The 57671-nt window shown below is 60.4% G+C and carries 53 protein-coding genes (2 of these 53 cut by a window edge); 17 read left to right on the top strand and 36 right to left on the bottom strand.

The annotated features are described in order from the left end of the window. Positions 1 to 1860 carry the 3' portion of an aconitate hydratase gene (locus tag IM764_RS07260; protein WP_099298739.1) on the top strand. Its footprint begins 948 nt before the window's first position, so 1860 of the gene's 2808 nt are visible here — the last part of the coding sequence; the start codon falls outside the window, past its left edge; it ends in the stop codon at positions 1858 to 1860. Between the two features lie 192 nt (positions 1861 to 2052). Beyond that, positions 2053 to 2622 (top strand): TetR/AcrR family transcriptional regulator, encoded by a 570-nt coding sequence (locus IM764_RS07255; protein ID WP_370551573.1) that lies wholly within the window; start codon positions 2053 to 2055, stop codon positions 2620 to 2622. Here IM764_RS07255 and IM764_RS07250 read toward each other — a convergent pair. Continuing rightward, on the bottom strand, positions 2619 to 3155 hold the full coding sequence (locus IM764_RS07250; protein WP_099298738.1) for a DUF1990 domain-containing protein: 537 nt from the start codon (positions 3153 to 3155) through the stop codon (positions 2619 to 2621). The genes IM764_RS07255 and IM764_RS07250 overlap by 4 nt on opposite strands. A gap of 59 nt (positions 3156 to 3214) precedes the next feature. On the opposite strand from IM764_RS07250, the gene IM764_RS07245 reads away from it, so the two are divergent. The 5 genes from IM764_RS07245 (at position 3215) to IM764_RS07225 (ending at position 7519) form a co-directional block, all read left to right on the top strand. Then, complete coding sequence (locus IM764_RS07245) at positions 3215 to 3484, top strand: ACT domain-containing protein (RefSeq protein WP_099298737.1); 270 nt, start codon at positions 3215 to 3217, stop codon at positions 3482 to 3484. Positions 3485 to 3487: 3 nt separating this feature from the next. Then, positions 3488 to 4852: a PFL family protein gene (locus IM764_RS07240; RefSeq protein WP_099298736.1), complete on the top strand. Its 1365-nt coding sequence runs from the start codon at positions 3488 to 3490 to the stop codon at positions 4850 to 4852. 15 nt (positions 4853 to 4867) lie between these two features. Beyond that, positions 4868 to 5701: a hypothetical protein gene (locus IM764_RS07235; protein WP_228073523.1), complete on the top strand. Its 834-nt coding sequence runs from the start codon at positions 4868 to 4870 to the stop codon at positions 5699 to 5701. A gap of 50 nt (positions 5702 to 5751) precedes the next feature. Continuing rightward, positions 5752 to 6486 (top strand): glutamine amidotransferase, encoded by a 735-nt coding sequence (locus tag IM764_RS07230; protein ID WP_099298734.1) that lies wholly within the window; start codon positions 5752 to 5754, stop codon positions 6484 to 6486. A gap of 85 nt (positions 6487 to 6571) precedes the next feature. Continuing rightward, positions 6572 to 7519: a PHB depolymerase family esterase gene (locus IM764_RS07225; protein ID WP_194187415.1), complete on the top strand. Its 948-nt coding sequence runs from the start codon at positions 6572 to 6574 to the stop codon at positions 7517 to 7519. Between the two features lie 28 nt (positions 7520 to 7547). On the opposite strand, the gene IM764_RS07220 is transcribed toward IM764_RS07225, so the two are convergent. Beyond that, positions 7548 to 9179, bottom strand: a complete 1632-nt coding sequence (locus IM764_RS07220) for an ABC-F family ATP-binding cassette domain-containing protein (RefSeq protein WP_194187414.1) — start codon at positions 9177 to 9179, stop codon at positions 7548 to 7550. A gap of 80 nt (positions 9180 to 9259) precedes the next feature. Here IM764_RS07220 and IM764_RS07215 point away from each other — a divergent pair, with 80 nt between their 5' ends. Continuing rightward, entirely contained in the window at positions 9260 to 10456 is a 1197-nt protein-coding gene (locus IM764_RS07215; RefSeq protein WP_194187413.1) for a lycopene cyclase family protein, read from the top strand. 6 nt (positions 10457 to 10462) lie between these two features. On the opposite strand, the gene IM764_RS07210 is transcribed toward IM764_RS07215, so the two are convergent. From IM764_RS07210 to IM764_RS07180, 7 genes are all read right to left on the bottom strand, one after another. Next, positions 10463 to 10873: a metal-sulfur cluster assembly factor gene (locus IM764_RS07210; RefSeq protein WP_099298731.1), complete on the bottom strand. Its 411-nt coding sequence runs from the start codon at positions 10871 to 10873 to the stop codon at positions 10463 to 10465. Between the two features lie 36 nt (positions 10874 to 10909). Then, on the bottom strand, positions 10910 to 11368 hold the full coding sequence (sufU, locus tag IM764_RS07205) for a Fe-S cluster assembly sulfur transfer protein SufU (RefSeq protein WP_099298730.1): 459 nt from the start codon (positions 11366 to 11368) through the stop codon (positions 10910 to 10912). Positions 11369 to 11393: 25 nt separating this feature from the next. Continuing rightward, entirely contained in the window at positions 11394 to 12647 is a 1254-nt protein-coding gene (locus IM764_RS07200) for a cysteine desulfurase (RefSeq protein WP_194187412.1), read from the bottom strand. A gap of 37 nt (positions 12648 to 12684) precedes the next feature. Beyond that, a complete protein-coding gene (gene sufC / locus IM764_RS07195; RefSeq protein WP_099298728.1) occupies positions 12685 to 13440 on the bottom strand; it encodes a Fe-S cluster assembly ATPase SufC in 756 nt (251 codons plus the stop codon). Positions 13441 to 13519: 79 nt separating this feature from the next. Beyond that, on the bottom strand, positions 13520 to 14722 hold the full coding sequence (sufD, locus tag IM764_RS07190) for a Fe-S cluster assembly protein SufD (protein ID WP_194187411.1): 1203 nt from the start codon (positions 14720 to 14722) through the stop codon (positions 13520 to 13522). 5 nt (positions 14723 to 14727) lie between these two features. Next, positions 14728 to 16158 (bottom strand): Fe-S cluster assembly protein SufB, encoded by a 1431-nt coding sequence (gene sufB / locus IM764_RS07185; RefSeq protein WP_099298726.1) that lies wholly within the window; start codon positions 16156 to 16158, stop codon positions 14728 to 14730. 3 nt (positions 16159 to 16161) lie between these two features. Then, a complete protein-coding gene (locus IM764_RS07180; RefSeq protein WP_099298844.1) occupies positions 16162 to 16860 on the bottom strand; it encodes a metalloregulator ArsR/SmtB family transcription factor in 699 nt (232 codons plus the stop codon). A 323-nt stretch (positions 16861 to 17183) separates the two neighbouring features. Here IM764_RS07180 and mptB point away from each other — a divergent pair, with 323 nt between their 5' ends. From mptB to IM764_RS07160, 4 genes are all read left to right on the top strand, one after another. Beyond that, positions 17184 to 18932: a polyprenol phosphomannose-dependent alpha 1,6 mannosyltransferase MptB gene (gene mptB, locus IM764_RS07175; RefSeq protein WP_194187410.1), complete on the top strand. Its 1749-nt coding sequence runs from the start codon at positions 17184 to 17186 to the stop codon at positions 18930 to 18932. A gap of 6 nt (positions 18933 to 18938) precedes the next feature. Continuing rightward, on the top strand, positions 18939 to 19937 hold the full coding sequence (locus IM764_RS07170; RefSeq protein ID WP_370551566.1) for an ABC transporter ATP-binding protein: 999 nt from the start codon (positions 18939 to 18941) through the stop codon (positions 19935 to 19937). Beyond that, positions 19937 to 20740: an ABC transporter permease gene (locus IM764_RS07165; protein WP_099298725.1), complete on the top strand. Its 804-nt coding sequence runs from the start codon at positions 19937 to 19939 to the stop codon at positions 20738 to 20740. Before IM764_RS07170 ends, IM764_RS07165 begins: the two co-directional genes overlap by 1 nt. Positions 20741 to 20884: 144 nt before the next feature. Then, positions 20885 to 21958 carry a heme A synthase gene (locus IM764_RS07160; protein ID WP_194187459.1) on the top strand — a complete coding sequence of 358 codons (1074 nt, stop codon included), beginning with the start codon at positions 20885 to 20887 and terminating at the stop codon, positions 21956 to 21958. Between the two features lie 117 nt (positions 21959 to 22075). On the opposite strand, the gene IM764_RS07155 is transcribed toward IM764_RS07160, so the two are convergent. Next, positions 22076 to 23047 (bottom strand): heme o synthase, encoded by a 972-nt coding sequence (locus tag IM764_RS07155; protein WP_194187409.1) that lies wholly within the window; start codon positions 23045 to 23047, stop codon positions 22076 to 22078. Between the two features lie 169 nt (positions 23048 to 23216). Between IM764_RS07155 and tkt the strand changes: the two genes are divergently transcribed. The 5 genes from tkt to pgl all read left to right on the top strand — a co-directional run bounded on the left by tkt (position 23217) and on the right by pgl (position 30072). Then, positions 23217 to 25301 (top strand): transketolase, encoded by a 2085-nt coding sequence (gene tkt, locus IM764_RS07150; RefSeq protein WP_194187408.1) that lies wholly within the window; start codon positions 23217 to 23219, stop codon positions 25299 to 25301. Between the two features lie 97 nt (positions 25302 to 25398). Further along, positions 25399 to 26550, top strand: coding sequence for a transaldolase (tal, locus tag IM764_RS07145; protein WP_194187407.1), 1152 nt, complete (start codon positions 25399 to 25401; stop codon positions 26548 to 26550). A gap of 13 nt (positions 26551 to 26563) precedes the next feature. Then, on the top strand, positions 26564 to 28108 hold the full coding sequence (zwf, locus tag IM764_RS07140; protein ID WP_099298720.1) for a glucose-6-phosphate dehydrogenase: 1545 nt from the start codon (positions 26564 to 26566) through the stop codon (positions 28106 to 28108). Positions 28109 to 28169: 61 nt separating this feature from the next. After that, on the top strand, positions 28170 to 29225 hold the full coding sequence (locus IM764_RS07135; RefSeq protein WP_099298719.1) for a glucose-6-phosphate dehydrogenase assembly protein OpcA: 1056 nt from the start codon (positions 28170 to 28172) through the stop codon (positions 29223 to 29225). Positions 29226 to 29283: 58 nt separating this feature from the next. After that, the gene (pgl, locus tag IM764_RS07130; RefSeq protein WP_099298718.1) at positions 29284 to 30072 is read left to right on the top strand and encodes a 6-phosphogluconolactonase; all 789 of its coding nucleotides are present in this window, start codon (positions 29284 to 29286) and stop codon (positions 30070 to 30072) included. A gap of 59 nt (positions 30073 to 30131) precedes the next feature. On the opposite strand, the gene secG is transcribed toward pgl, so the two are convergent. The 26 genes from secG to carB form a co-directional block, all read right to left on the bottom strand. Then, complete coding sequence (gene secG / locus IM764_RS07125; protein WP_194187406.1) at positions 30132 to 30368, bottom strand: preprotein translocase subunit SecG; 237 nt, start codon at positions 30366 to 30368, stop codon at positions 30132 to 30134. 109 nt (positions 30369 to 30477) lie between these two features. Beyond that, positions 30478 to 33327 (bottom strand): phosphoenolpyruvate carboxylase, encoded by a 2850-nt coding sequence (ppc, locus tag IM764_RS07120; RefSeq protein WP_228073518.1) that lies wholly within the window; start codon positions 33325 to 33327, stop codon positions 30478 to 30480. Between the two features lie 74 nt (positions 33328 to 33401). After that, positions 33402 to 34187, bottom strand: a complete 786-nt coding sequence (gene tpiA, locus IM764_RS07115; protein WP_099298715.1) for a triose-phosphate isomerase — start codon at positions 34185 to 34187, stop codon at positions 33402 to 33404. A 60-nt stretch (positions 34188 to 34247) separates the two neighbouring features. Beyond that, entirely contained in the window at positions 34248 to 35459 is a 1212-nt protein-coding gene (pgk, locus tag IM764_RS07110) for a phosphoglycerate kinase (RefSeq protein WP_194187405.1), read from the bottom strand. Between the two features lie 267 nt (positions 35460 to 35726). Further along, complete coding sequence (gap, locus tag IM764_RS07105; RefSeq protein WP_194187404.1) at positions 35727 to 36734, bottom strand: type I glyceraldehyde-3-phosphate dehydrogenase; 1008 nt, start codon at positions 36732 to 36734, stop codon at positions 35727 to 35729. 209 nt (positions 36735 to 36943) lie between these two features. Next, a complete protein-coding gene (whiA, locus tag IM764_RS07100; RefSeq protein ID WP_194187403.1) occupies positions 36944 to 37930 on the bottom strand; it encodes a DNA-binding protein WhiA in 987 nt (328 codons plus the stop codon). A 45-nt stretch (positions 37931 to 37975) separates the two neighbouring features. Continuing rightward, the gene (gene yvcK / locus IM764_RS07095) at positions 37976 to 39055 is read right to left on the bottom strand and encodes a uridine diphosphate-N-acetylglucosamine-binding protein YvcK (protein ID WP_194187402.1); all 1080 of its coding nucleotides are present in this window, start codon (positions 39053 to 39055) and stop codon (positions 37976 to 37978) included. A 7-nt stretch (positions 39056 to 39062) separates the two neighbouring features. Further along, positions 39063 to 39917: an RNase adapter RapZ gene (gene rapZ, locus IM764_RS07090; RefSeq protein ID WP_194187457.1), complete on the bottom strand. Its 855-nt coding sequence runs from the start codon at positions 39915 to 39917 to the stop codon at positions 39063 to 39065. Between the two features lie 88 nt (positions 39918 to 40005). Then, entirely contained in the window at positions 40006 to 42069 is a 2064-nt protein-coding gene (uvrC, locus tag IM764_RS07085; protein WP_194187401.1) for an excinuclease ABC subunit UvrC, read from the bottom strand. Positions 42070 to 42097: 28 nt separating this feature from the next. Continuing rightward, entirely contained in the window at positions 42098 to 42586 is a 489-nt protein-coding gene (locus IM764_RS07080; protein ID WP_099298840.1) for a PH domain-containing protein, read from the bottom strand. Positions 42587 to 42695: 109 nt separating this feature from the next. After that, a complete protein-coding gene (ribH, locus tag IM764_RS07075; RefSeq protein ID WP_194187400.1) occupies positions 42696 to 43175 on the bottom strand; it encodes a 6,7-dimethyl-8-ribityllumazine synthase in 480 nt (159 codons plus the stop codon). Between the two features lie 69 nt (positions 43176 to 43244). Further along, positions 43245 to 44492, bottom strand: a complete 1248-nt coding sequence (locus IM764_RS07070) for a bifunctional 3,4-dihydroxy-2-butanone-4-phosphate synthase/GTP cyclohydrolase II (RefSeq protein ID WP_304503319.1) — start codon at positions 44490 to 44492, stop codon at positions 43245 to 43247. A gap of 49 nt (positions 44493 to 44541) precedes the next feature. Next, on the bottom strand, positions 44542 to 45150 hold the full coding sequence (locus IM764_RS07065; RefSeq protein WP_099298708.1) for a riboflavin synthase: 609 nt from the start codon (positions 45148 to 45150) through the stop codon (positions 44542 to 44544). Positions 45151 to 45207: 57 nt separating this feature from the next. Continuing rightward, positions 45208 to 46293, bottom strand: coding sequence for a bifunctional diaminohydroxyphosphoribosylaminopyrimidine deaminase/5-amino-6-(5-phosphoribosylamino)uracil reductase RibD (gene ribD, locus IM764_RS07060; protein ID WP_370551565.1), 1086 nt, complete (start codon positions 46291 to 46293; stop codon positions 45208 to 45210). After that, positions 46294 to 46992 (bottom strand): ribulose-phosphate 3-epimerase, encoded by a 699-nt coding sequence (rpe, locus tag IM764_RS07055; RefSeq protein ID WP_194187399.1) that lies wholly within the window; start codon positions 46990 to 46992, stop codon positions 46294 to 46296. A gap of 11 nt (positions 46993 to 47003) precedes the next feature. Next, positions 47004 to 48686: an RsmB/NOP family class I SAM-dependent RNA methyltransferase gene (locus tag IM764_RS07050; RefSeq protein WP_194187398.1), complete on the bottom strand. Its 1683-nt coding sequence runs from the start codon at positions 48684 to 48686 to the stop codon at positions 47004 to 47006. Further along, positions 48686 to 49687, bottom strand: coding sequence for a methionyl-tRNA formyltransferase (fmt, locus tag IM764_RS07045; RefSeq protein ID WP_194187454.1), 1002 nt, complete (start codon positions 49685 to 49687; stop codon positions 48686 to 48688). The genes IM764_RS07050 and fmt overlap by 1 nt, the downstream gene beginning before the upstream one ends. 5 nt (positions 49688 to 49692) lie before the next feature. Next, entirely contained in the window at positions 49693 to 50202 is a 510-nt protein-coding gene (def, locus tag IM764_RS07040; protein ID WP_194187397.1) for a peptide deformylase, read from the bottom strand. 10 nt (positions 50203 to 50212) lie between these two features. Beyond that, the gene (locus IM764_RS07035; RefSeq protein WP_194187396.1) at positions 50213 to 52297 is read right to left on the bottom strand and encodes a primosomal protein N'; all 2085 of its coding nucleotides are present in this window, start codon (positions 52295 to 52297) and stop codon (positions 50213 to 50215) included. A 77-nt stretch (positions 52298 to 52374) separates the two neighbouring features. Continuing rightward, positions 52375 to 53601 (bottom strand): methionine adenosyltransferase, encoded by a 1227-nt coding sequence (gene metK, locus IM764_RS07030; RefSeq protein WP_099298703.1) that lies wholly within the window; start codon positions 53599 to 53601, stop codon positions 52375 to 52377. A gap of 124 nt (positions 53602 to 53725) precedes the next feature. Further along, on the bottom strand, positions 53726 to 54997 hold the full coding sequence (coaBC, locus tag IM764_RS07025; protein ID WP_099298702.1) for a bifunctional phosphopantothenoylcysteine decarboxylase/phosphopantothenate--cysteine ligase CoaBC: 1272 nt from the start codon (positions 54995 to 54997) through the stop codon (positions 53726 to 53728). A 63-nt stretch (positions 54998 to 55060) separates the two neighbouring features. Next, positions 55061 to 55342, bottom strand: coding sequence for a DNA-directed RNA polymerase subunit omega (rpoZ, locus tag IM764_RS07020; protein ID WP_099298837.1), 282 nt, complete (start codon positions 55340 to 55342; stop codon positions 55061 to 55063). 66 nt (positions 55343 to 55408) lie between these two features. Then, positions 55409 to 55981 (bottom strand): guanylate kinase, encoded by a 573-nt coding sequence (gmk, locus tag IM764_RS07015; protein WP_099298701.1) that lies wholly within the window; start codon positions 55979 to 55981, stop codon positions 55409 to 55411. A 4-nt stretch (positions 55982 to 55985) separates the two neighbouring features. Next, positions 55986 to 56306: an integration host factor, actinobacterial type gene (mihF, locus tag IM764_RS07010; RefSeq protein WP_099298700.1), complete on the bottom strand. Its 321-nt coding sequence runs from the start codon at positions 56304 to 56306 to the stop codon at positions 55986 to 55988. Positions 56307 to 56572: 266 nt separating this feature from the next. Further along, positions 56573 to 57418, bottom strand: a complete 846-nt coding sequence (gene pyrF / locus IM764_RS07005) for an orotidine-5'-phosphate decarboxylase (protein ID WP_099298699.1) — start codon at positions 57416 to 57418, stop codon at positions 56573 to 56575. A gap of 83 nt (positions 57419 to 57501) precedes the next feature. Further along, on the bottom strand, positions 57502 to 57671 hold the end of the coding sequence (gene carB / locus IM764_RS07000; protein ID WP_194187395.1) for a carbamoyl-phosphate synthase large subunit. Its footprint extends 3166 nt past the window's final position; only the last 170 of its 3336 coding nucleotides appear in the window; the start codon falls outside the window, past its right edge — the gene reads right to left on this strand; it ends in the stop codon at positions 57502 to 57504.

The raw sequence follows: 57671 nt of genomic DNA, 5'->3' as shown, positions 1-57671 counted from the left end.
GTGAAGTACCTGGAGCTGACCGGCCGCGACAAGGAGACCCTGGAGCGCGTCCAGGCTTACGCTAAGGCTCAGGGCATGTGGCTGGACCCAGAGGCTGAGACCGAGTACTCCGAGTACCTCGAGCTGGACCTGTCCACCGTTGTTCCTTCCATCGCCGGACCAAAGCGTCCTCAGGACCGCATCGAGCTGACCGATTCTAAGGCTCAGTTCCGCAAGGATCTGCACAACTACATCGCCACCCCAGTCGGTGAAGATGGCGGCAACTTCGACGCAGAAGGCCCAAGCACGGACGACACCTCCAAGGCCGAGGGCACCCCTGTCTCCTCTGCGGATGCCAAGGGCAACATCCCTTCCGCCGCTGCTGGCGCAGAGGGACGCCCATCCAACCCAACCACCGTGAACTACAACGGTCAGGACGTGGAGCTGGATCACGGTCTGGTTGCTATCGCATCCATCACCTCGTGTACCAACACCTCCAACCCATCCGTGATGATCGGTGCCGGCCTGCTCGCACGCAACGCCGCTGCCAAGGGCCTGAAGTCCGCACCATGGGTGAAGACCTCTATGGCTCCAGGCTCTCAGGTCGTCAATGGCTACTACGAGGCTGCAGGTCTGTGGAAGGATCTGGAGGCCATGGGCTTCTACCTCGTCGGTTACGGCTGCACCACCTGTATCGGTAACTCCGGCCCACTGCCAGAGGAGATCTCCGCAGGCATCAACGAGGGCGACCTCGCAGCCACCGCGGTTCTTTCCGGTAACCGTAACTTCGAGGGTCGCATCAACCCAGATGTGAAGATGAACTACCTCGCAAGCCCAATCCTGGTTATTGCTTACGCAATCGCCGGCACCATGGACTTCGACTTCGAGACCCAGCCACTGGGCCAGGACGAAGACGGCAACGACATCTTCCTGCGCGACATCTGGCCATCCACCGAAGAGATCGAAAAGGTCATCGCAGAGTCCATCACCAAGGAGCTCTACACCGAGGACTACGCCGATGTCTTCAAGGGTGACGAGCGCTGGCAGAGCCTCGAGGTTCCAACCGGCAAGACCTTCGATTGGGACGAGAACTCCACCTACATCCGTCGTGCGCCATACTTCGACGGCATGTCTCAGGAGCCAGCACCAGTCAACGACGTTGCAGGAGCACGCGTTCTGGCACTGCTCGGCGATTCCGTGACCACGGACCACATCTCCCCTGCATCCACCATCAAGCCAGGCTCCCCTGCTGCGCAGTACCTGGATGAGCACGGAGTGGCCCGCAAGGACTACAACTCCCTGGGTGCACGTCGTGGTAACCACGAGGTCATGGTTCGCGGTACTTTTGCGAACATCCGCCTGCAGAACCAGCTTCTGGACGGAGTCACCGGTGGCTACACCCGTGACTTCACCCAGGAGGGTGGCCCACAGGCTTACATCTACGATGCAGCCATGAACTACAAGGAGCAGGACACCCCACTGGTTGTCCTGGGTGGTAAGGAATACGGCACCGGCTCCTCCCGCGACTGGGCTGCTAAGGGCACCCTGCTGCTGGGCGTCAAGGCAGTCATCGCTGAGTCCTTCGAGCGTATCCACCGCTCCAACCTCATCGGTATGGGCGTGGTTCCACTGCAGTTCCCAGAAGGTGAGTCTTGGAAGTCCCTGGGCTTGGACGGAACTGAGACCTTCGATATCTCCGGTATCGAGGAGCTCAACAACGGCACCACCCCGAAGACCGTCAAGGTTGTCGCTACCAAGGAGAACGGCGAGAAGATCGAGTTCGATGCTCCTACCCGTATCGACACCCCAGGTGAGGCTGACTACTACCGCAACGGTGGCATCCTGCAGTTCGTGCTGCGCAACATGATGGCCAACAAGTAGTAAGCAGCTAAGCGCGAGCCACTCGCCTGATTTTTCGGCGGGCTGGCACACGCTGCGGGCGTGATCTATCACGCTGGCGGTAGGTGCTGAAAGTGGCTAGAACAAGCGGTGATTCCGGTTCAACCTCCGGATCACCGCTTTTGTTCACTCATGACGCTTGATAATCGATTCATGCATGATGCGGAGATGGGAATGTCCTCCACTACCCCGGAGCTGGACTTGAGCGAAAAGATGGAAAGTATCTTGGCGGATGCGCGCCGCTGCTTTACTGCCTTCGGGTACGAAGGCGCAACGGTTCGGAGGCTCGAGGAGGCGACGGGCAAATCGCGTGGGGCGATTTTCCATCATTTCCGCGATAAGGAAACGTTGTTTCTGACGCTGGCCCGCGAGGATGCCATCCGGCAGGCGGATTTGGTGGCTGACGAGGGTCTCATCGAGGTGATGCGTGATCTCCTTGCCCATCCGGAGCGCCACGATTGGCTTTCTACTCGCCTAGAGATCTCCAAGATGTTGCGCACGGATAGCGGATTCCGAGCACGCTGGGAAGCGCACCAGGCTGTTTTGGATTCCGCCGTCCGCACCCGTTTGGTGACGTTGTCCCAGGACGGCCGCATCCGTGATGACGTGGATCCGGCGATCATCCACCTGTTCTTGGAGACGTTGTTGGATGGTTTGATCACACGGTTGGCCTCGGGTGGGTCTGTTGATGGTCTCGACGCCATGCTCGACCTCGCCGAAAACGCCATTCGGAAGCAGAGCTAGTCCCGCTGTCTGCTCTGCGGGACCATCCCGCGCACGTACCTGCGCGTGATGGCCAGCTGCACCCCGCGGGCCACGGGTGCACCGAGTTTCGCTAGCCACCATGCGTGCTGGGAAAACGCCAGGCAGCGTCCTGTGACTTCCCCACTTTCGGACATCTCCACAATGAAGGCTTCTTCGCCGCGTTCCACATGCCCGGGCAGTGTGCCGTAGACCAGCGCGGCACGGCGGGCGGTCTGGCTGCGGTGCAGGATCAAGCATGGGTTGCTGGTCGGTCCGAAGTGGACGTTGACGATTTCGTGGGAGCCGACATTGTGCTGGGTCACGCCCACGCCGGCTTCCCAGTGGGCTCGCCAGGAGAACAGCCGATAGGCAGCCGCTCGGTAGCAGGCCTCGCCGTGGCCGAGCACCTCTGAGTACTCGGTGACATGCCAGGAGGGAGCGAGGTTGGCGTCGGAAAAAGAACCACCTCGCACCACATCCAGGGTGAGAAAGCGAAGCGAGCTGGGGTACGTGAGCTGCGGTTTCGGAGCCATGGCTCCACAGTAGAGCACGTGGGGCCGGGGGCTGTCTCGCGAGGGTTTAGGATGGACGCATGTTCGCCATTATGACTGTAACCGGCATCGACAGCACCGGAATTATTGCGTCTGTGTCTACTGCCCTCGCCGAGCTCGGCGTCAACATTGTGGATGTGTCTCAGACGTTGATGTCTGGCTACTTCACTATGATTCTGCGCGTGGAGTTCGATGACGCGCAGACCTCGCTGGCGGAGATCCGTGCCGCGTTGGAGCCGGTGGAAAAGTCCAAGCAGCAGGTGATTCGGATTCAGTCCGAGGATCTGTTTACCGCGATGAACGAGGTCTAGACGATGGGCGGAGTGTTTAATCCCAACCGGATTTTCGAGACCATCGAGATGATCGAGAAATACCGCCTGGATATCCGGACGGTGACCATGGGTATTTCGTTGCTGGGCTGTACTCGCCCCACAATGGCGGAGACCAGCCAGGCTATCTATGACCGGGTTTCGCAGCAGGCCTCGCAGCTGGTGGAGGTATGTGAGGGCATCGAGGCGGAGCTGGGCATCCCGATTGTGAATAAGCGCATTTCCGTCACGCCGGTGTCCTTGGTGGTCGCAGGTGTGGAGGGCAATCCTGTGGACGCGGCCCGTGCGCTGGATCGGGCGGCTAAGGAAGTGGGTGTCAATTTTGTGGGCGGCTACTCTGCGTTGGTGGAAAAGGGTGCTACTACCAGCGAAAAGCTTTTGATTCGTTCCATTCCGGAAGCGCTATCTGAAACCGATGTGGTTTGCAGCAGCGTGAATATCGCCTCCTCGCGCGCCGGTATCAACATGAATGCCGTGGCGCAGATGGGTCGCATCATCAAGGAAGCTGCGGAGCTGACCAGCGACCGCGATGCCATTGCCTGCGCCAAGCTGGTGGTCTTTGCCAACTCTGTGGGCGATAACCCCTTCATGGCTGGAGCTTTCCACGGTGTGGAGGAGCCGGACTGTGTGGTGTCCGTGGGCGTGTCCGGCCCGGGCGTGGTGGATCGCGCGATTGGTTCGATGGAGGGTGCCACGCTGGATCAGGTGGCAGAGGAAATCAAGAAGGCCGCGTTCAAGATCACCCGCGCCGGTCAGCTGGTGGGCAACATGGCCTCGGAGCGGTTGGGCGTGCCGTTCGGCATCATCGATTTGTCTCTTGCTCCTACCGCAGAGCTGGGTGATTCCGTGGCGCACATCTTGGAGCACATGGGCCTGGATCAGGTGGGCACGCACGGTACGACTGCCGCGTTGGCGCTGCTCAATGACGCTGTGAAGAAGGGCGGGATGATGGCCTGCTCTCGCGTGGGTGGCTTGTCCGGTTCTTTCATTCCGGTCTCCGAGGACAAGGGCATGATCGATGCCGTGCGCTCCGGCTCCATTTCTTTGGACAAATTGGAAGCCATGACGGCCATCTGCTCGGTGGGCTTTGACATGGTGGCGTTGCCGGGAGAGACCAGTGCCGAGACGATCGCCGGCATGATCGCCGATGAGGCCGCGATTGGCGTGATGAACCACAAGACCACGGCCGTGCGGGTAATCCCCGTGCCCGGGAAAAAGCCTGGTGACGAGGTCAATTTCGGTGGGCTGCTGGGCTACGCGCCAATCATCGACGTCAACTCCGTGGGCAATGCGCAGTTCATCGGCCGAGGTGGCTTCATCCCCGCTCCGGTTCACGGAATGCGCAACTAGGCGCGCGCTCCAGACATGACGTTCGAGAGAGGATGGTACAGAGAGGATGGCACCGAACTGATGGCGGACAACCTTCCCCTATTCCACTATGGGCGTTCTTCGGCGGTTATCGATGACCCCGACGGCGCAATCCGCAGGGGTGCGGAATCTGGCCAATTCGATACTCGGAATCCGCACGTGGCCAACTCCCCCGCTTTGATGGCTGCCCTGGAGTCCCACGGGCGGCTGCCTGTTGCTGGCTCTCGCGGCGGGATGTCCACCACGCAGATCGTGATTGGCGTCATCGGACTGGCTTTGTTGATTGGTGGTGTAGCTCTTTGCCTGATCCCCGGTCCCGCCCTGTTCGCCGGCCTGATCCTGGGGGCCATCGGGTTGCTCTTGGTGGTTGTCGATGTGATTTCTTTCCGACGCCGACGCGCCAATCTCACCATGATTTCCCAGGCCTTCAACAATGGCTGGCTGAGCTATGCCCCTGCTCGTGTTGGTGGCGTGTGGATTAGTAGCGTGCGTCAGCATTCTTCGCACAACAATGATCGCGAGGATCACGTCCGGAATAACGATGTCCGTTTCCGCTATCGGGCACTAGTGGAGGTCTTCCCCACTGATGGCTCGGAGCCTTTTCGCTTTACCTCCGGGGAATTCTCCGCTCCGGCCTCTCATCGGGGTGTGCCCCTGGACTTAAAGATGATGGACGGCCCGCTGGATCACGGCGAGCCGGAATTTAACAACGGATGGACCGTCGCCCGCTGGGTCAGCGGGAATCAGGAGTCTGCGACTATCTCCACGGATCTGGCAAAGGCACAGATCAGGGCTGCACTGAATGCGGTGGGTCCCCGACCGGGGATGTAACTACTCGGACGTTTCTTTGGTAGACCAAGCTGTCTGTTAATGTTGCTTGCGTGAAGTTCGTACTGCTTGCCCTCCGCGAAAATCGTCATATCGCCGATGCCGAATATGACGATTTCCTCGCCCTGTCCGGGCTCGGTACAGAAGAACTGGATATGCGCGTATTGGATCGGCCAGACAGTGAACTCGGCGATTTTTCGGACGTGGACGGGGTGTTCATTGGTGGCAGCGCGTTCACCATCACCAAGCCTTACGACGCTGTATGGCAGCCGGCAGTTTCGGAACGCCTCGTGGAGTTTGTTCAGAAAGCTCTGGAACACCAGCGCTTCCCCATCATCGCTACCTGCTACGGCGCGAGCCTGTTCGCCCACTACTTGGGAGGCCAAGTAGGCTCCGACTTCGCCGAGGAAGCGGGAGTCACCAAGATCGCGCTGACAGAACAGGCGGCAAATGATCCACTTTGTGCCCAGTTGCCACAGGAATTCCTCGGCTTCGGCGGACACAAGGATTCCGTGCTGCAGCTTCCGCAGAATGCGGTGCTCTTGGCCGGTGGCCCAACCTGTCCAGTGCACATGTACCGCATGGGATCCAACGTCTGGGCAACCCAATTCCATCCAGAGATGGACGGAGATCGCATCGCCCGCCGCCTGAGCTTCTACGAAGATGCCGGATACTTTTCCCCCGAGCGACAGAATGAGGTCTATGACGACCTCAGGGGACACGACACGTCGGCGTCGAATTCGATCCTCCGAGCCTTCGTGCAGCACGCCCGCGACCTGCGCTCATAAGGTGCAGTCAGGGGCTAGTCTCCTCATACCCCCATCGCCGCCAAAAACATCTGCTAAGGCCCGTGGCTTGGTTTAATATTCCTTCGTGCATCTAAAGAAAATCGCCTCAGTGGCGGCCGCTACAGTACTAGCATTCTCTGCATTCACTCCTGCGGCGAGCGCTCAAACCACCCTGGGCAGCGTGGATCTGGGAAGTCTGGAGGTTATCGCCAGCATCCTCGATCAGCTCGGACAAGCTCCCTCCGTACCTTCCGTGCCGGGCCAAACCAACCTGACTCGTTCAGCAGTGGACGTGGCAGGACAGAGCAATCGGGAATACCTGATCGAGACTCCCGCGACCATGGATCCCACCACGTCCTACCCCGTGCTGTTTGGCTTCGCCGGCTGGCAGCACGATGCCACCATGTATCGCGGTTACGCGGACCTGAACAACGTGGCTGGTCGAGAGTCCATCATCGTCTACCCAGAGGGAAAGGCTCAGGCGTGGGAAGGTCCCAAGTACGCCGAGACCAGCCGCGGGCAGGACGTCGCCTTTGTGCAGGCCATTCTGAGCAAGGTCAAGTCTCAGTACAAGGTTGATAGCTCCCGCGTGTACGCCACCGGGCTGTCCAACGGTGGTGGCATGGCTGTCTCCCTGGCATGCCAGGCACCAGGCACATTTACTGCCGTGGCGTCCGTGGCTGGGGCGTACTACAACCCCACGCTGAGCAACTGTTTGGCCGGAGCGGTGGACACGCTACTCATCCACGGAACTGCCGATGATCACATGCTCTATGGCGGCGGATCCAACGCGCACGGCGGGGACTACTTCAGCGTTCCTCAAGCCGCGCAGCGCATCGGCACCCGCAACGGTTGCACCAGTACGGCGCTGACCAACCCCACCTCCAATGGCCGCACCGATATGTACACCCTCGGCGGATGCCCTACCGGCGGACAGACCCGGGTGTATTCAGTCAACGGTGGCGAGCACACGTGGTTCCCCTCCAACCCGGCTGCTGCCCAGGTGGTGTGGGACTTTCTCAAGACTCGCTAGACCCCCCTAAGCCAGCGCCACCTGGGCGCTAGGCCAATTCCACGATCTCCATGTAGCTCTCGTTCCACAGGTCCTCTGTGCCATCTGGCAACACGATGACCCGTTCTGGATCGAGGGCTTTCACAGCTCCTGGGTCGTGCGTCACCAGCACCACGGCACCTTCGTAGGTGCGCAGCGCATCCAAAACCTGTTCGCGGGACTGTGGATCCAGGTTATTTGTCGGCTCGTCCAGCAGCAGCACGTTAGCTCGCGAGCTGACCAAGGTAGCCAGGGACAGTCGCGTCTTCTCGCCACCGGAGAGCGTGCCAGCAGGTTGATTCAGCTGATCTCCAGAGAACATGAACGCTCCCAGCACGCCACGCAGATCCTGCTCGCCGGCATCGGGGCAAGACTCGATGGCGTTTTGCCACACGCTCTTATCGCCGTCAATGTTGTCATGCTCCTGGGCAAAGTAACCCACCTTCAGGCCATAGCCGGAGACGATGCCACCTTCGCCATCCACGCGCTCCACACCGGCCAACAACTTCAGCAACGTGGTCTTACCAGCACCGTTGAATCCCAGCACCACCACGCGCGAGCCCTTATCGATGGCCAGATCCACGCCAGCGAAAACCTCCAACGAGCCATACATCTTGGTCAGCCCCTTGGCGTTCATCGGGGTCTTGCCACACGGCGCAGGCTCTGGGAAGGAAATGCTGGCCACACGATCGTCCACGCGCACCTCGTCCAACTCGCCCATCATGCGCTCTGCGCGTGCAGTCATCTGTTTGGCGGCGCGAGCCTTGGTGGCCTTGGCACCCAGCTTCGCAGCCTGCTCCTTCAAGGCCCCGGCCTTCTTCTCCGCATTGGCGCGCTCGCGGCGTCGACGCGCCTCGTCCGTAGCCCGGGCATCCAGGTACTTCTTCCAATCCATGTTGTAGACGTCCGCCTCGGAGCGCACGGCATCTAGGAACCAGACCTTGTTACACACGGCCTCCAGCAACTCGACATCGTGGCTGATCATGACCAGCCCGCCCTCGTGCTTTTTCAGGAAGTCGCGCAGCCAAGTAATGGAATCTGCGTCCAGGTGGTTGGTCGGCTCGTCCAGCAGCAGCGTGGTTTGGGAGCGCCCAGAGCCGGAGGTGGCGGCAAACAGAATCTGCGCCAGCTCCACACGACGACGCTGCCCACCGGAGAGCGTCTTGAGTTGCTGGTCCAGGACGCGCTCTTCCAAGCCCAGGGCGTCGCAGATACGTGCGGCCTCGCTGTCCGCCTCGTAGCCGCCCAGCGCGGAGTACTTCTCCTCCATGCGGGAGTACTTGGAAATCGCGGCGTCCCGTTCGGAGTCCTTGTCCGTGGTCTCCATGATCTCCTGCTGGCGATCCATGGTGCGGCGAATCTGATCCAGCCCGCGCGCGGAGAGTACGCGATCGCGGGCGGTCTGCTCGATATCGCCTTCCTTGGAATCCTGCGGAAGGTAGCCAAACTCGCCACTGCGGATCACTTTTCCGCCATAAGGTTCGCCCTCACCTGCGAGGATGCGCATCGTCGTGGTCTTGCCTGCACCGTTGCGGCCCACCAGCCCGATACGGTCCCCCGGTTGTACGCGCAGCAGCTGTCCGGGTGCGTCCAGCAGGGTCCTGGCGCCCACCCGTACTTCAAGGTCTTCGGTCACAATCACAACGATCCACGCTATCATTGCCCCTGTTGTGAGCAGGCATCGTGCCTGCTTAAGCCGGGTCGAGGAACGGGAGCGGTCAGATGGTTGTGCTGCACATCGCTGGCCTGGGTCCGGCCGGCGCCATCGTTGCTCTTCGGGCCGCCGAACGCGGGTGGGACGTTACGGCTTGGGACCCTCGCGTGCGGATCGAGGGCAGATTACCGCGCTGGCCCGCGACGTATGGGGCGCTGATGGCCGAGGTGCCCGAGTGGGGGCAAAGGTTCTTCTCCCCCGCCTACGTGCCCCGCACCGTGACGCATCGCGAGCGCCCGCTGGCCTATTCCTACGCGATGCTGAACAAGGATTCTCTACGCCGCGAGGTGGAGGTGAGCACTGCGAAGATTCGCCGCGGGACCGTGCCTAGCGCAACCGGATCGCCGCATCGCGTGGTCATCGATTGCACCGGAGCGCCCACAGATACCGGCGTGTTCTGGCAGGTAGCGGTGGGTTATGTGCTCCCCCGTCATCTTTTTTCCGACGCCAACCTCGCCACCTTTATGGATTGGCAACAACCCACGCCCTCTCCCCCGAGTTTCCTGTACATCCAACCCACGGACGAGGGAATCTTGTGTGAGGAGACGGTCCTAGCCACCCGGACATCGCCGCGTCAGCTCATCGATGAGCTCACGCAGCGGCTGGAGGCACGTCTCGATGCGGAAGCGCCCGAGTGGCGCAAGGTTTTGCGCGAGCAATTCCAGCGCGGGGAATTCCACCGCGAAGTGGTGGTCATCCCCATGGGCACGCGGAAGGCGGGCGCGAGTCCCATGGACGCGTGCCCACCAGGCCAGCGCTACTATTTCGGCGCAGCAGCAGGCCTTATCAATCCCGCCACGGGCTACTCGGTGGGCGCCGCGTTGAACCAGGTAGACCAGCTACTTGATCGCATCGCGGAGGATCACGCCAGCCAGGAAGGCACGCATCAGCCGCGGAAGGCTCGGCTATCCCGCAGGAATGCGCACCGGGTGGCTCGGCGGGCTAATGCGGAACTTGCGCGAGCATTGCGTCGGATAGGGGCAGAACTCATCAGCCAGGCCAGCCACACCACGCTGCGCGACTTCTTCGATGCGTTCTTCCAACTCGGCGCCCAACGGCAACTGACCTACCTCACCGGGCACGACGGCCTCGCCGTGGCCGCGACAATGTGGGCACTGCGCGGATTCACGGGATTTAACCACCCGTTCCTACAACCGATATGGAAACGACCCGGACACATGATCCGGGTCGCTGCAGGTAAATAGGTTGAGTTAGACGGAGAAGCCCAAGTAACGCAGCTGCTCGCGGCCTTCCTCGTTGATCATCTGTGGGCCCCAGGCAGGAGTCCATACCCAGTTGATACGCAGCTCGGAGATCTCCTGCAGCGTGCCCACCACGGCAGCATTGGCCTGATCCTCGATCATGTCCGTCAAAGGACACGCAGGCGAGGTCAGAGTCATGTTCACCACGGCGGTGGAATCCTCCACCCACGTGTCATAGACCAAGCCGAGATCCACCACGTTGATGCCCAGCTCAGGGTCGATGACGTCCATCATGCAGTCCTCGATCTTGCCGGACATTTCCAGCTGCTCCTGAGTCTGCTCAGCAGGAGGCTGCGGAACCTCGTTGATCGGGTTGGGATCCATCTGCGGTGCGGAAGGGTTGCTGTTCGGTTCAGTCATTGTTTCACTCGTTTCTTCTGCTGTGGTGAGGAATTTCTAGTCTTGCTTGGCGGGCTGTGCGCCGGCATCGTAGGCTGCGGCCTCAAATGCCTTCCACCCCAGCAGCGCGCACTTCACGCGTGCCGGGTACTTGGACACACCGGCGAATGCGATGCCGTCTCCAATGATCTCGTCATCACCTTCGACCTTGCCGCGCGAGGTGACCATGCGCTCGAACTCGGCCAGCTTGGCAAACGCTTCGTCGACGGGCTTGCCCACCAACTCTTCCGCCATCACCGAGGTCGACGCCTGGCTGATGGAACATCCAGTGGCGTCATAAGAGACATCCTGAACGGTCTTGAGGTCATCGCTGAGCGTGACGCGCAGCGTGAGTTCATCGCCACACGAGGTGTTGACGTGGTGTACCTCGGCGTTAAACGGATCACGCAACCCCGCGTGCTGCGGGTGCTTGTAGTGATCCAGGATGACTTCCTGGTACATCGATTCCAGCTTCATGACTGTTGCCTACTCGCCTATCGTCTTAGTCTTCTACGGTTCCGAAGAACTTCTGTGCGTGCACGATCGCCTCCGCCAGGGCATCTACTTCCTCGCGGGTGTTGTAGATATAAAAGCTGGCGCGCGCGGTGGCCTGCACGCCCATGCAGGTGTGCACAGGCCATGCGCAGTGGTGCCCCACGCGGATGCACACGCCACGATCGTCCAGCACCTGGCCCAGATCGTGCGGGTGAATGCCTTCCACCACGAAGCTTATCGACGCACCGCGATCCACGGCTTCTGCAGGGCCCACCAATCGCAGTCCCTCAATCGCAGTGATCTTTTCCAGGGCGTAGGCGGTCAGCTCATTTTCATGCGCCTTGACGTTGTCCATGCCCAGCTCGCGCAAGTAACGCACCGCTGCGGCCAACCCCACGACCTGGCTGGTCATCTGGGTTCCGGCTTCGAATCGCTGTGGAGCTTCGGTGAACGTGGTCTTTTCCATCGTCACCTTTTCCACCATGGAGCCACCGGTCAAAAACGGTGGCAAGGTCTTCAGGATGGACCCCTTGCCGTAGAGCACGCCCACGCCGTTGGGACCCAACATCTTGTGGCCGGAAAATGCTGCGAAGTCCACATCGAGAGCGTGGAAATCTACGGGCATGTGGGGAACGGACTGGCAGGCGTCGAGAACAAAAAGGGCACCCACGGCACGCGCGCGGCGCACGGCCTCATCCACATCGAGAACCGCACCGGTCACGTTGGACTGATGAGTCAAGGCCACGACCTTGGTGTTCTCGTTCAGATCCAAGCTGTCCAGATCAATGCGACCGTCCTCGGTTACGGAGTACCAACGCAGGGTTGCGCCCGTGCGCTGCGCCAGCTCCTGCCACGGCACCAGATTTGCATGGTGCTCCAGCTCTGAGATGACGATCTCATCGCCGGCAGTGACCGTGAACTCGCCGGAACGAGGATCGCCCAAGATGTAGGCCACCTCGTTCAGGGCTTCGGTGGCGTTCTTGGTGAACGCGATCTCATGATCTTCCGCGCCGACGAACGCTGCGATGTCCTCTCGGGCATCCTCGTAGGCGTCCGTGGCCCCTTCAGCGATTTCGTATGCCCCGCGGTGTACTGGGGCATTGTGGGTGATCAAGAAGTCGCGTTCCGCATCCAATACCTGCACCGGGCGCTGTGAGGTCGCACCGGAGTCTAGGTAGACGAGCGGGCGGCCATCACGGACGGTGCGGGACAGGATAGGGAAATCTTTCCTGACTTCGGCTGTGTCCAATGATGTGCTCATAACTGTGACTTCTTTCTGTCGTGGATTTTCGGGCAGCTTAGGCGAACTGCTCGTAGCCGGACTTCTCCAGCTCTTCTGCCAGCTCTGGGCCGCCGGACTTTACGATGCGGCCGTTGGAGAAAACGTGCACCTGGTCTGGCTTCACGTAGTTCAGGATGCGCTGGTAGTGGGTGATCATCAGCACGCCACCGTTCTCGCGCTCCTTGTAGCGGTTGATGCCGTCGGACACGATGCGCAGGGCATCCACGTCCAGGCCGGAGTCCGTCTCGTCGAGCACGGCGAACTTAGGCTTGAGCAGACCCAGCTGCAGCACCTCGTGGCGCTTCTTCTCGCCACCGGAGAAGCCTTCGTTGACGGAACGCTCGGAGAAGGATGGGTCGATGGACAGCTCTTCCATCGCACCGCGGGCTTCCTTGACCCACTCGCGGATCTTGGGAGCCTCGCCACGCACGGCGGATGCCGCGGAGCGCAGGAAGTTAGCCATGGATACGCCAGGCACCTCGGTGGGGTACTGCATGGCCAGGAACAGGCCAGCGCGAGCGCGCTCGTCAACTTCCATGTCCAGCAGGTTCACGCCGTCCAGCAGCACCTCGCCCTCGGTGATTTCGTAGCGTGGGTGGCCAGCGATGGCATAAGACAAGGTGGACTTGCCGGAACCGTTAGGGCCCATGATGGCGTGGGTCTCGCCGGAGTTAATGGTCAGGTTCACGCCGTGCAGGATGGGCTTTGGAGCCTCGTTCTCATCGGCTGGGACAACCTGTGCGTGCAGGTTCTTGATTTCCAGAGTGCTCATAGTTAGTAGGACTTTCCTTGTGAGTCTGTAAGTGGTGAAAAAGGGTTAGTGCGCGGGGTGAGCCGCGAGCATGAAGTGGTTAGAGAACCGTGTTCTCCAGCTCGCGCTCCACCTTTTCTTCCAGCGTCTCGCGGATGGATTCCAGCGGGATGCGCTTGATCACGTCGGTGAAGAAGCCGCGGACGATGAGCATTCTGGCAGCTGCGGCGGGGATGCCGCGGGACTGCATGTAGAACATCTGCTCGTCGTCGAAACGGCCCACAGTGGCTGCGTGGCCGGCGCCGACAATCTCACCAGTCTGGATCTCGAGGTTAGGAACGGAATCTGCGCGTGCACCTTCGGTAAGCAGCAGGTTGTTGTTCTTCTCGTAGGTGTCCGTGCCGGTTGCCTCCGGGCGGATCAGGACGTCGCCGATCCACGAGGTGCGTGCGTCGCGGGACTCGTGACCCTTGGAAGGCTCACCCTGCAGCGCGCCCTTGTAGAGCACGTTGGAGCGGCAGTTCTTGATGGAGTGGTCCACTAGCAGGCGCTGCTCGAAGTACTGGCCGGCATCGGCGAAGTACAGTCCCAGCAGTTCGGCGTCTCCACCTGGTGCGGTGTAGCGCACGTGAGGCACGGAGCGAGCAATTTCGCCACCGAAGGCCGCGTAGTAGTGGCGCACGGTTGCATCGCGACCCACCTGGATGTGGGAGTTGGACAGGTGCACGCCATCGCGTGCCCAATCCTCCATCACCACGGTGGTCAGTTTTGCCCCATCGCCGACGACAAACTCGATGTTGTCCGAGTGTGCGCCAGAGCCTTCGTAGCGAACGATCACCACTGCTTCTGCGTGGGTGTCCAACTCAATGACCAGCGTTCCGTAGGACACCTTGTCCTCGCCTGCACCGGTGACGGTGACCGTCACCGGCTTGTCCAGCACTGCGTCCTTTTCAATGTGGACGTAGTCCGCCACGTTCGTGTTGGTCCACGCCTGTGCAGCGGCGCGGTCCACCGGAGCACCAGCGCGACCCACGCGCTCGTCCGTGGGCTCCAGCTCGGAGTAGGTAGCGCCGGAATCTCGAAGATCCACGGATACCTGGGCGCGCTGGCCCTCCGCTGCGGTTCCGTCGTGTAAGCCACGCAGGCGGCGCAGAGGAGTGAACCGCCAGTCTTCGTCCTTGCCGCGTGGCACGGAGAAGTCGTTGACGTCGAAAGAGGAGAAACGATCGCCCTTGGTCTGGTGCTCAGTACCAGCCTTGACCGGGTTAATCGTGGCTTCTGTTTCAGTAAGTGGGGTGGTCATAGGTCTTAACCCACCGATCCTTCCATCTGCAGTTCAATCAGTCGGTTCAGTTCCAGGGCGTACTCCATTGGGAGCTCCTTGGCGATGGGCTCTACGAATCCACGCACGATCATCGCCATGGCCTCGTCTTCCTCGATGCCGCGAGACATGAGGTAGAACAGCTGATCCTCGGAGACCTGAGACACCGTGGCCTCGTGACCCAGGGTCACGTGGTCATTGCGGATGTCGTTGTATGGGTATGTGTCCGAACGGGAGATGGAATCGACCAGCAAGGCGTCGCATTCCACGTTGGATGCGGAGTGGTGTGCGTCCTTGTTGACCTGCACCAGACCGCGGTATGCAGCACGTCCGCCGGAGCGTGCCACAGACTTGGACACGATGTTGGAGGAGGTGTGCGGAGCCATGTGCACCATCTTGGCGCCGGTGTCCTGGAACTGTCCCTCGCCAGCGAATGCTACGGAGAGGACCTCGCCCTTGGCGTAGGGGCCGGTCATCCAGACAGCTGGGTACTTCATGGTGACCTTGGAGCCGATGTTGCCATCGACCCACTCCATCGTGGCGCCTTCTTCACACTTGGTGCGCTTGGTAACCAGGTTGTAAACGTTGTTAGACCAGTTCTGGATGGTCGTGTAGCGGCAACGGCCGCCCTTCTTGACCACAATCTCCACCACTGCGGAGTGCAGGGAGTCAGTCTTGTAGATCGGTGCGGTACAACCCTCGACGTAGTGCACGTAGGCATCTTCGTCGACGATGATCAGGGTGCGCTCAAACTGACCCATGTTTTCCGTGTTGATGCGGAAGTAAGCCTGCAGTGGGATGTCTACGTGCACGCCCTTGGGCACGTAGATGAAGGAGCCACCGGACCACACAGAGGTGTTCAGTGCGGAGAACTTGTTATCGCCTGCTGGAATGACCGAGCCGAAGTACTCCTCGAACAGCTCTGGGTACTCACGCAAGCCGGTATCGGTGTCCACGAAGATGACACCCTGGCTCTCCAGATCCTCGCGAATCTGGTGGTAGACCACCTCGGACTCGTACTGTGCGGCCACACCTGCGACCAAGCGCTGACGCTCCGCCTCGGGGATGCCCAGCTTGTCGTAGGTGTTTCGGATTTCCTCAGGGAGATCCTCCCAGGAAGCGGCCTGCTGCTCGGTGGAGCGCACGAAGTACTTGATGTTGTCGAAGTCAATACCGGAGAGGTCTGCGCCCCACGTTGGCATTGGCTTCTTGTCGAAGATCCCGAGCGCCTTGAGGCGACGGTTGAGCATCCACTCTGGCTCGTTCTTCTTGGCGGAAATATCCCGTACAACGTCCTCGTTCAGGCCGCGTCGTGCGGATGCGCCAGCGCTGTCGGAATCGTGCCAACCGTAGCCATAGGCTCCGATTGAGTTGATGATCTCTTCATCTGTCTGCGGTTGCTGTGCTGCTTGAGTCATTTCCTATCTTTCCTTCGTCGGGGAAGGGTGAATGGTTGTCAGCGGAATGTGGGTGGTGCAGATACCGTTGCCGTCAGCGATAGTTGCCAGCGGCTGAGTATGTTGCCCGAGTAGTTCCGCAACCACCCGGTGTTCCGCCGCGCACAGTTCAGGGAACTCTTGCGCGACATCCTGGATCGGACAATGATGGCGACAAATCTGCACGCCACCGGCTGAGTTATCCACCGTCGCGGCGTAGCCACGGTCAGTGAGTGCGTCAGCGATGGCGCGAGCCTTGCCCACGACATCGTCTTCTTCGTCTGAAGATTCAGCTCGCGTAGTGGCAGTGGAAGACGTTGCGTCCCCACTGTCGTTCGTCTCGAGCTGGCGCACTTGGTCAACGTCCAAGTCCTCGAGCAACTGATGGATACGCTGTGCGGCAAAGTTTTCTACCGCAGCTTCTCCACCGGTCTGTTTGAGGGCCCGGAGCGCCAAAAGCGCCAGGGTGTCGTAATCATGGCCGAAGTGCCTACGGCCGGCGTCGGTCAGGCGGAACATTTTGGCGGGACGACCGCGCTGGCCAGAACGAGACACCGTCACGATTTCCGCGTGGCCATCAGCCACGATGTTATCGAGATGGCGCCGCACGCCGGCTGCAGTAAGGCCAAATTCCTCGGCAATGTCCGTGGCACTAATCGGTCCGTGGCGAAGAACGTGGAGCATAATGCGGTGCCGAGTATCGTGATCGCTCACTGGACTGACACCTCGTTTCTCTACTGTTTCGTCAAGACGGCGAGAAGGAACGCTCGAAACACTGTGCTACTTTCGTGGGGTTGACCTTTTAAGGTTTCACCCGAAAGTCCCACACTGTCGGAACCGTTGCCCGCTCATGATTAGACAACATGAATGTTACGTAAATAATTCCATGTGTCCACTAAGGGTAGCCTTTCCCTCCGGCGCATTTTCCTAAGAATTCGCCCGTGATTGCCGGGCTCGTTTAAGTCGCTAGGGACTCTTTGTCTTCTCACGAAGTAGACTCCTCATTCATGGCATCGAATCGGTCTCGGGCAGCAGCGCGCTCCATCCATCCGCTGCGCGCACTGAAATCGCAGCTCCCTCACGTGGGTCAAGCAGGTTCGCGCTCGGCGCAGTTGCACGAGGACCGGCCCAGCGGCTCGTCTTTTCCGTACCAGGGATCTTCGTGGCCGGTGGGCTCCGCGCACCAGCTGCGATTGCGCATCGCCATGATCCTCGGCACCGTCGGTTCCCTCATGATTGCCGTGGGCGGTTGGGGCGCCGGCGCCTGGCCTGTCGTAGAAAACCTCGGGTGGAAAATCGGCATGGTGGTGTTTCTGAACCGCATGTTGCACTCCTCCACCGTGTTGGTGTTCTTCGGAATTGCGATGCTGGTTATTGCCTGGATACTTCTCGCCAGGTTCTGCGTAGAGACTTCGACGCGGGCCGCGGAGCTGATTCCGCTGCGAGTGCTGTGGCGCACCTTTGCTCTGTGGGTATTGCCGTTGATCTTCACGGCTCCCCTGTTCACCCAGGATATTTACTCTTACCTGGCACAGGGCTCCATCAGCGCGCGCGGATGGGATCCTTATTCGGCAGGTCCCGTGGATCTGCTGGGTGCACAAGATCCCCTCGCACGCTCCGTGCCTTTGATGTGGAGCCACTCCCCTTCGCCTTATGGTCCGATCGCCATGGGATACAGCGCGGTTATTTCCTGGATTACTCAGGACCAGATTCTTTGGGCAGTGTTGCTTCACCGAACCGTGGCAGTGCTCGGGCTGGCGCTTGCCAGCTGGGCTCTCGTGCGCTTGGCTAAGCGCTGCCGCGTCGCGCCCCAAACAGCCATGTGGCTGGGCATTCTCAATCCCCTGGCGATCCTGCACCTCGTGGGCGGAATCCATAATGAAGCGCTCATGCTGGGCCTCATGCTCGCCGGCTTGGAACTTGTGCTGCGCGGAGTGGATGAGCTGCCCCGCCCCGCCCTGAGCAGGTGGATACTGATCCTGGCAGGTCTGTCGGTCATCACGTGTGCGGGGCTCATTAAGGTCACGGCATTCCTCGCCCTAGGCTTCGCCGGTGTGGCCATCGCCCTCTGGTTGGGGGCAACCATCATCGATCTGCTGAAGGCCGCGGTACTTTCTGCGCTGATTGCCGTGAGCGTTTCGGTGCTTTTGTCCTTGCTCACCGGCGTAGGTTTCGGATGGGTGCTCTCCCAGGGTGGTGCTGCGGAAATCGTTTCGTGGATGTCCGTATCTACGGTCACTGGCTTGGCCTCGGCGCTACTCGGCATGTTGCTGGGCTTGGGCGACCACCAGGCAGTTGCCCTGTCCGTGTTCCGAGCGCTGGGCATTGTGGTGGGCCTGGCGTGGGTGAGCCGCATGCTGTGGGCCACGTTCAAGAGCCGCATTCACCCCACGGGCGGGCTCGGCGTGTCGATGTTCTGCCTAGTTATCTTCTTCCCCGTAGTCCACCCTTGGTACCTGCTTTGGGCGATCTTCCCGCTCGCAGCCTGGGCCAATAGGGATTTCTTTATATGGTTGGTCTCCGGATACTCCGTGGCGTTTAGCTTTTTTATCTTGCCCAAGGGTTTGAGCCTGCCACCGGGAACCGTGTTTTATATCTACGCCATGTTCGTGGGCATTTTCGCCGCGGTCGCTCTCCTAGCCTGGATTATCAGCAGGGCCAACCCGGAACTATCTGCTGCGCTGAAAACAGGACAATACTGGGAAGGCACCCAACTACGGGCATTGAAACGTCGTAAAGGCAACGCGGTAAGGTGATTCACCGTGACCGATGACAGCTCCCACAAGAACACGCGAAGCAGCGCGGAGGATTCCGCACTGGTCCTGAGCTTGCATTCCGTGGTCAAGCGATTTGGTGAGGAAACCGCCGTCGATGGCCTGGATCTCCACGTCAATCGCGGCGAGGTCTTGGCACTCCTTGGGCCCAACGGCGCGGGTAAGACCACCACCGTGGAATTGTGCGAAGGTTTCTTATCTCCCGACGCAGGCAGCGTCCGCGTTTTCGGTTTAGACCCTTGTGTTCACACTGATGAGGTTCGCGGCCGCATTGGCGTGATGCTCCAGGGTGGCGGAGCCTACCCGGGAGTTCGTGTCGGAGAGATGCTCCGCCTCGTGGCCGCGTATTCAGACAATCCTTTGGACGTGGATTGGCTGTTAGAGACGGTGGGCATGGCGTCGTACATCAAGACCCCGTACCGCCGCCTGTCCGGCGGCCAACAACAACGTCTCTCCCTGGCCTGCGCTCTTGTCGGACGGCCAGAACTGATTTTCCTCGACGAACCCACGGCAGGTCTGGATGCCCAGTCGCGACTGGTGGTCTGGGATCTGGTGCGCTCGCTGCGAAGGGATGGCGTGACCGTAGTACTGACCACACACCTGATGGATGAGGCAGAGGCTCTGGCGGACCGGGTGGTCATCGTGGATCGCGGAACCGTGGTGGCGCAGGGAACTCCTGCGGAGCTGACCAGCAGTGCTGGACAAGGCGGCGCGGAATTACACCAGGTGATTCTGCAGACGGATTCACCCGTGGATGCTCAACAGCTGACGAACAAGCTCTCGCCACGCCTTCCTGGTTTCGCAGTGTCTACGGAGGAGGGGGACCCCACTACCGTGCGCATTGAAGTGGCGGAGGTAACCCCTCGTGGCGTGGCAGAAATCGCCGCTGCTGTGGCAGAACAGGACGTGCTGATCCGGGATCTCAATGTGAACAAGCAAAGTTTGGAAGATATTTTCCTCTTCATTACGGGACGGGAGATCCGCTAATGAGCCAATCTACATCCGTACCTAGCCGCTTTGAGCCGGGCACCTTCACCCCAGATTCGCGGCCTGCCAAGCCCGCCAAAATTCTGCAGGCTCAGGCCACGATGGAATCCATTTTGTTTCTGCGTCACGGCGAGCAGCAATTGCTGTCCCTGGTGATTCCCTTGGTGATGCTCGTCGGCCTGTCTGTGCTGCCGGGTTTGATTCAAGATCGCAACGTGCAGGCTGTCTATCCGATGACGCTGGCCATTGCGCTGATGGGTGCTTCGTTTACTGGCCAGGCAATCGCTGTGGCTTTTGATCGCCGATATGGTGCGTTGAAGCGCATTGGCGCTTCCGGTGTCCCTACCTGGGCCTTGATCGGCGGAAAGGTGTGCGCGGTTGCTGTTGTGGTCTCCGTGCAAGTGGTGATCCTCAGTGTGGTGGCCGCTCTTTTGGGGTGGCGTCCAGACCTGACCGGCATCGTTTTTGCCGTGGTGGTGGGCGTATGCGGAGTGGCAGCATTCACTAGTTTCGGGTTGCTGCTGGGCGGAACACTGAGCTCTGAGATGGTGTTGGCGCTGGCGAACACCATCTGGTTCATCTTCCTTGGCGCGGCTGTATTTACCACTATGGCTGATGGTCTCAGCGATTCCGCTTCCCAACTGATGAAGATCATTCCGTCTGTTGCTTTGACCGATGGCTTCTCCGCAGCGCTCAATGAGGGACGCTTTGACGTGATTTCCGTGCTCATTTTGCTGGTCTGGTCTGTGGTGGGAATCGGCCTGACGTTCAAGCTGTTCAGCTTCACCATGGACACTGACTAATCTTCACGCCCACTTGTCTCGCTCATACTGATAGCGAAAAAGCCCAGCCGGGTTAGCGCATTCGCTACCTCCCCAGATTTCCCCTGAATGGGGAATTGGGTGCCAGCCAGCATCGGCGATAGGCTAGGAAGCGTGGTTCAAACTATGCGAGAACGCGCGCAACTTCAGGAAAACCCGCTGGCACGGGGGCTCGATCGCTTTTATGCTCGGCTCCACGATCTGGATAACTCGTTTGGGTTTCCGCGCCCCGTGAAAATTCCGACGGTCCGCACCCAGCGGATCCTGGCCATCATCTTGTTGATCTGCCAAACCGGCATCACATTCACCGGTTCCCTGGTTCGCGTGACGGGCTCCGGCTTGGGGTGCAACACGTGGCCCGAGTGCCACCCGGGCTCCCTGTTCCCCACTGCTGGTGCCGCCCCGTGGATTCACCAAGCCATCGAGTTCGGCAACCGAATGCTGACCTTTGTGCTGATCATCGCAGCACTGGTGGCCTTCATCGCGGTGCTTCGCGCCGCGCGCAGGCTTTCCATCCTCAACATGGCCTTTGTGCAGGGCTTGGGCATCATCGCTCAGGCGGTCATCGGTGGCATCTCCGTGCGGATGGACCTGACGTGGTGGGTCGTGGCGCTGCACTTCCTGCCGTCCATGCTGTTGGTGTTCTTCGCGGCTGTCCTTGTGGTTCGCATTGGTGAGCCCGATGACGGTGAGCGCGTAGCACTGATGCCTGGCCCTCTAACCGCACTGGCTCACGGTTCTGCAGTCGCACTTGCGTTGGTTCTGATCACGGGCACGTTGGTCACGGGCGCCGGCCCGCATGCCGGCGACGAGGCCATCCTCCCCGAGCACCGTTTTCAGTTCCCGCTGATAGAGATTGCGCAAATTCACGCCCATGGCATGTACCTCTACTTGGGTATCACTGTGGGCCTGCTGGCGGGTCTTTTCGCCCTCCAAGTGGGGCGCAACCTCAAGGTCACCGCCGTGTGGCTCGTGGGCGCCATCGTGCTGCAGGGTGCGATTGGCATCGTCCAGTACTGGCTGGGCGTGCCCACCTGGACGGTTCCCGTCCACGTCCTCGGTTCCGGCCTGACCACTTTGGTGACCGGGTTGTTGTGGGCGCAGCGTAGTCGTCTTCTGGGCGGCGATGCGGCGCATACAGGCTCTCCATTTGCCGACGCCAAGCTCCTCAATCGCGTCGATTATCACGCCAACAGCTAGGTTCTCAGTGACTCTGCGCTAGCCAGTGACTCAACTACGAAGCCCCTTCTCCCGGGCAAAGAATATTCCGGGTGGAAGGGGCTTTCGTGATGGGCCGCACTGTGCAGCCCTCCTTGGCTATAAAGAACCAGAAACGATGGTAAAGAAGTTGTCCCAGCCAAGCACGGCGTCGACAGAAAGGGCAACGAAGAGAACCGACAAGTAGTTGTTGGACAGGAAGAACAACTGCATCGGCTTGACCGGGGTGCCCTTCGTCACGCCGCTGTGCAGGCGCGTGGCCATGATGATGAACCACAAACCGCTGGCCACGGCAGCTGCCGCGTAAATCCAGCTGGCGGCGGGTACCAACAGCAGCGAGGTGATCACTGTGGCCCAGGTGTAAAGCAGGATCTGGCGGGTGACCTCGAGGGGTGGCTTGACGACGGGCATCATTGGTACGCCCGCGGCCTCGTAATCCTCGCGGTAACGCATGCCCAGAGCCCAGGTGTGCGGCGGAGTCCAGAAGAACACGATCATGAATAAGATCAGCGCCTGTGCCCAGGAATGCCAACCAGCAGACAGTGCACCACCGTTGTTATCCGTGATCACGGCCCAGCCAACAGCAACTGGCATGCAGCCTGCAGCGCCGCCCCAAATAACGTTCTGCCAGGTCCGGCGCTTCAGCCACTTGGTGTACACGTAAACGTAGAACCAGATGGTCAACAGGATGAAAAAGCCTGCGAGCAAGGAATGCGCCAGCAGCCACAGCCAGAGGAAACTGGCGATCATCAACACCCAGCCAAAGATGGTCGCGCTGCGTAAGGACACGGATTCCTTGGCCAACGGACGGCGCCTGGTGCGGCGCATCTTCTGGTCAATGTCATAATCCGCCACCATGTTGAAGGTGTTTGCGGATGCTGCGCCCATCCAGCCACCCACTAGGGTGAGCAGGATGAGCCCGAAGTTCACTTCGCCTCGTTCGGCCTGAAGCATCGTCGGGATTGCCGCGACTAGGAGCAATTCAATGACCCTAGGTTTCGTCAAAGCAACGTATGCCTTGACTGTGTCAGCGAACCTATTCACCGAGCGTCTCGCCTCACTTTTCTCCACTTTGCGCAACCTGCTCAATCGTCCTATCTACGCTACCCGAGGACAAGCGAGACAAGAAACAGGCCACCGTTGGCCACGATGAAGCTTAAGAGACTCTAAAATAGTTGGAGTAACAGCGTTTTCCACAACTTGACGGACTCTTGACTGTGTCTGCAGAAAGGCGAATTCAGTGACTCTCTCCCCTGAACTTGCAGCCCTCACCGTACGCAATTACCCCGAAGATTGGACCGAGACGGACACTCGTGCTGTCGACCTCACCCGCGTGCTGGCTGCAGATGCCGTGGAGCGGTGCGGATCCGGCCACCCAGGCACCGCAATGAGCCTGGCGCCTTTGGCTTACACCTTGTACCAGCGCGTTCTGCGCCACGACCCACGTGATCCGCACTGGGTGGGACGCGATCGCTTCGTCCTTTCCGCCGGACACTCTTCCCTGACGCAGTACATCCAGCTGTACTTGGGTGGTTTTGGCCTCGAGGTGGAAGACCTGCAGGCTCTGCGCACGTGGGGTTCTAAGACCCCTGGCCACCCTGAGGTGCACCACACCGACGGCGTGGAGATCACCACCGGGCCACTGGGACAGGGACTAGCTTCTGCGGTGGGCATGGCGATGGCTTCTCGCCGCGAGCGCGCACTGTTCGACCCAAACGCTGCTGAAGGTCAGTCCCCTTTCGATCACTACATCTACGTCATCGCTTCCGATGGCGATATGCAGGAAGGTGTGACGGGCGAGGCTAGCTCCATCGCCGGCACCCAGCAGTTGGGCAACCTCATCGTCTTCTGGGATGACAACGGCATCTCCATCGAGGACGAGACCACCATCGCCTTTAATGAGGACGTGGTGAAGCGCTACGAGGCGTACGGTTGGCAGACCCTCGAGGTGACCGGCGAGGATGTAGAGGGCATTCTCGATGCCGTGGAGAAGGCGCAGGCCGAAACCTCTCGCCCCACGTTCATCCGCCTGCGCTCTGTGATCGCCTACCCTGCACCGAACGCCATGAACACGGGTGCATCCCACGGAGCGGCGCTGGGTGCCGAGGAGATCAGCGAGATCAAGCAGGAGCTGGGCTTCACAGACCAGCCATTCCCTGTTGAGGACAACGTCATCAACCACACCCGCGAGCTGCAGCAGCGCGGGTCTGATGCACACGCTGATTGGAATGAGCAGTTTGACAAGTGGGCTGAGGCAAACCCAGAGAACAAGCAGCTCTTTGATCGTCTTTTCGCTCGCGAGCTGCCTGCTGATCTCACTGCGGACATGCCTACGTGGGAAGCTGGCGAGTCCATCGCCACCCGGAAGGCCTCCGAGGCCAGCTTGCAGGCCTTGGGTGCAGCTATGCCTGAGCTGTGGGGTGGCTCCGCCGATCTCGCCGGCTCCACCAACACCATCATCAAAGGTTCCTCATCCTTCGGCCCTGAGGCCATCACCACCCGCAAGTTCACCGCCGAGCCCGGCGGCCGCAACCTGCACTTCGGCATTCGCGAGCACGCGATGGCAGCGATCCTCAACGGCATCGCCTTGCACGGACCAACACGCCCCTACGGCGCGACGTTCCTGCAGTTTTCCGATTACGCCCGCGGTGCGGTTCGTTTGGGCGCGTTGATGAAGTCCGACGTCTACCACGTGTGGACCCACGACTCGATTGGTCTGGGCGAAGATGGCCCGACCCACCAGCCTGTTGAGCACCTCGCTGCCCTGCGAGCGATCCCTCACCTGTACGTCATCCGTCCGGCGGATGCGAATGAAACCGCTGCCGGTTGGGTGCAGGCGCTGAAGGCTCCTGAGTCACCGAAGGCCCTGGTGTTGACTCGCCAGAACGTACCTGTGCTGGAGGGAACCAAGGATAAGGCGGCCGAAGGTGTGGCACGCGGTGCCTACATCTTGCGCGAGGCATCCTCCGGCACGCCGGAGGTGATCCTTCTGGCGACCGGCTCCGAGGTGCAGCTGGCCGTAGAAGCCGCTGAGACTCTCGAAGGTGAGTCCATCCCAACTCGCGTGGTCTCCGTTCCATGTATGGAATGGTTCCTCGAGCAGGATCAGGCATACATCGATTCCGTGCTTCCTCCAGAAGTCACTGTCCGCGTGTCCGTGGAGGCCGGTATCGCCATGCCGTGGTTCCGCTTCACCGGCACCAAGGGCCGGAACGTGTCCTTGGAGCATTACGGTGCTTCCGCTGACTACCAGACATTGTTCAGGGAGTTCGGTATCACCGCAGACGCTGTAGTTGCAGCAGCGAGGGAATCCCGCGAGGCCTAACCGCAGCGTGACTGACGCTGTGTAACCCTCCCCTCCCTGTCGAGGCGGAGGGTTTTTCATTACCATCGAACGTTAGCCCCCGTCGTGAAAGGTCAGCATGAATACTCCAGTGTCACCACGCATTCCGCAGCCCGAAGCCCTCACCCCTCCCCAGCCGGTGAGCGATCTGGAACAGGTGGGAACGTCTGTTTGGCTGGATGACCTGTCTCGCAATCGGATTGAGTCCGGCAACCTCGCCGACGTCATTGAGAACAAGGGCGTGGTGGGAGTGACTACCAACCCAGCGATCTTCGCCAAGGCGATGTCCCAAGGCACTGCCTATGACGCGCAGATCAGTGAACTGTCCGAACAGAAGGTTCCAGCCAGTTCCGCAGTGTTTGCCATGGCCATTGACGACGTGCGCGCAGCCTGTGATGTCTTCGCGCCTATCTTCAACGCCACCGATGGCAAGGACGGTCGCGTGTCATTGGAAGTCGATCCACGTCTAGCAAGTGACCGCGAGGCTACTGTTGCCCAGGCCAAGGACCTTGCCGGAGCGGTTGAGCGCGACAACCTCATGGTGAAGATTCCCGCCTCGGAAGAATGCCTTCCAGCCATCACCGATGTGCTTAGTGCCGGAATTAGCGTGAACGTCACTCTGATCTTCTCCGTGGCACGTTACCGCCAAGTTATGCAGGCGTTCGTCGACGGAATCAAGCTGGCAGAGAGCAATGGACATGACATCTCCAAGATCCACTCCGTGGCCAGCTTCTTCGTGTCCCGCGTGGACTCTGAAATCGACAAGCGCCTGGACACGATTGGCAGCGATGCAGCCAACCAGCTCAAGGGCAAGGCCGGTATCGCCAATGCACGGATGGCCTATGCAGCTTTCCAAGACATCCTGGTGAAAAACCCGGAATGGAAGACGCTTGAAGACAAGGGAGGACGTATTCAGCGCCCGCTGTGGGCGTCGACCTCGGTGAAGAACCCGGACTACCCAGACACCATGTACGTGACCGAGTTGGCCGGACCCAACACTGTCAACACGATGCCTGAAGACACCTTGGATGCGACCATCGATCACGGCGAAGTCCACGACGATGCATTGGCACCGAACGTGGACAGTGCCCAGCAGATTTTCCACGATCTTGATGAGATCGGCATCGATCTGTGCGACGTGTGGGAAGTCCTCGAAGACGAAGGTGTGCAAAAGTTCGTGGACTCGTGGGACGAGCTGCTGCAGACGATTAGTCTCCAGCTGAATAAGTAATATAGTTATCGGCATGTTAACTCCGGATCCCGAGCAGTGGCACAACCCCCTGCGTGACGAATTCGATAAGCGTCTCCCCCGCATTGCAGGTCCTTCCGGCCTCGTGATCTTTGGAGTGACCGGCGACTTGGCGCGCAAAAAGCTCCTTCCTGCCGTCTATGACCTCGCCAATCGAGGTTTGCTCCCCGCTGGCTTCAGCATGGTTGGCTACGGACGCCGCGATTGGACCAAGGAAGAGTTCGAGGCCCAGGTCAAGACGGCCGTCCAGGAGCGCGCTCGTACCCACTGGCGCGAAGAAGTATGGGAGCGTCTGGCGGAAGGCATCTTTTTCGTCAAGGGCGATTTCGTCACTGACGAGGCCTTCGATGATCTCGCGGCCAAGACCCGCGAGATCGACGAAACCCGTGGTACCGCAGGGAACTGGGCGTACTACCTGTCTGTGCCTCCCGAGCACTTCACCAACGTCTGTAACCAGTTGGAACGCAGTGGCCTAGCCGATGGCAACGAATCAGGTGGATGGCGCCGCGTGGTCATCGAAAAGCCCTTCGGGCACGACGAACGCTCCGCCCGCGAGCTCAACGAAATCGTCAACAGCGTATTCCCCGAGTCCAGCGTTTTCCGCATAGACCACTACCTAGGCAAGGAAACAGTGCAGAACATCTTGGCGCTGCGCTTTGCCAACCAGTTGTTCGATCCGCTGTTTAATAGCCACTACATCGACCACGTGCAGATCACGATGGCAGAAGACATTGGGTTGGGCGGACGCGCCGGCTACTACGACGGCATTGGCGCCGCACGCGACGTGATGCAAAACCACCTGCTGCAACTACTGGCATTGGTGGCTATGGAAGAGCCGGTGGAGTTTAGCCCTACCGAGCTGCAGTCTGAAAAGCTCAAAGTGCTCCGAGCGACCCACCCCGTGGGGCCTTTCTCCAAGTCCACCGCCCGCGGCCAGTACACCAGCGGTTGGCAGGGTTCTCAGCACGTGGTGGGCCTGCGTCAGGAGGAAGGATTCGATCCGGAATCCACCACCGAAACCTACGCAGCTGCCACGTTCGAGATCTCCTCACGCCGTTGGGGTGGCGTGCCCTTCTACCTGCGTACCGGCAAGCGCTTGGGGCGCCGTGTCACGGAGATCGCGCTGGTATTCAAAGAAGCACCTCACCTGCCGTTCGGCCCCGGACAGACCACCGCCCAGGGCAACAACATGCTGGTCATTCGCGTACAGCCGGATGAAGGCGTGTTGATGCGCTTTGGTTCCAAGGTGCCTGGGTCCGAAATGGAAGTCCGTGACGTGAACATGGACTTCTCCTACTCCGAGGCCTTCACAGAAGAATCCCCAGAGGCTTACGAACGCCTTATCTTGGATGTACTCCTTGACGAAGCGAGCCTGTTTCCTACCAACCAAGAGGTGGAACAGTGCTGGCGTATTCTCGATCCGATCCTCGAGCACTGGGCTCTGCACGGACGCCCAGACGACTACCCGGCGGGCACGTGGGGTCCACGCTCTGCAGACGAGATGCTGCAGCGTAGTGGGCGGACGTGGCGTCGACCTTAACGGTTCACACACAAGCACCTACACACCGCACCGATCACCCAAGGACAGCGAGCACACGTTCATGATCATTGATCTGGCCAACACCAAGACCCACGCCATCACCACCCGCCTGCGGGAACTACGCGAAGAGCGCGGCGAGGTGGCCACCGGCCGCGTCTTGACGTTCATCGTGGTGGTCAACGCTGCCGAAGGGCACTCCGCCCACCTCGACCGGGTCATTGAATCCACCTACGACGCCTCCCGCGAGCACCCTGCACGCGTGATCGTGCTGGTCAGCCACCGCGATGTGGAGGAAACCCGCTTGGATGCAGAGATCCGCCTGGGCGGCGATGCCGGCGCCTCAGAGATCATCGTGATGCACCTCAACGGCGAGCTCAGCGCCCAACGCGCCAACGTTGTCACTCCCCTGCTGCTGCCGGATACTCCCGTGGTGGTGTGGTGGCCCGCGAATGCGCCACGTAATCCGTCGGCCGACCCGATCGGCGCCCTGGCGACTCGTCGTATCACCGATTCCTTTTTCGACGCAGACTCCGATGCCATCTACCGCCGTCGCATGACCTACACGCCGGGCGATTCGGACTTGGTGTGGAGCCGGATCACCCTCTGGCGAGGATTGCTGGCATCCACGCTGGATCAGCCGCCGCACGAAGAAATTCTCAGCGCACAGGTCCACGGTCCTGAGGGCGAACCCTCGATCGACATTGCCGCAGGGTGGCTCGCCGACCGGCTGGATGTCCCCGTGACCAGGCACGTGCGGGACACGGACTCCTCCCGGGACTGCGTGTCTGTATACAAGGTAGAACTGCAGCGCACAGATAGCTCCATCGTGGTGGAGGAAGTCAATGCCACCACCGTGTCTGTGACCGTGAGTAGAGACGGCGAGGACAAGCAGTCCTTCGTCACGATGTCCCGCCGCGTGACCGGTGATTGCCTAGCTGAGGAGCTGCGCCATCTGGATCCCGATCGCGCGTTTGGGCACGCCTTGCGCGGTTTGGTGAGAGTCAACCGTCCGGACCGACGCGGTATGTACAGTAAGGCTATGCGCGCCAACAGCGAGTACTTCGATGGCCCGGCACATGCAGGAGATTCTGCGTACGACCAGGCGTCCATGCGCTAGCTTTACTAGTTACTGGCTGTGGGCGTGGCCGTAATTGCCTTGGGAAAGGAAGATTGTCATGACCCAGCGGACTGTTAAGCGCTTCCGGGATGACGATGCCGTGGCGACTGGCGTGGCCCGGAGCTTGGTCCACACTATTTCTGAGCTGCAGCGCAACGGTGGAACTGTCACAGATGATGGCATGGTGCGATTGGTACTCACTGGTGGATCCGTGGGTATCGGGACTTTGCGCCAGCTGCTGATGCTTGACCATGCGGCCAAGGCCAGCGCGGAAGACTTCCCCGTGGCGGCGATCGATTGGGATCGCGTCATCATCTTCTTTGGTGACGAGCGCTTTGTTGCCGCCGACGACGCTGAGCGTAACGAGGTGCAGGCGCGTCAAGCGCTGCTGGATCACGTGGATATGCCCCGCTCGAACATCATCAGCTACGCAGCTCCCGCTGCGGACGAGGCTTTCGATGGCGATGCCTTGGACCGAGCGGCCGTGTCCTACGCACACATGATTGAGCGTGAGGCTCCGGACGGCTTCGATATTCACCTGTTGGGCATGGGTCCGGAAGGCCACGTCAACTCGCTATTCCCCCACACTCCGGAGTTGCTGGATCCGCAGTCTGCAGTAGCTGCGGTACGCGAGTGCCCGAAGCCGCCCGCAAACCGAGTGACCTTGGCGCTCCCTGCGGTAAATAGCTCTCAGCGGGTGTGGCTGGTGATTGCCGGCGCAGAAAAGAAGGAAGCCGCCGAGCACGCGCTGGCGGCTGATTCCAGTGGCCAGTGGCCTGCAGGAATGGTTTCCGGAACAGCAGAGACTGTCCTATGGGTGGACGCGGCTGCGGATCCGGAAAGCTAGATTGCAGCAAAAAAGGGGCAGGAAGATTTTTCTTCCTGCCCCTTTTTTTGAGGTGCCGATTAAAGGTTGAAGTTCAGCACCAAGTTCAGTCCGACGATGGACAGGAACCACAACACGGCCGTGACGATGGTCAGGCGGTCCAGGTTCTTCTCAGCCACCGTGGAGCCGGACAGATTGGATTGCATTCCGCCACCGAAAACGGCGGACAGGCCGCCACCCTTGCCCTTGTGCAAGAGCACGGAGAATCCCATGAGCAGGCTGGTGATCACCAAAATGATCTGCAGTGTGAGGATCAATGTCCTACCTTTGTTTCACATCGTCGACTATCAACTGGTTCATGTTATCAGCAAACGCGCCCATGCCGCTAAGAATGACGCGGGCGCGTTGTGCAGGATTGGGTTCGCTCTAGCCGGAGTTGCGCAGCGCGGTGGCCAGACCGTTCATCGTCAGCTGGATCCCGATGCGGATCTTATGGGAATCATCGCCCTCGCGGAAGCGCCTCAACAACTCCACCTGCAACAGGTTCAGCGGAACCAGGTACGGGAAGCGATTACGCACAGAGTTTGCTAGTTCCGGGTTCTCCGCGAGCAGAGAGTGCTGATCAGTGACCTTTTGGAACACATCCACCGTGGTGGTGTACTCCTCGCGGATGATTCCAAAGATCCGGGCAGCATCCTCCTTATCGGCCACCAGTGAGGAATAGAGCTCGGCCAAGGACATGTCTACCTTCGCCATCACCTGCGCCATGTTGGCCATCACAGATTGGAAGAATGGCCACCGCTGATGCAGTTCGCGCAGGAAAGCCAAGCGCTCCTCTGGGCTGCCTTGAACCGACGTGCCCGATTCCAACCACCGGCTGATCGCGCTACCGACTCCGAACCAGCCCGGCAGCATGACGCGAGACTGTGACCAACTCAGCACCCACGGAATGGCGCGCAAGTCGGTGATTGCTTCGGTCTGCTTCCTGGAAGACGGACGCGAGCCGATGTTCAAGCTACCGATCTCCTCCAGCGGCGTGGACGCAGTGAAGTAGTCGATAAAGCCCGGATCGTTGTGCATCAACGCGGCGTAGGAGGTCAGCGAAAAGTCGCTGATTTCCTTCATCGTGGCGTAAGCCCGTTCGGTGTCCTCTGGTGCAGGTATGGGCAGCAGGCTGGCCTCCAGCGTGGCTGAGGCAAGCGCCTCCAAATTCCGGCGGGCATTCGCCCTATCGCCGTACTTCGCGGAGATGATCTCGCCCTGTTCCGTGATTCGCAGAGATCCTTGGACAGCACCTTCGGGTTGGGCGAGGATGGCGTCGTAAGAAGGACCGCCACCACGACCCACCGTGCCGCCGCGGCCATGGAAGAGACGAAGCCGCACGTCGGCCTGCTTCGCAGCCTGGACGAGTTCCAGCTCGGCATCGAACAGGGCCCAGTTGGCGGCGAAATAGCCACCGTCCTTGTTGGAATCCGAATAGCCCAGCATGACTTCCTGCTGGTTATCCAACTGGGAGACGTACGCACGGTAGAAAGGCAGGGCCCACAGTTCCTGCATGATGCCAGCACCAGCCTGCAGGTCCTCGATGGTCTCGAAAAGCGGGATGACATCCACCGACCCGGTGGGCTGTTCGCCCTGCGCGTTGAAGAGACCGACTTCCTTCAGCAGGATCATCGGCTCGAGGATGTCAGAGACGGAGGTGGTCATGGAGACGATGCAGTGCGGCACCGCTTCCCTACCGAAACGCTCCGTGGCAAAAGCTGCAGCGCGGAAGATGCCTAGTTCACGCTCAGTAACTTCGGACCATTCTGCAGCAGAATCCGTGAGCGGACGCGGGTGAGACAGCTCGGCGACCAGCAAGGACACCTTCTCCTTCTCGTCCAATTCGGCGTAGTTGTCCGAGACCCCAGCACGGGAGAAGAGTTCCGTGAGCACTTCTTCGAAGGTCTCAGAATTCTGCCGCAGATCCAGACCGTAGAGGTGGAAGCCGAAGCTGTGCACGGAGGAGACCAGCTCGGCGAGTGCATCGTCAGCCAGCGTGGGATCGATACCTGCGCGCAGGGAGCGATCCACCACCGCGATGTCCGTCAGGAATTCCTCCGGATCCGCGTAAGGCTCATGGCTTTCGTGCACGCCACCGGGCATGATCGGTGTTCCCAAATTGCGCACGGCCGTGGCGGCGATGCGGCCGCGCATACCGTGCAGTGCGCGCCGGTAGGGCTCGTCGATGCGGGAAGGAACGTCGTTGTGCCCCCGCTCCGCCAATGCCTCCAACTCGCGTGTGACCTCAGAAATGCGGGTGGACAGGCTTAGTTCCTGTTCCAGCTTGTAGAGGATCTTGCCGTAGCGCTCGAAGATTGTTTGCGCGGCCAGCGATGTGGCTTGTTCCACTGTCTCCGCGGTCACGTATGGGTTTCCATCGTGATCGCCACCGATCCACGAGCCGGGGCGAATCATCGCCGGGGCGGAAGTCTGATCCCCGAACCGTTGCTTAACGTTATTAACCACGTCTCGGTTAATGGAGGGGATCTCTTCGAGCAGGCTCAGAGAGTAGTAACGCAGACCCACCTTGATCTCGTCCTCGATGCGCGGGCGCACGCTGCGGATCAATGCCGTCTGCCAGAGAACGGTAATGCGACGGCGAATGAATTTGGTGATCTCTTCCAGTTGCTGCTGGCTGCGGGCCGTGGTGCCCGCGTTGAGGATGCGTCCCCGGCGCCGCATGTAGTGGGCGATGTCCGCCTGCACGTCAAATACTGTCCGACGTCGCGTCTCCGTGGGGTGCGCGGTCATGACCGGTGCCACGTAGATGTGTTCCATCGTGTCGGAGACGGCTTCCGGCGAGACCTGGTTTTCCTCGAGCTTTTTCCACGTGTATTCCAGCGTGGACGGTGGCGCTGGCTTGCCCTCATCGATGGCTATATCCCGTAAGCGCTCTGCGTAGAGATCCTCGGCGAGATTGGCCAACAACGCGAAGTGAGAAAAGGCACGAATGACCGGGAGCGCGTTTTCCACCTCCATGTTGGCGAACTGCTCGGCCAGCTCAAGAGCGCTGAGTTCGCCGTAGCGCACATCCAAGGAGGTGGTGCGGATGTTTTCGATTAGGTTGAAGACGTACTCGCCCTCTTGTTCGCGGATGACATCGCCCAAGATTGCACCCAGGTAGCGGATGTCTTCGCGAATGGGTGGGTTGATGGAAGGAGCCTCGGAAGACTCCGTCGCAACTGGAATGATCGTTCCCGGGATCGTTTGATGTTCTGGAGTTTCTGCGGCCATGAGGTGTCCTTCCACCTGGTCGTGTGAGGGTGCGCCCCCAGATTGCCGTGGGCGCGGGCTAAACTAGTGCAGGTCTATTGCACGGCCTTGGCGGCCGCGGCCACCAGACCAGCGAAGTCTTTGCCGTCCAAGCTGGCGCCGCCGACGAGTCCACCGTCGACGTCAGGCTGCGAAACAATCTCGCCCACGGAATCGGACTTCACGGAGCCTCCGTAGAGAATGCGCAGATCCTCGGCGGTCTCGGCGCTAGCCATCTGGCCGATGAGTTCGCGGATAGCCTTGCACACTTCTTGTGCGTCAGCGGCAGAAGCTACCTTGCCGGTGCCGATTGCCCACACTGGTTCGTAGGCGATAACCACCTGAGCCAGCTGCTCGGCGCTCAGTCCCTCGAGAGAGGCTCGTGTCTGATCCACCACGTACTGGACGTGTTCCCCTGCTTCGCGAACCTCCAGCGGCTCGCCCACGCAGACGATGGGCTGCATTGACTGGGACAGGGCTGCCTTGGCCTTGTTTGCCACAACTTCGTTGGACTCGTTGTGGTACTGGCGACGCTCTGAGTGCCCCACGACCACCCACGTGCATCCCAGAGCGGAGAGCATGTCCGCGGAAACTTCGCCGGTGTACGCACCGGACTTGTGCTCGGAGATGTCTTGTGCACCGTAGGTGATGAGCATCTTGTCTGCGTCCACCAGGGTCTGCACGCTGCGGATGTCGGTGAACGGAGGAATGAACGCTACGTCCACGTGGTCGTAATAATCCTTGGGCAGGGAGAAGTCGAACTTCTGCACCACGTGGATTGCTTCCTTGTGGTTGAGGTGCATCTTCCAATTGCCCGCGATCAGTGGGGTGCGCTTAGCCATGCGGAGCTCCTTCTAAGAGGTGTGTCAGAGGTTCACGAATTGTGTGAAGTGAACGAGGGATTAGGACTCAAGGACGGATACGCCCGGGAGTTCCTTGCCCTCGAGGTATTCCAGGGATGCGCCGCCACCGGTGGAGATGTGGCTGAAGCCTCCTTCATCCAATCCCAGGGTGCGTACGGCCGCTGCGGAGTCTCCGCCGCCGACCACGGAGAATGCGCCATTGGAGGTTGCGGAGATGATGGATTCCGCCACTCCCCGGGTGCCTGCGGCGAAGTTCTCGAATTCAAATACGCCCATGGGACCATTCCAGAAGATGGTCTGAGCCTGGTTCAAGATCTCCGCGAATTCCTTGACGGACTCGGGTCCGATGTCCAGGCCCATCCAGCCTGCGGGAATGGAATCCACGGCTACCGTGCGGTGATCGGCATCCTTGGCGAAGGCCTCCGCCACTTCTACGTCCTTCGGCAGGACAATGGAATCTCCAAAGCGATCCAGCAGATCCTTGCAGGTATCGATCATGTCTTCCTGCAACAGTGATCCGCCAACTTCGTAACCTTGCGCGGCCAAGAAGGTGAAGCACATTCCGCCACCGATGATCAGGTTGTCCACCTTAGGAGCCAAAGCTTCGATCACGCCGAGCTTGTCAGACACCTTGGAGCCGCCGAGTACCACGGCGTAAGGGTGTGCTGGCTCGTCAGAGACCTTCTTAAGTACCTCAAGTTCGGTCTCCACCAAGCCACCGGCGTAGTGAGGAAGCTTCTTGGCGACGTCGTACACAGATGCCTGCTTGCGGTGAACTACGCCGAAACCATCAGAGACGAAAGCGCCGTTGTCTGCGGTCAACGCAGCCAAAGCGTCTGCAAACTCGGCACGCTCGTCTTCCAGCTTGGAAGTTTCGCGAGGATCGAAGCGCACGTTTTCCAGCAGCAGAATATCGCCATCATCCAGTCCGTTAGCGCGCTCGTGCGCATCCTCACCGGTGACATCGGCGGCGAGTGGCACGTACATATCCAGGCGCTCAGACAGAGCCTCAGCGACAGGAGCCAAAGAGAACTCAGGGTTAGCCTCGCCCTTCGGGCGGCCGAGGTGAGCGGTGACGATGACGCGAGCGCCGGCATCGAGGAGTGCGCGCAACGTCGACACGGAAGCATCAATTCGGCCGGGATCGGTGATGTTACCGTCGGACAAAGGAACGTTGAGGTCAGAACGCACGAGGACGTGGCGTCCTTCAACGCCCTCTGCGATGAGATCCTGAACGGTCTTGACTGCCATGTCTGCTCCTTGAAATGAAGTGTGTGTGCGACTTCAGCACGAGCCGAAGGTCGAGTTCTTTCGTTTACGCCCCTTTAGTCTACGAACTATCGGGACGACGGTGCGGTTGCCACCACGTATGGGTGACGATGTGTGAATAATCGCTAAAAGAAATCCGAGGTAAAGGCACCTCCCGAAACCTAGCTTCGGTCAGTTCTTTCCTCGGAAGTCGCCCAGTAGCGAGGCTGTTCCTGCCACGCTGCCAAGCCTGCGATGTAAGTGAGTCTCTTAGAGACGCTCGCCCACGTAGACGGTCAGATCAACGAGACGGTTGGAGTAGCCCCACTCGTTGTCGTACCAAGACACAACCTTGACCTGGTTGTCGATGACCTTGGTCAGTCCGGAATCGAAGACGGAAGAGTGTGGATCCGTGACGATGTCGGTGGAGACCAGTGGCTCGTCGTTGGAGTAAGACAGGATGCCCTTCAGCTCGCCCTCGGCAGCCTTCTTGAGAGCAGCGTTGACAGCCTCGACAGTGACTGGCTTCTTCGCCTCAAACGTCAGGTCCGTGACGGAACCGGTGATGACGGGAACGCGCACCGCGTAACCATCCAGCTTGCCCTTGAGCTGTGGAAGAACCAGAGCAACAGCCTTGGCAGCGCCGGTAGAGGTAGGAACCAAGTTGACGGCTGCAGCGCGGGCGCGACGAAGATCCTTGTGCGGAGCATCGTGCAGGCGCTGGTCACCAGTATACGCGTGGATGGTGGTCATCAGACCACGCTCGATGCCGAACTCGTCATCCAGCACCTTGGCCATAGGAGCCAAGCAGTTAGTGGTGCAGGATGCGTTGGAGATGATGTTGTGCTTCTCCGTATCGTAATCAGTGTGGTTCACACCCATCACGAAAGTGGCATCCTCGTTCTTCGCAGGAGCGGAGATGATGACCTTTTTGGCACCGGCATCGATGTGGGCCTTGGCAGCCTCTGCGTCGGTAAAGAAGCCGGTGGACTCAATGACCACGTCAGCTCCCAGATCTGCCCACTTGAGGTTCTTCGGCTCGCGCTCCGCAGAAACGGCGATACGCTTTCCGTCGACGGTGATGGACTCATCGTCGTAGGTAACGTCCGCATCCAGGCGGCCGACGACGGAATCGTACTTCAGCAGGGTGGACAGGGTCTTGTTGTCGGTGAGGTCGTTGATACCAACGATCTCAATCTCGGCTCCGTTTGCGCGTGCTGCGCGGAAGAAGTTGCGACCAATACGGCCAAATCCGTTGATACCTACGCGAATTGTCACGTCGTGGGCTCCTATTCAATGTTTGAGTTTGAGGTCATCACTGCACATTTTGTCTCGTATGAACTACTCAGTGAATCTCTTCTCACAGTGACACTTTCGACACTACCTAGGTCACAAAAGGTCTGCAGAAGAACATGCACCCGGTTTCGGGCGACAGTGTGCAACCCCAGATATCCACCACCGAATGGAGCATGGGAACTAATCTAGTACTAATCCATATCGTGGAAAAGTTCCTCCGTCACCGCGATGTTCGTATCTTCCACTCCCAGCTCTTCGGCGCGCTTGTCCGCCATCGTCAACAGGCGGCGGATACGCCCGGCAACGGCATCCTTGGTCATGGCCGGCTCGGCGAGTTGCCCCAGCTCTTCCAAAGAAGACTGGCGGTGCGCCACACGGAGCTGGCCAGCTTGAGCCAAATGCTGTGGCACATCGTCGCCCAGCAGTTCCAGGGCACGTTCGACGCGAGCAGCAGCAATAACCGCGGCCCGGGCAGAACGGCGCAGGTTGGCGTCGTCAAAGTTCGCCAAACGGTTCGCCTTTGAACGGGCTTCGCGGCGCATGCGCTGCTCTTCCCACTTCAACCGCGTATCGCGGGCACCCATGAGGTTGAGCAAGGCATCGATGGAGTCTCCGTCGCGGACGATGACGCGGTGCACACCCCTAGCTTCCTTCGTCTTGGCCGTGACATCGATGCGCCGAGCGGCCCCCACTAGCGCCAGTGCCGCCTCGTTGCTTGGGGTGGTGACCTCCATGGCAGAGGAACGTCCGGGCTCGGTCAGCGACCCGTGCGCGAGGAACGCTCCACGCCACGCAGCCACGCACTGATCACGCGTGCCGCCGATGATGAATCGCGGCAAGCCACGCACGGGGCGCCCCGCACGGTCAATCAATTCCGCGCGGCGTGCCAGCTCCGTGCCCCCTTGCGCCCATCGCAGCACGTAGCGGGAATTTTTCCGCAGGTTATTTGAGCCAATGACCTGGACTTCCGCCTCGAGGTTGAACAGCTGCTCCACGAAGCTCGCGATGCGCCGAGCGGTGGCCGAGGAATCGACTTCTGCTTCCACCACGATCTGCCCGCCCACCAGGTGCAGTCCTGCGCAATAACGCAGCAAGCTGGAGACCTCGGCGGTCATTACGTCTGTACGACTGACGTTGACTTGAGCTAGTTCAGCCTTAACCTCTGCGGTAAGAGCCACGATTGGCCACGTCCTTTCGAAGAATTGTCGATCTTGACGGTATCACTAGCCGTTGTTGGCCAAAGTGCTGGGCAACGAGTCAATCGGTGTGGACAAGATCTCTTGGAAGACGGCCGCCATTTTCGCTGGCTTATGTCTATCCCCGAAGCGTCCGCGCGCATCATCTTCGCGGACATCGCGGTAGATAACCTTGGCGCCCAGAGCTTGTGCCGCCCGCTCCACGTGCGTGCGCTGGGCAGGCCGTGGCATGACAGACATGTCCACCACGATGACGTCGATAGCCAACGATTGCGCGTGCTGGAACACCATGTGAATGTGGTGCTCCATGGACATGCCCGCGGTCTCTCCTGCTTCGGCCACCAGGTTCATGATCAATACCTTGGGCGCCTTGGCTGCGTTGAGCGCGTCCACGAGGCCGGGCACGAGGATGTGTGGGATGACGCTAGAAAACCAGCTGCCCGGTCCTAGCGTGATGAGGTCCGCGTTCTCAATCGCAGTCACCGCCTCGGGTGTGGCTGCTGGCCGGTGCGGGATCATGCGTACGCGCCGTACCTGCCCCATGGTGGTGGCCACGGCCACTTGTCCGCGCACCGGGACCACCTCGCGGGGATCCTCCTCCAGTCCGGATACCTCCGCTTCCAGGTCCAATGGTTCAGGGCACATGGGCAGCACACGTCCCTTGACTCCCAGCAGTTTGCCCATCTCATCGAGCGCACGAACGAGGGAACCCAGAACCTGTTCCAGGCCGCTGATCATGAGGTTTCCCACGGCGTGGCCCTTCAAGGCGCCGTAGCCACCGAAGCGGTGTTGGATTGCCTCTTCCCACAGCCGCCCGCCCTCCGAGTCCTCGGTCAAGGCAGCCAGTGCCATGCGGAGGTCGCCGGGTGGGATGGATCCCAATTCTCGACGCATGCGTCCGGAGGATCCGCCGTCGTCTGCCACAGTGACGATGGCTGTCACATCGTCAGCGACTACTCGCGCCCCGCGCAGCGTGTTAAACAGACCGTGTCCGCCGCCCAAACTGGCAATACGAACCTGACCGGGATGCTCAGAAAGTTCACCTTCAACTGCCTTGTCGGGAGCATTGTGGGTCGCCGAAGTATGGCTAGATCGTGACGTGTTCATGGTGTGTTCAGCGCTCCACATCTCGGTGCAGTACGCGAACGTCCACGCCGTTATCCTTCAACCGGTGTGCCATTTCTTCTGCAACGGCCACGCTTCTGTGCCTGCCTCCTGTACAGCCCACGGCGAAAGAGACGTACTTTTTGCCTTCGCGCTGGTAGCCCGGAAGCATTGAGGTCAGCATCCTTTGGGCGGAATCGAGGAAGTCCACTGCGCCTGGCTGAGTCAGAACGAAGTTGGAGACTTTGGGATCCAAGCCACTGAATTCGCGCAGATCTTCTTCCCAGTGTGGGTTCGGCAGGAAGCGGGCATCTAGCAGGACATCTACGTCATTTGGAGCGCCGTGCTTAAAGCCGAAGGACTGGATGTTTACGCGAACGGACTGCTGGTTCATGTTGGAGAAATACTGCTCCAACACTCGGCGGAGATCGTGCACGCTGGTGTTGGTTGTGTCTAGGACAATGTCCGCCCGGTTGCGGATGCTCTGCAGCAGCGCGCGCTCCCGATCAATGCCCGTTTGGACGGTCCCATCCCCCTGCAAAGGATGGGTACGACGTACCGTGTCGTAACGCTTGATGAGCTCGGTATTGGTGGCGTCGAGAAAAAGAACAATCGGCCGGCGACCGGACGCGTTGAGCTTGTCCAGAACGTCCGACAGGCTGCCGGCAAAATCGCGGGAGCGCACGTCGGTGACGATGGCGAGACGCTCGATCGGGGAATCGTCCTCGAAACTCATCTCGGCCATGCGCACGATGAGCTCGGGCGGCAGGTTTTCTGCCACGTACCATCCCAGTTCCTCGAGGGCTGCGGACGTTGCGCGTCGCCCAGCGCCGGACATACCCGTGATCAAAATCAACGGCGGCATGGCAGCAGGGTCGTGCGTCTCTTGATTCGCCGAGTGTTCGTTCGCCGGGTTGTGCTCAACCGAGTCCTGATTCACCATGACCCCGAGCTTAATCGGAATTTTGCGCTGGTTGGTGCAGAGCGTCGTAAATCTTCTGCGCCAGGCTCGGGCCGAATCCGTTCAGTGCGGTGAGATCCTCCACGCTGGCTTCCTTGACCTTTGCTACGGAGCCGAAAGTAGACACCAATTGCTTGCGGCGGGCCGGTCCCAAACCGGGGATATCGTCCAGCTTGGAGCGTCGCATCCGCTTGCTTCGCTGCTGCCGGTGGAACGTGATGGCAAAGCGGTGGGCTTCATCGCGCAGGTATTGCACCAGGTAGAGCGCATCGGAGGTGCGCGGCATGATCACCGGGTAGTCCTCGCCCGGTACCCAAATCTCTTCGAGTCGTTTGGCGATGCCCACCAAGGTGACATCCGTGACGCCCAATTCGTCCAAGACTTGTTGCGCTGCGTTGACCTGGGGCAGGCCGCCGTCGACGATGAACAGTTGCGGTGGGTAGGCAAATTTCTTTGTCGACGCCACCTCGAGTTCTTCTTCACCTTCCAGAAGATCTCCACCGTCGTCCCCCATGGGCATGGCCGCCTGGTCCTCGTGGTGGCGCTTGAAGCGACGTCGCACCACTTCGGCGATAGAGGCGACATCGTTGGAGTGGCCGTCTCCCGCGGCTTCCTTGATCTTGTAGCGGCGATAGTCGGACTTCTTCGGCAGTCCGTCCTCGAAGACCACGAGGCTGGCCACCACGTCCGTGCCCTGGATATGAGAGATATCCGTGCACTCGATGCGCAGCGGAGACTCGTCCATCCACAGCGCTTCTTGGAGCTGCTGCAATGCAGCTGAGCGGGTGGTGAGGTCACCAGAGCGCTTGAGTTTGTGCTGGGCCAAGGCTTGCTTGGCGTTTGACTTCGCCGTTTCCATGAGGGACTTCTTGTCTCCCCGCAAGGGGCGGCGGATGGTCACTCGGGAGCCGCGCAGCTCAGTGAGCCACTGGCTGAGCTCATCCGCGTTATCCGGCACGGATTCCACCAGCACCTCCCGAGGCACCGGGGTGACCTGTACATCTCCGACCAAGTCCCCCAGCTCCGCGCGGGCCGCAGGATTGATGGCCGCGGCCAGTTCCCTATCGACGGGCTGCGAAGAGGCTCCAGCAACAGCAGACTCTGTAGCGCGGGCCAGCTCGGCCTCGTCCCCGTAGAACTGGGTGAGGAACTGGCCGGTCAGGTCGGCGTCGGAGACTTCATCGCGCTCCACGACCCACCCACGTTGACCGTGAATGCGACCGCCGCGCACGTGAAAGATCTGCACGGCGGCTTCCAATTCATCTGAGACCACAGCGATAACGTCCGCGTCCGTGCTGTCCGAGAAGACTACGGCCTGCTTCTCCATGGCCTTGTCCATTGCGGCCAACTGGTCGCGATAGCTGGCGGCTCGCTCGAAATCGAGATCCTCCGCAGCTGCCTCCATTTCCTTGCGAACGCGGCGCTTCACCGGCTCGGTATTACCGGCCAAGAAGCTCGAGAACTGATCAACAAGCGCCCGGTGATCCTCCACGCTGATATTGCCCACGCACGGTGCAGAACAGCGATCAATGTAGCCCAATAGGCACGGGCGGCCGAGAGCAGCATGGCGCTTGTACACCCCGCGAGTACAGGTGCGGATGGGAAACACACGGGTCAGGGATTCCAGAGTGTCACGGATCGCCCAGGCCTTGGGGTATGGGCCGAAGTAACGTACACCCTTGCGGCGGGGACCGCGGTACACGAAGGCGCGGGGAACTTCTTCCTTCGCGCTGATGGCCAACATCGGGTACGTCTTATCGTCCCGGTACATGACGTTGAAGCGCGGGTTAAAGCGCTTGATCCATGTGTACTCGAGGTTAAGGGCCTCGAACTCACTGGAGACCACAGTCCACACCACGCGATTAGCAGTCTGCACCATGGCGCGGGTGCGGGGATGTAGCTGCGAAAGGTCTTGAAAATAATTGCTCAGGCGGGCGCGAAGATTCTTCGCTTTGCCCACGTAGATCACGCGATCGTGCGCGTCACGGAACGTATAGACCCCCGGATCCGTGGGGATGGTCCCCGGTTCCGGTCGGTAATCAACGGTACTTGCCATAGACGTCTCTGGATTCGAGTCTGTGGGGCTAATCGAGCGGCATGTAGCGGTCTTCCAGCTGACGGAAAGACTCGACAGTGTCTGCGATGGTCTCGCGGTCCCGGATGTGCATAGCCATCATCGGCACGAACTCAAAGTCCGGCAGCTCCAAGCGAGCCGTCTGCGCCTGGGTGGGGAAAGACAGTCCATGGACGATATCCCACGGGTAGAACTGCGCGTTGGCAATGTTGCGCACCTCCACGCCTTGGGCGCTGACCCGCACGCGTGGGCGAAGCAGGGTCAGGCAAACAAGGGAAAAGATCAGGCCGATGCCGATGAATCCCAGACGGTCCGTCAGAGTCACCGCCACGCCGGTATCGCCAATACCCACTACCACGGCGAGGAAGATGTGAACAAGCATCACCACAGCCACGCCCGCGTACGCGAGCTTTTTCAGAAACGGAGAAGTAACCACCAGCAGCCAGTCATCACCAGTGCTGGATTGCGGCGCATGGGCATTCTCTGCTTCGGTAGGCATCGAGTGGTGCTGTCCAATCTCCGAGTTATTCACGGCATTCACGTTACTCCCGATCCGATGCAAGGAAAAAGTCCCGCAGAACCAATCGGATCGGGGTGGGGATGAGCTGCTAGCTGTTGGCGATCTGCTTGAGCGTCAACGCCGCCTGGATTGCGGCGAGAGCAGAATCTGCTCCCTTGTCTTCGGCTGCGCCTTCTCCGCCTGCACGGTCGATAGCCTGCTGCTGGTTCTGCACCGTCAGCACGCCGTTGCCCACGGGTACCCCAGAATCGATGGGAATTCGGGTCAGACCGTAGGTCACGGCATCGCAGACAACGCGGAAGTGCTCGGTTTCGCCTTCGATGACGCAGCCGGTGGCCACCACGGCGTCGAAATGCTTGACGGCTTCTGCCACCACGACGGGCAACTCGAGTGCTCCCGCAACCCGCCACTCGCTCACGCTGGCACCGGCTTGCTTGGCGCGGTTGATGGCGCGGGTGTGCAGCGCATCGGTGATTTCGGCGTTCCAAGTGGCGCTGATGACTGCTACGCGCATGCCGGCTGCTTCGCCGTCGCGGACGTGCAGTTGAGACAGTCCGTCGTGTGCCATCGGGGTCCTTTCGGTCAGTGTGTGCGGGGGTGGTGGGGTCTATTTCTTCGACGCCCACCTCGTGGCTTATTAGCTCAGCGAATCCAGCTGGTGCCCCATGCGGTCACGCTTGGTGCGCAGGTATTCCACGTTGTTGGGGTTGGCCGGGAGCTCCACGGGGACGCGTCCGGTGATGTTCACGCCATAGGCAGTGAGCTTGGCCTTCTTGTCCGGGTTATTGGAGATCAGCTGAATAGATTCAGGGCCGAGATCCTGAATGATCTGCGCCGCCGCGGAGTATTCCCGCAGGTCCGCGGGGTATCCCTGGGATACGTTGGCATCCACCGTGTCTTGCCCCTCGTCCTGCAGTACGTAGGCGCGGAGCTTGGGGACCAGACCAATCCCACGGCCTTCGTGGCCACGGATGTAGATGAGAATGCCCTGGCCTTGCTCGGAGATATAGCGCAATCCGGCATCCAGCTGCTCACCGCAGTCGCAGCGCAGGGATCCGAAAACATCGCCGGTGAGGCACTCGGAGTGCACGCGCACGGGTACATCTTCTTGGCCGGAGACGTCTCCAGCGACGAGGGCGACGTGCTCGATGCCGTCGACCAGGCTGGTGTAACCCACGGCTTGGAATTCGCCGAGCTTTATGGGCAGTCCCACCTCGACGCTACGCTCCACCACGGGAGTGTTAGCGCGGCGCCACTCGACGAGCTGCTCGATGGAGATCAGTGCGAGATCGTGCTTGTCCGCGAAGCGACGCAGCTCCGGCAGGCGTGCCATCTCAGTGGGGTTTTCTTCGCTGACAACTTCACACAGCGCACCAGCGGGGCGCAGGCCGGCAGCCTTGGCGAGATCCACGGAAGCTTCGGTGTGTCCGGCGCGGACCAGCACGCCCCCGTCGCGAGCGCGTAGAGGCACCACGTGACCCGGACGGTTCAGATCGGTGGAGACGGACTCAGCAGCAGACAGCGTGCGCAGCGTGTGGGCACGGTCGGTTGCGGAAATACCCGTGGTGACGCCCTCGGCGGCGTCCACGGTCACGGTGTAGGCCGTATTGCGCACGTCCTCGTTGCGGGCGACCATTGGGGGCAGACCTAGGCGGTCGCAATCTTCATTGGACATGCCCACGCACACGTAGCCGGAACTGTAGCGAACCATAAAGGCAACGAGTTCGGGAGTAGCAAGCTCGGCCGCGAAGATTAGGTCGCCCTCGTTTTCCCGATCTTCGTCGTCAACCACAACGACTGCCTTGCCCGCGGCGATATCTGCGATGGCGCGCTCCACATCATCCAACATGGTGGACGATGACGTGCCCTGAGGAGTGTCTTCCATTTCTCTAACCTTATCTACGTACAAGTCCGGACGCGCATTGGGTCCGCTCTCAGCGTTGACCGTTCAACCGCTCCACGTATTTTGCCAAGACATCGCACTCAATGTTGACCGAGTCTCCGATGCTCAAGTCCCCCAACATGGTGTCCTCCAAAGTGGTGGGAATCAGCGAGATTCCAAACCATTGCTGCTGCTCGCCAAGCTCAGAGGCTTCAGCCACGGTCAGCGACGTGCCGTTGACAGCGATGGAACCCTTTTTCACTAGGTACTTCGCCAGCTCAGGGTTATCCAATGTGAAGCGAAAGATTTCCCAGTTCTCACTAGGAGTGCGATTCACCAAGGTGGCAGTGCCATCGACATGCCCTTGCACCACGTGTCCGCCGAAGCGAGATTGGTGTGACATCGCCCGCTCTACATTCACGCGAGAACCTTCTTCCGCGGAACCAAGAGCGGTGTAATCCAAGGTCACCTGCATGACGTCGGCCCAAAAACCCTGCGCATCGAAATCGGTGACGGTCAAACACACCCCATTGATCGCGATGGAATCGCCGTGATGTGCATCCTCCATGACCTCTGGAGCTGTCACGTGCATGCGGATGGAATCCTCCGCACGCTCGATGTCAGAGATGCGTCCGATGGTTTCGATAATTCCTGTAAACATCTATCTAGCCTTCCGTGCTAGCTCTTCGTGGCTGGTGCCCGAGGATCCCGCCCGCCGTCAACGGGATAACGTCCATAGCGTATCGCGTCCCAAGACACGCATCTGTCGCGGATTCAGTTCCCGAATATCGGACATGGAAGTGCTCAAGTTAACCGGCGCAATCATGCTGGGTTGTCCGGCGCGCAGTAGTGATGGGGCTTGATAGAGCTCAATGCGGTCCACTACCCCAGCGTCCAAAAAAGCCGTGGTGATGTGGGGTCCGCCTTCCACCAACACGTCGACCATTCCGCGGGAGTGCATTTCCTGCAGAACCACCCGCGGATTGTGCTCCCGCAGGTGCAATGCCTGGCCTGGAGGGTGGTGGATCGCGGCGTCGTCGGGAATGGAACGCCGTCCCATGACCACCCGCAACGGCTGCTGCGGCATCGGCTGACCAGATTCATCGCGTGCGGTGAGGCGAGGATTGTCCGCAGCCACCGTGCCCGTGCCCACCACGATGGCATCTCGGCGCGCGCGATCCTCGTGGACGTACCTGCGAGCAGCCTCGCCGGTGATCCACTGACTGGTGCCGTCTGTGGCGGCGATGAAGCCGTCGATGGTGGAGGCGAGTTTCAGCGTGACGTGCGGGCGAAGGTGCACCACAGAAGTCAGCCACGTTTCCACGGCGAAGATTGGCACCCATTGGGTGGGAGGTTCGTCTTCCTTGTGTGTTGGGCTCAGTGCAGGTCCATTGACCTCGACGCCGTGCGCACGCAAATAGTCCGCTCCGCCCTGTGCCTGCGGGTTGGGGTCCGCAAAGAGGTAGTCCACCCGGGCCACACCAGCTTCAGCCAACGCATGGGAACACGGACCGGTGCGGCCAGTGTGGTTGCATGGCTCGAGAGTGACTACCGCCCGGCTCCCCCGCACGTCCTCGCCGTGAGTCTGTGCGTCTGCCAGTGCCATCACCTCGGCATGCGCGCCACCGGCTGGCTGCGTGGCGCCCTGGCCAATGATCCGGCCTGTGTCATCGAGCAGGAGGCAACCGACTGCTGGGTTGGGCGAAGTGGTTCCTGCCACCGCCCACGCCAACTCGTCAGCGTGGAAGAACAGGCGCAGCTCCTCGGAGCGGGAGGCACCGAGGTGGTTGAGCTCTACAGACACTTACTGACCATCGGCGAGCGCAGCCTGGGCTGCCTCGCGGATCGCGGTGACCTGCGTGGCGGGCGCCTCGTGGCCAAACACACTGGAGCCGGCCACAAAAACATCCACGCCCGCTTCGGCCGAGGGTGTGGTGGATTCGATTCCGATGCCGCCATCGATCTCGATGAGGGTGGAGAGACCATCCGCATCGATGCGTTCGCGCAGTGCGCGGACCTTGTCCAGCACCTCAGGCATGAACTTCTGTCCACCGAAGCCAGGCTCCACGGACATGACCAGCACGATGTCGAACTTCTCCAAGTGATCCAGCAAGGGCTCCACAGGAGTATTCGGCTTGATGGAAATGCCTGCCATCGTTCCCACGCCACGCAGCTTGGCTGCCAGTGCTACTGCCTCGTCGACATCCTGCACGGCCTCCAAATGGAAGGTGACGGACTGGAAATCATTGGCGTAGTCCGGTGCCCAGCGGGCGGGGTCCTCAATCATTAGGTGCACGTCAAGGTGCTTATCCGTGTGTGGAACCAGCGACTTTGCCACTGGCAGGCCAAAGGAGAGGTTGGGAACAAAATGCGCATCCATGACGTCGATGTGCAGCCATTCCGCGTTGTCCACGCGAGCGATTTCCTCGGCCAAGCGGCTAAAGTCCGCGGCCAAGATTGACGGGGCGATGATGGTCTTTTGACCGGCAGGATTCTCAGACATAGTTCCTCAGTTTACGCGGGGGTGTAAATGGGCAAGGGCTTGCGCAGCGCGGCGATGAACATCGCGTCCGTGCCGTGCTTGTGTGGCCACATCTGGACAAAAGGTCCCGCGGCGGAAGCGCCCTCGTTGGTCAACTCCGGGAGGACGTCGAACAGATTGAGCGTCTCCAATCCCGTCTCCTCGGCCACGAAACGCACCACCGCGGAGGTCTCCTTGAGGTGAGGAGAGCACGTCGAGTAGATCACCACTCCGCCCGGTGCGGTTGCCTTGATCGCAGAGCGCAGTAGCTCTCGTTGCAACGAGACCAACTCCGGAATATCTGTGGCGGCCTTGCGCCAGCGCGCTTCGGGCCGCCTGCGCAGTGCGCCCAAACCCGAACATGGCGCATCTACCAGCACGCGGTCGAAGCCTTCGTCAGGTGCGTCGAGGCCAGCCACGGAAGTCACGTCGCGGCCGTCGCCGGTGTGCACGCGCACGGGCAATCCCTTGGTGGAGTTCTTCACCAAAGTCGCACGGTGCGAGGCCAATTCCACCGCATCCACGGTGGCCGAGTCTCCCTGAGCCCACGAGCCCAAGAACGCGGTCTTGCCTCCCGGACCTGCACAAAGGTCCAGCCACCGGCCGGCATCATCACGGTTCAGAGGAGCACGAGCCAGCGCCAGGGCGATCATCTGACTGCCCTCGTCTTGGACGGAGGCTAAACCGTCGCGCACAGGCTCAAGTTCTCCCGGGGCACCCTCTTCCAGGTAGACCGCGTAGGGAGACCACGTGCCCTCCTCGCCACCGGTGACCAGCGCAAGTTCTTCCGCGCTGATCTGCCCAGGGCGCGCGGCGAGGTGCACCACCGGGCGCTTGTCATCGGCCTCCAGAGCCGCCTCGAGTTCGGGGTGGATTTCCTGTGCATCCGCGCGGTGGTGCAGTGCATCGTTGAACGCTTGCGCGATCCACGCGGGGTGGGCGTTGCGCAGCGCCAGGTCCTCCAATTCCGATCCCCCAGCAACCTTGTTGATCCACTTTTCCGCGGAGGTGCGGGTGATAGTGCGCAGCACGCCGTTGATGAAGCCGCTGGCCTGGCCGGCGGCATTGGCCTTCGCCAGTTCCACCGAGGTGTTGACCGCCGCATGGTCATCCACGCGCGTGCGCAGGATCTGATATACACCCAAGCGCAGAATATCTAGCGCCACTGAGTCGATCTTGTCCACTGGGCGCCCCGCTGCCTCGGCGATGATCGCATCCAGCAGCCCGGTGGCGCGCAGCGTGCCGTAGGTCAGCTCTGTGGCAAACGCTGCATCGCGACCGGTCAGGTTCGCGTCCTTGATCGCGCGTGGGAGTACGAGGTTGGCGAAGGCCTCGTTGACCGTCACCTCGCGCAGCACCGAAAGCGCCACGTCGCGCGCCTTATCGCCACTGCCTGCCTGCCTTGCCTTAGTCTGACGATGCTCCGGCCGACGCTGTTGGTAGCCCTTCGAAGCCTTGCCGTTGCGGTCGTTGCGCCTCGTTGAGTTCTTTCCCGACGCCGACCTCTGCCCTGATCGGCCGTCATCGGAGCTGCCAGCCGTGCGCTTGTCCGGTGAGCTGTTGCGGCCAGACTGATTAGGCCCAGACTGATTGCGCCCAGAGCTGTCGTGTCCAGCGTTTTTGCGTTCTGGCTCCTGCGGCTGCGATGACTCAGCGCGCGAGCGAAATCCTCCCATTAGTGATCCTCTTCCTGACCGGATTGTGCAGCGTCGAACTGCGGGCGTTGTTCCGTGAGCTCTTGCTGACCGCGTGCCCAGTCGGCAGCGTTCATCATCTTCTTGCCGGGTGGCTGAATCGCGGTGATCTCGAGGACGTTCTGGTCTCCCGCGCCCACGATCACGCGCTTGTTACACACGCAGATCTGCCCGGGCCTCAGCGCGGGCACTTCTTCCCCGTCGGACCATGGAAGCATCATCCCGATCTTGAATCTCTGCTCGTTCAGCAGCGTCCAGGCTCCCGGTGCTGGTGTGTGGGCACGCGCCACGCGCTGAATGACGTCCGCTGGTGCGCTCCATTCGATTCGGGCATCGGCAGAGTGAATCTTGCCTGCATGGGTGGCCAAAGATACATCTTGCTCTGTCAGTGTGGCCGTGCCCTCATGCAGCGAAATCAACGTGTCCGCCAGCAGCTCCCGGCCCTGCAAGGTCAGGCGCGTCAGCAGATCATCGGCCGTGTCCGCAATGCCAATCTGCTCGTCATAGGAGCTGAGCATCGGGCCGGTATCCAGACCCTCTTCGATGCGAAAGATTGTGGCGCCCGTGATGTTATCTCCGGCAGCGATGGCGGCCTGCACGGGAGCTGCTCCCCGCCACCGCGGCAGCAGAGAAAAGTGCAGGTTAAGCCAACCGAACTCGAAAACATCCAGGAGATCAGACGGAATCAGGTTGCCATAGGCCACCACGGCCACGGCAGTCACTCCCTGATCTGCATAGCTGGCCAAGACAGCGCGCGGATCTTCTGCCTGCTCCACACCGGTCTTCAAGGACGGCCACTTATGCACCGGGATGCCGTGCTCGTCGGCTACTTCAGCGACCTTGCTGGGGTGCAGGCTGCGCCCCCGGCCACGCTTGGCATCAGGTTGGGTGATCACTCCGACCACATCGAGGTTTGCGTCGTCAATTAAACGACGCAGCGCATACGCGGCGGGTTCGGGCGTGCCTGCAAACAGGATCTTCATCGCGCTCATGCGTTCTGGAACCAATCGGCCGTGCGGATGGCGGACATCGCTTCCTTGCGTTCCTCCGGCGACAAATGCTTGAGGAACATCACGCCGTCGAGGTGGTCCGTTTCGTGTTGAACGCAGCGCGCCAACAGGCCTGTGACTTCGCGGTCCACTGGCTCGCCGTCCACGGTCAGTCCCTGCACGCGGACCCGCTCGGCGCGTGTCACGGTACCGCCGATTCCTGGAATAGACAGGCACCCTTCGGTGCCGGTTTGGGTCTCGTTATCGATCACCGTCCACACGGGGTTGATGATGTGGCCGCGGTCGCCTTCGCAGTCGTAGACGAATACGCGCTGGGTCACCCCCACCTGATTGGCGGCAAGGCCAACGCCACCATAAGCATCCATCGTCTCCAACATGTCTGCTACCAGCGTCTTTGTTGCTGCCGATCCCACCTTGTCCTCGGCAATGGGGTCCGAGACAGTGCGGAGTACGGGGTCGCCAAAGTAACGCATGGAAAGCTCAGTCATAGCGACAAGGTTAGCCGATGCGCACTGGGTTCATAATCACCCGTAGCGGCCCGGCGTTCTTCTGCGTGGCGCGTACCGCCTGCGCCGTCTTCAGCGCACTGCCCAGAGCAATCGCATCTTCGTGGGGAACGCGCACGATGAGTCTTCGCGCGCTGTCTGCCTCCGACTTATCCATTCCCGCGGGCAGCCGCACTCCAGGGGGAAGCTCCACGGGGCCGAGCAGTTCGGTTGTCGCAGGTAGTTCTGCCAGGTCGATGAGGTTTTCGATGCTGGCTGCGGTGCCATCGACTGCAGCCACGGTTGCTGCCGGGGGAAAGTGAGCTTCCTTTCTCGACGCCAACTCCGACATCGCCGCTCTTTCCGGATCCCAACGGATGACCTGCTGCACGGAATGCAATGACGCATCCGCGGTCAGTACGGCCAGACCACCGTGTGCGTGTGGTTTGACCAGGGAGATTGCCTGCATCCACTGGCGCACGGCATTCTCGTTGGCCCGCAGATCTTCTTTACCCAGTACAATCCATGGATCCAGCATCACCGCAGCGCCGTAGAGGCCGACGAGGCTGTTCTTATCCTGCGGTGCTACTCGAGGTTCGGCACCCGGGGTGGCCACCACGATGCTGGGTTTGTGGGGAACTTCGACCCGCACCGACTCCCCGCCGCTGGAGATGATGGGCACCCCCGGAAAGGCGTGGCCCAGCTCTTCGACCGTGCGGTCCTGTCCGATGACGGACATGCGAACCGAATTATTACCGCAGGCCGAGCAGGTGAATTGACCTGCTGATGCGCCGCACCACCGGCAGCGAGGAACGGCAGCCTCCCCGGAGGCGGGCAGTTCCAGAGGACCATTGCAATGTCGGCACCGAGCTGGCGTGCGACAGCGAGAGCACGACAGCGCCGGGGCATAGCCCCTACGCGGAACCTGGACGAGTACTGGTTCGCTCGCATCGAGCGCGTGCCGGATGGCATGGAAGGCCAAAGTGGGCACTCGGGAGCCACGAGAATAGGCCTCGCGCTCGCGCTGCAGATCTGTCTCCCCCAACGCCCTGATCAGCGGAAGATGTTCGCCGACTGTCGGTCGCGGTACGGAAATGGACTGCATCTGTCCTGCCTCAATCCACTGCTGGATCTCTGCCGAGCGATGCACCCCGACCGTCACCAGGGCGGCCTCAGATTCCTCCGCGCGGAGCTTGGCCACGTCCCTGGCGTGCAAGTACGGCGCACGCGGATCCACCAAGTTGTCATCGGACTCCCCCAGCACCACGATCAACTTCAGGTTCTGTACCGGAGCCAGAACCGCTGAACGCGTGCCCACAACCAAGCGAGCCTGCCCGTGCAGAATAGAGAGGAACCTCCGGTAGCGTGCGTTGGGGCCTTCCGCGGCCGTCATCTCCGTGATCTGCGCCGCCGATACCCACGTCCGAAGATAGGCCCCCACGCGGTCGACTACCTTTTGCGTGGGCGCGACGATCAAGACACCAGCTTGCTGCCCATTCCACGCTGTGGCGGCGGCAAGAACCGCCGCCAGGAAAGCGGAATCCTCACCCGGCAGAGTGAGAACACTGGCGGAATTGGCCGTTCCGTGAATCACGGAAGAGACGTACTCCGGACCATTGCTGTAGCTGGAGAAGGCGGAGTTGGCGTCGGACAAAGAGGACTCGCACAACTGCTCCACGGGAACCAACGAACCATACAGATCCACCCACGAACGCCCATCGCCAAACAAGCCCGCCTTTTCCGCGGCGGCGTGGCGGGGCGGGATGGCCATGCGCACGATATCCGAGCGGATGCCTGCGCTGCGCTCAGCAATTTGATCGATCAGGCGAAACATATGCTCGTCGCACACCACATCAGGGCTGATCAAGCGCTCGATCGGACGCAAGCTGCCCGCGTGATCGCTAGTACGGCGGCGCTGAACCACCAGCGCATCCACCAAACGGCCCGCGAAGCGAACACGGACGCGCATCCCCGGCTGCACCGTGCTCTGCATTGCCTCTGGGATGGAGTAATCGAAAAGCCGATCCAAATGCGCAACGCCCAACAAAGGCAGAACCCGGGCGATGGGTTCCGACAATGCAGGGCGTTGGGTAGTCACGGTCACCTAGTGTAACGAGTGGCCAGACAGCGCTGGTTCAGGTGCAACGCATGAGGCAGAAAACCACCCGCGAGCAGCTATCGACCCAGTGCGGCCTTGAGCTCATCCACGCGATTGGTGCGCTCCCACGGCAGGTCCACATCCGTGCGACCAAAGTGCCCATAGGCAGCGGTTTGGGCGTACAGCGGACGCTTCAGATCCAGCTCGCGCAAGATCGCGGTAGGACGCAGATCAAAAACCGTCAACACGGCCTGCTGGATCTGCTCGTCGGTCAGATCTGCAGCTGCGGTACCGTGAGTATCCACATACAGGCCCACCGGCTTGGCGCGGCCAATGGCGTACGCGATCTGTACTTCTGCCTTTTCCGAAAGACCGGCGGCCACGATGTTCTTCGCTACCCAGCGCATCGCGTAGGCACCGGAACGGTCCACCTTTGAAGGATCCTTACCGGAGAATGCGCCGCCGCCGTGGCGAGCCATGCCGCCGTAGGTGTCCACGATGATCTTGCGGCCGGTCAGACCAGCATCGCCCATGGGGCCACCCAGCACGAAGGAACCGGAAGGATTGACCAGCAGGTTCACATCGGCGTGCACCAAGTGCTGGATTCCGGCCTCGGCCACACAGTGATCGAGCACGTGATGCTTCAGCGAGGCAGCCAAGCTCTGACGCTGCGCCTCGCCCACCCAGGACTCGTCGTGCTGCGTGGAGATCACCACAGTATCCAGCTTGACGGGCTTTCCCGCTTCGTCGTAGGCGAAGGTGACCTGGGTCTTGCCGTCCGGGCGCAGGCCCGGAACGATGTTCTCGTTGCGTACCTCCGCCAGGCGGTGCGCTAGGCGGTGAGCCAGGGAAATAGGCAGAGGCATCAGCTCTGCGGTTTCGTTGGTGGCGTAGCCGAACATGAGTCCCTGATCGCCTGCGCCCAGCTGATCGTCTGCGTCTAGCTCGCCGGTCGAGTGCTCCCGGTGTTCGATGGCGGTGTCCACGCCCGCGCCGATCTCCGGAGACTGCTCACCGATGGAGATGCTCACGCCACAAGTCTTGCCGTCAAAGCCCATGTCAGAGCTGGTGAAGCCGATCTTGGTCAGCGTATTGCGGACAATTTGGGGGATCTCCACATATGCCTTGGTGCGCACCTCTCCCACCACGTGCACGAGCCCGGTGGTCACAACCGTCTCTACTGCCACGCGAGCCTCTGGGTCCTGCTCCAAGAGGGCATCCAGAATGGAATCGGAGATGGCATCGCAGATCTTGTCTGGATGCCCCTCAGTGACGGATTCGCTGGTAAACAGTCGCAGGGACAACGTAGAGACCTTCTTTACTGTGTTGATTGTTCGCGTGGGCTATCGGCTATGGGTGGCAGCTTAGGTCACGGCAATGATTTAAGAACAGAACTTAGATACTAGACCAAGCTGTCTGTATTTGTCATTAATGTGGGGTCAGCAGGGTTTCTGCTTCGTCGAGGATGCGCGCAGCCACATCCAATTTAGGTCCCGAAGGCACGTCAATCACGGTGGGATCTTCCCGGCCTTCCGCACCTGGAGTATCGCGAGCGCTCAGCAACCAGCCCGCATTGTCCTCCTGGCCAAAGACCTTGCCCTCTCCCACCGCATTGCACATCAACAGGTCGCAACCCTTGCGCAGGAACTTGCGCTTAGCGTGCTCGAGAGGACTACTCTTCTCATCCCCCGTCTCCGCAGCAAAGCCCACGATGACCGTCTCGGAAGGGATCTCCCCCTCCCTCCGTGCCTGAACGAGGCCCGCCAGGATGTCCGGGTTCTCGGTCATCTTCAACGTGGAGAAATCGTGGTCGCCGTCCTTCTTCATTTTCGACGCCGCCACTGACTCTGGCCGATAGTCCGCCACAGCCGCAGCCATAACCATCAGATCTGCGTGGGGCGCAGCTTCCTGTACCGCGGCTTGGAGTTCCAGAGCAGTGCGCACATGCACTACCTCTGCCCCACTGGGTGTGTGCAGTACATCCGTGCTAGCGGAAATGAGGGTCACGTCAGCGCCACGTTGCGCGGCGATATCAGCCAGCGCGTATCCTTGGCGTCCAGAGGACGCGTTGGTGAGAAAACGCACGGGGTCGATCGGCTCTTCAGTGCCGCCTGCGGTGACCACCACGCGCTTGCCCACCAAGGATTGCCGGAATATCTCGGCGTGTTGGTTGCGTGCCACCGCCAGTGACAGTGCCCCGATGTGATCGGGTTCAGGCAACCGGCCTGGACCGGAATCCTTCCCCGTCAGACGGCCATGTGCCGGCTCGATGACGGTGATGCCGCGCTCCCGCAGGGTGCGGACATTAGCTTGTGTTGCAGCGTTCTCCCACATCTCTGTGTGCATTGCCGGAGCGAGGACGATCGGGCATGTTGACACCAAGCAGCTCGACGTCAGCAGGTCGTCTGCCCGTCCGGTAGCCAGACGCGCAAGTAGGTCGGCAGTCGCTGGAGCGATGACAATCAAGTCAGCCTCTTGGCCCAGGCGCACGTGCTGCACCTCATCCACATTGTCAAAAACATCGGTGGACACGGGATTGCCACTCAAGGCCTCGAACGTCGCTGCGCCAACAAACTTCAGTGCGCTGCGCGTCGGGATAACGTGCACTTCATGGGAGGATTCCTTGAAGTAACGAACCAGGTGGGCAGCTTTATACGCTGCAATGCCGCCCCCAACGCCTATTAAGACGCGGAGCGGCATTTTTTGCGCAGAGCCGTTGGGTGATCCGTTGGTTGAATTACTCACACGGACAGCCTAGCGGGTCTAACCCTCGGTGTGCTCCAAGAGATCCTGGTTGATCTCGCGCAGAGCAATGGACAAAGGCTTTTCCTGCACGTCTGGGGTCACCAGCGGGCCAACAAACTCGAAGACTCCCTCATCGATGGTCTGGAAGTAATCGTTGATCTGTCGCGCACGCTTAGCGGCTAAAATCACCAGCGCGTACTTAGAAGAAACCTTGGTCAGGAGCTCATCGATCGGCGGGTTGGTGATTCCTACTGGTGGATCGAACACCGTCTCGTTCGAGTTCACGTCCTGATTTTCCACGTTGTACACCTTCTCTTTTAAAATACTTCAAGGGGCTGTGCGGTTCTCACGCACGCAGCGGGCTGGTTAGGAGCCCTGGAGGATTCCAGAGATCTCAGCTACTGCCGTATTGAGGTCGTCGTTAACCACTACTCTGTCGAACTCATCCTGAGCGGCCATCTCAACGCGCGCGGTTTTTAACCGGCGGTCGATCACATCTTGGCTCTCGGTGCCACGTCCAGTCAGCCGGTCTACCAGGATCTCCCACGACGGTGGGGCTAGGAAGACCAGTTCCACGTTTGGCATGAGGCGCTTGATGTTGCGCGCGCCCTCGAGGTCAACCTCGATGAGCACGGGGCGGCCCTCAGCGATTGCTTCTTCCACTGGAACGCGCGGCGTTCCTGAGAGCTGCAAGCCCCCATGGATTTCCGCCCATTCCAGCATCTTGGAGGCCTCGATGGCCTCACGAAAATCCTCCCGGGAAACGTAGATGTAATCCTGCCCATCTACTTCTCCCGGACGGGGATCGCGAGTGGTCATCGACACACTGAAGAAGAGTCGAGGGACGTCGTTTCGCAGCTTGGACACAACAGTGGATTTACCCACTGCAGATGGTCCAGCCAGAACAACGACCCTCCCCTCAGCTGTGTCGTTGGTCACCGACTTACTCCTCGAAGCCGAAGTGCTCCAGGAGTGCGCGACGCTGGCGGTCGCCCAGGCCGCGCAAGCGGCGGGTAGGAGCGATCTCCAGCTGGTTCATGATCTCCTCTGCCTTGACCTTGCCCACCTTTGGCAAAGATACGAGCAGTGCGGAAACCTTCATCTTGCCCAGAATCGGGTCGGTTTCAGCGTCCTTGAGCACCTGCTTGAGATCGGTGCCGCCTCGCTTCAGCTTCTCGCGCAGCTCCGCGCGTGCCTTACGAGCTTCTGCAGCCTTCTTGAGTGCTTCTGCACGCTGCTCCGGGGTCAACTGGGGAAGTGCCACGGGATCCTCCGTTGTAGGTTCTAGTCGAATGTCTTGTACGTAACTACGTCTAGGGTGTTGCAGAAACTCATGGGAGTAGCAGCAACGATGCTGACGAACTTACACGAAGTACTCGGTAAGTTCGTACAGGCAATACTCAAGGCGAGTTATCTATGCCGCAATTCAGCGATCTGTGTGCCGAATCTGAGTGTTTACCCTCGTGACCACGAGGATCACCGTGCGCTCAACAGCCCTAACCCGAGAAAGTGTACCACTACTCATCAGCGCTATTTCAAATAACTAGCACGCATTTCCATCACTGCGTCAGATATTTCGCCCACGTCAGGCCCTCGCTTGAGCACTCCGCGGGAAACATTTGGACATGCCAGTGCCTCGGCGGCACCGGCTATTCGCTCCACATCTGCGAACGATCCGCCCTGGGCTCCCACTCCCGGCATGAGAATCATGCCACCAACTTCATCGAGTTGAGGTGGATTATCCACGGTTGCGCCCACCACCACGCCCAAGTTGCCAGGACCCTCATGAACAGCATTTCGCTGCGCAACCTGGTTGACGATGCTTTGTGCAAGGGTGACCCCGCGCACGTCTGCCAGCTGCACAGAGGGAGCCTCAGGATTCGACGTAGCAGCCAGAACAATCGCTCCCCTATGAGATTGTTCCGCCGCCTGCATTACCGGCTCCAAGGAACCGAAGCCCAACCATGGCGATACCGTGACCGCGTCTGCGCACAAGGGCGAGCTGTCATCCAACCACGCAGTGGCGTAGCCAGCCATCGTGGATCCAATGTCACCGCGCTTAGCGTCGGCAATAACCAATACACCAGCAGCGCGCAACGCGGACAACGCACGTTCCAGAACTGCGAACCCGGCCGAACCGAAACGCTCATAAAACGCAACCTGCGGCTTGACCACACAGGCGGTCTCTGCGAAGGCCTCCACGCAGATGTCCGTGAACTGACGCAGGCCATCAACGTTGGCCTCCAAGCCCCAGTCCTGCATTAACTGTGCGTGTGGGTCGATCCCCACGCACACTGGGCCGTATGTGGCCGCGCGCTCGACGAATCGCTGACCGAACGTGCCCTCCGGGCGGGAGTGGGCTGGAGAACCAACCATGAAACAAGTGCCTTTCTATATGAAAACGAGGGGCGCACAGGCCCCTGCGTCATTCACACGCGAGAGCCGTGCAGATCGATCAATTAATGCTGCAAATCCTGGATTGCTCGCACCTCGGTGTCAGCGCCCTGGAGTGCCGCGATGCCCTGAACAGCGGCCACACAGCCCTGAACAGTGGTGATCGCGGCGACACCCATGTTCACTGCGGCAGCGCGGATGTCGTAGCCATCGTGACGTGCACCAGCAGAACCTG

The organism is Corynebacterium sp. ED61 (genome assembly GCF_015233855.1).
In the GTDB taxonomy this organism is placed as follows: Bacteria; Actinomycetota; Actinomycetes; order Mycobacteriales; family Mycobacteriaceae; genus Corynebacterium; species Corynebacterium dentalis.
This window is presented reverse-complemented; position numbering and strand designations above follow the sequence as displayed.

Bases quoted from the DNA above. Each gene is read 5' to 3' on its own strand.
- rpe (WP_194187399.1), bottom strand. From the start codon at position 46,992: ATGTCTGAGAATCCTGCCGGTCAAAAGACCATCATCGCCCCGTCAATC.
- tpiA (WP_099298715.1), bottom strand. From the start codon at position 34,187: ATGGCTAAGCGCACCCCACTGATCGCGGGCAATTGGAAGATGCACCTC.
- fmt (WP_194187454.1), bottom strand. From the start codon at position 49,687: ATGAAGATCCTGTTTGCAGGCACGCCCGAACCCGCCGCGTATGCGCTG.
- IM764_RS07135 (WP_099298719.1), top strand. From the start codon at position 28,170: ATGATCATTGATCTGGCCAACACCAAGACCCACGCCATCACCACCCGC.
- mptB (WP_194187410.1), top strand. From the start codon at position 17,184: ATGGCATCGAATCGGTCTCGGGCAGCAGCGCGCTCCATCCATCCGCTG.
- sufC (WP_099298728.1), bottom strand. From the start codon at position 13,440: ATGAGCACTCTGGAAATCAAGAACCTGCACGCACAGGTTGTCCCAGCC.
- IM764_RS07200 (WP_194187412.1), bottom strand. From the start codon at position 12,647: ATGAGCACATCATTGGACACAGCCGAAGTCAGGAAAGATTTCCCTATC.
- IM764_RS07160 (WP_194187459.1), top strand. From the start codon at position 20,885: ATGCGAGAACGCGCGCAACTTCAGGAAAACCCGCTGGCACGGGGGCTC.
- sufD (WP_194187411.1), bottom strand. From the start codon at position 14,722: ATGACCACCCCACTTACTGAAACAGAAGCCACGATTAACCCGGTCAAG.
- def (WP_194187397.1), bottom strand. From the start codon at position 50,202: ATGACTGAGCTTTCCATGCGTTACTTTGGCGACCCCGTACTCCGCACT.
- IM764_RS07070 (WP_304503319.1), bottom strand. From the start codon at position 44,492: ATGGAAGACACTCCTCAGGGCACGTCATCGTCCACCATGTTGGATGAT.
- coaBC (WP_099298702.1), bottom strand. From the start codon at position 54,997: ATGCCGCTCCGCGTCTTAATAGGCGTTGGGGGCGGCATTGCAGCGTAT.
- tal (WP_194187407.1), top strand. From the start codon at position 25,399: ATGAATACTCCAGTGTCACCACGCATTCCGCAGCCCGAAGCCCTCACC.
- IM764_RS07255 (WP_370551573.1), top strand. From the start codon at position 2,053: ATGTCCTCCACTACCCCGGAGCTGGACTTGAGCGAAAAGATGGAAAGT.
- ribH (WP_194187400.1), bottom strand. From the start codon at position 43,175: ATGGCACACGACGGACTGTCTCAACTGCACGTCCGCGACGGCGAAGCA.
- IM764_RS07215 (WP_194187413.1), top strand. From the start codon at position 9,260: ATGGTTGTGCTGCACATCGCTGGCCTGGGTCCGGCCGGCGCCATCGTT.
- IM764_RS07210 (WP_099298731.1), bottom strand. From the start codon at position 10,873: ATGACTGAACCGAACAGCAACCCTTCCGCACCGCAGATGGATCCCAAC.
- pyrF (WP_099298699.1), bottom strand. From the start codon at position 57,418: ATGGTTGGTTCTCCAGCCCACTCCCGCCCGGAGGGCACGTTCGGTCAG.
- IM764_RS07180 (WP_099298844.1), bottom strand. From the start codon at position 16,860: ATGCTCCACGTTCTTCGCCACGGACCGATTAGTGCCACGGACATTGCC.
- IM764_RS07165 (WP_099298725.1), top strand. From the start codon at position 19,937: ATGAGCCAATCTACATCCGTACCTAGCCGCTTTGAGCCGGGCACCTTC.
- IM764_RS07235 (WP_228073523.1), top strand. From the start codon at position 4,868: ATGACGTTCGAGAGAGGATGGTACAGAGAGGATGGCACCGAACTGATG.
- ppc (WP_228073518.1), bottom strand. From the start codon at position 33,327: ATGGCCGCAGAAACTCCAGAACATCAAACGATCCCGGGAACGATCATT.
- sufU (WP_099298730.1), bottom strand. From the start codon at position 11,368: ATGAAGCTGGAATCGATGTACCAGGAAGTCATCCTGGATCACTACAAG.
- rapZ (WP_194187457.1), bottom strand. From the start codon at position 39,917: ATGCCGCCGTTGATTTTGATCACGGGTATGTCCGGCGCTGGGCGACGC.
- pgk (WP_194187405.1), bottom strand. From the start codon at position 35,459: ATGGCAGTCAAGACCGTTCAGGATCTCATCGCAGAGGGCGTTGAAGGA.
- IM764_RS07080 (WP_099298840.1), bottom strand. From the start codon at position 42,586: ATGCCTACCGAAGCAGAGAATGCCCATGCGCCGCAATCCAGCACTGGT.
- sufB (WP_099298726.1), bottom strand. From the start codon at position 16,158: ATGACTCAAGCAGCACAGCAACCGCAGACAGATGAAGAGATCATCAAC.
- IM764_RS07245 (WP_099298737.1), top strand. From the start codon at position 3,215: ATGTTCGCCATTATGACTGTAACCGGCATCGACAGCACCGGAATTATT.
- yvcK (WP_194187402.1), bottom strand. From the start codon at position 39,055: ATGAACACGTCACGATCTAGCCATACTTCGGCGACCCACAATGCTCCC.
- IM764_RS07250 (WP_099298738.1), bottom strand. From the start codon at position 3,155: ATGGCTCCGAAACCGCAGCTCACGTACCCCAGCTCGCTTCGCTTTCTC.
- IM764_RS07050 (WP_194187398.1), bottom strand. From the start codon at position 48,686: ATGGGAGGATTTCGCTCGCGCGCTGAGTCATCGCAGCCGCAGGAGCCA.
- pgl (WP_099298718.1), top strand. From the start codon at position 29,284: ATGACCCAGCGGACTGTTAAGCGCTTCCGGGATGACGATGCCGTGGCG.
- IM764_RS07240 (WP_099298736.1), top strand. From the start codon at position 3,488: ATGGGCGGAGTGTTTAATCCCAACCGGATTTTCGAGACCATCGAGATG.
- uvrC (WP_194187401.1), bottom strand. From the start codon at position 42,069: ATGGCAAGTACCGTTGATTACCGACCGGAACCGGGGACCATCCCCACG.
- IM764_RS07065 (WP_099298708.1), bottom strand. From the start codon at position 45,150: ATGTTTACAGGAATTATCGAAACCATCGGACGCATCTCTGACATCGAG.
- zwf (WP_099298720.1), top strand. From the start codon at position 26,564: ATGTTAACTCCGGATCCCGAGCAGTGGCACAACCCCCTGCGTGACGAA.